General features: G+C 61.8%; 49 protein-coding genes (2 of these 49 running past the window's edge). 29 read left to right on the forward strand and 20 right to left on the reverse strand.

Features of this window, described 5'->3' with window-relative positions:
* The 4 genes from LCH64_RS08145 to LCH64_RS08160 form a co-directional block, all read left to right on the forward strand.
* A protein-coding gene (locus LCH64_RS08145; protein ID WP_003221256.1) for a precorrin-8X methylmutase crosses the window boundary here: on the forward strand, positions 1-77 show its 3' end. The gene continues 550 nt to the left of window position 1, outside the view; only the last 77 of its 627 coding nucleotides appear in the window; its start codon lies off the left edge, out of view; it ends in the stop codon at positions 75-77.
* Positions 77-808, forward strand: a complete 732-nt coding sequence (locus tag LCH64_RS08150; protein ID WP_226499984.1) for a precorrin-2 C(20)-methyltransferase — start codon at positions 77-79, stop codon at positions 806-808. The genes LCH64_RS08145 and LCH64_RS08150 overlap by 1 nt, the downstream gene beginning before the upstream one ends.
* Positions 808-2508: a precorrin-3B C(17)-methyltransferase gene (gene cobJ / locus LCH64_RS08155; protein ID WP_226499933.1), complete on the forward strand. Its 1701-nt coding sequence runs from the start codon at positions 808-810 to the stop codon at positions 2506-2508. The genes LCH64_RS08150 and cobJ overlap by 1 nt, the downstream gene beginning before the upstream one ends.
* Before the next feature lie 406 nt (positions 2509-2914).
* The gene (locus LCH64_RS08160; RefSeq protein WP_226499934.1) at positions 2915-9973 is read left to right on the forward strand and encodes a TcdA/TcdB pore-forming domain-containing protein; all 7059 of its coding nucleotides are present in this window, start codon (positions 2915-2917) and stop codon (positions 9971-9973) included.
* A 59-nt stretch (positions 9974-10032) separates the two neighbouring features.
* Here LCH64_RS08160 and LCH64_RS08165 read toward each other — a convergent pair whose 3' ends face one another.
* Complete coding sequence (locus LCH64_RS08165) at positions 10033-10629, reverse strand: MarC family protein (RefSeq protein WP_003221263.1); 597 nt, start codon at positions 10627-10629, stop codon at positions 10033-10035.
* A gap of 257 nt (positions 10630-10886) precedes the next feature.
* Between LCH64_RS08165 and LCH64_RS08170 the strand changes: the two genes are divergently transcribed.
* Complete coding sequence (locus LCH64_RS08170; RefSeq protein WP_103485987.1) at positions 10887-11678, forward strand: hypothetical protein; 792 nt, start codon at positions 10887-10889, stop codon at positions 11676-11678.
* Between the two features lie 57 nt (positions 11679-11735).
* A complete protein-coding gene (locus tag LCH64_RS08175; protein ID WP_226499935.1) occupies positions 11736-12461 on the forward strand; it encodes a hypothetical protein in 726 nt (241 codons plus the stop codon).
* A 21-nt stretch (positions 12462-12482) separates the two neighbouring features.
* On the opposite strand, the gene LCH64_RS08180 is transcribed toward LCH64_RS08175, so the two are convergent.
* The 12 genes from LCH64_RS08180 to gcbA all read right to left on the reverse strand — a co-directional run bounded on the left by LCH64_RS08180 (position 12483) and on the right by gcbA (position 28734).
* The gene (locus LCH64_RS08180; protein ID WP_045122274.1) at positions 12483-15257 is read right to left on the reverse strand and encodes a hybrid sensor histidine kinase/response regulator; all 2775 of its coding nucleotides are present in this window, start codon (positions 15255-15257) and stop codon (positions 12483-12485) included.
* 99 nt (positions 15258-15356) lie between these two features.
* Positions 15357-16652: a phosphoribosylamine--glycine ligase gene (gene purD / locus LCH64_RS08185; protein ID WP_003221269.1), complete on the reverse strand. Its 1296-nt coding sequence runs from the start codon at positions 16650-16652 to the stop codon at positions 15357-15359.
* Positions 16653-16809: 157 nt separating this feature from the next.
* Positions 16810-18417 carry a bifunctional phosphoribosylaminoimidazolecarboxamide formyltransferase/IMP cyclohydrolase gene (gene purH / locus LCH64_RS08190; RefSeq protein WP_226499936.1) on the reverse strand — a complete coding sequence of 536 codons (1608 nt, stop codon included), beginning with the start codon at positions 18415-18417 and terminating at the stop codon, positions 16810-16812.
* 82 nt (positions 18418-18499) lie between these two features.
* Positions 18500-18820 carry a DNA-binding transcriptional regulator Fis gene (gene fis, locus LCH64_RS08195; RefSeq protein WP_003221275.1) on the reverse strand — a complete coding sequence of 107 codons (321 nt, stop codon included), beginning with the start codon at positions 18818-18820 and terminating at the stop codon, positions 18500-18502.
* A complete protein-coding gene (dusB, locus tag LCH64_RS08200) occupies positions 18817-19827 on the reverse strand; it encodes a tRNA dihydrouridine synthase DusB (RefSeq protein WP_003221277.1) in 1011 nt (336 codons plus the stop codon). Before dusB ends, fis begins: the two co-directional genes overlap by 4 nt.
* 185 nt (positions 19828-20012) lie before the next feature.
* A complete protein-coding gene (locus tag LCH64_RS08205) occupies positions 20013-21305 on the reverse strand; it encodes a DUF3426 domain-containing protein (RefSeq protein ID WP_226499937.1) in 1293 nt (430 codons plus the stop codon).
* A 30-nt stretch (positions 21306-21335) separates the two neighbouring features.
* Positions 21336-22214, reverse strand: coding sequence for a 50S ribosomal protein L11 methyltransferase (prmA, locus tag LCH64_RS08210; RefSeq protein ID WP_041068147.1), 879 nt, complete (start codon positions 22212-22214; stop codon positions 21336-21338).
* Between the two features lie 257 nt (positions 22215-22471).
* On the reverse strand, positions 22472-23830 hold the full coding sequence (accC, locus tag LCH64_RS08215) for an acetyl-CoA carboxylase biotin carboxylase subunit (RefSeq protein ID WP_045122275.1): 1359 nt from the start codon (positions 23828-23830) through the stop codon (positions 22472-22474).
* A 17-nt stretch (positions 23831-23847) separates the two neighbouring features.
* Positions 23848-24312, reverse strand: coding sequence for an acetyl-CoA carboxylase biotin carboxyl carrier protein (accB, locus tag LCH64_RS08220; RefSeq protein ID WP_024164417.1), 465 nt, complete (start codon positions 24310-24312; stop codon positions 23848-23850).
* 48 nt (positions 24313-24360) lie between these two features.
* A complete protein-coding gene (aroQ, locus tag LCH64_RS08225) occupies positions 24361-24813 on the reverse strand; it encodes a type II 3-dehydroquinate dehydratase (protein WP_003221283.1) in 453 nt (150 codons plus the stop codon).
* A 252-nt stretch (positions 24814-25065) separates the two neighbouring features.
* Complete coding sequence (locus LCH64_RS08230; RefSeq protein ID WP_226499938.1) at positions 25066-27012, reverse strand: methyl-accepting chemotaxis protein; 1947 nt, start codon at positions 27010-27012, stop codon at positions 25066-25068.
* Positions 27013-27063: 51 nt separating this feature from the next.
* Positions 27064-28734 (reverse strand): diguanylate cyclase GcbA, encoded by a 1671-nt coding sequence (gene gcbA, locus LCH64_RS08235; protein WP_103520860.1) that lies wholly within the window; start codon positions 28732-28734, stop codon positions 27064-27066.
* 435 nt (positions 28735-29169) lie between these two features.
* On the opposite strand from gcbA, the gene LCH64_RS08240 reads away from it, so the two are divergent.
* The 7 genes from LCH64_RS08240 to LCH64_RS08270 all read left to right on the forward strand — a co-directional run bounded on the left by LCH64_RS08240 (position 29170) and on the right by LCH64_RS08270 (position 36736).
* Positions 29170-30237 carry a DUF2333 family protein gene (locus LCH64_RS08240; protein WP_003221286.1) on the forward strand — a complete coding sequence of 356 codons (1068 nt, stop codon included), beginning with the start codon at positions 29170-29172 and terminating at the stop codon, positions 30235-30237.
* Positions 30238-30240: 3 nt separating this feature from the next.
* Complete coding sequence (locus LCH64_RS08245; RefSeq protein ID WP_003221287.1) at positions 30241-30798, forward strand: NUDIX hydrolase; 558 nt, start codon at positions 30241-30243, stop codon at positions 30796-30798.
* Positions 30799-30986: 188 nt separating this feature from the next.
* Positions 30987-31358, forward strand: coding sequence for a translation initiation factor Sui1 (locus LCH64_RS08250; protein ID WP_003221288.1), 372 nt, complete (start codon positions 30987-30989; stop codon positions 31356-31358).
* 217 nt (positions 31359-31575) lie between these two features.
* Positions 31576-33489 carry an arginine decarboxylase gene (gene speA / locus LCH64_RS08255; protein WP_003221289.1) on the forward strand — a complete coding sequence of 638 codons (1914 nt, stop codon included), beginning with the start codon at positions 31576-31578 and terminating at the stop codon, positions 33487-33489.
* A gap of 230 nt (positions 33490-33719) precedes the next feature.
* Positions 33720-35057: a contractile injection system protein, VgrG/Pvc8 family gene (locus LCH64_RS08260; protein WP_226499939.1), complete on the forward strand. Its 1338-nt coding sequence runs from the start codon at positions 33720-33722 to the stop codon at positions 35055-35057.
* The gene (locus tag LCH64_RS08265; RefSeq protein ID WP_226499940.1) at positions 35054-35848 is read left to right on the forward strand and encodes a DUF4123 domain-containing protein; all 795 of its coding nucleotides are present in this window, start codon (positions 35054-35056) and stop codon (positions 35846-35848) included. Before LCH64_RS08260 ends, LCH64_RS08265 begins: the two co-directional genes overlap by 4 nt.
* 12 nt (positions 35849-35860) lie before the next feature.
* Positions 35861-36736, forward strand: coding sequence for an alpha/beta hydrolase (locus tag LCH64_RS08270; protein ID WP_226499941.1), 876 nt, complete (start codon positions 35861-35863; stop codon positions 36734-36736).
* On the opposite strand, the gene LCH64_RS08275 is transcribed toward LCH64_RS08270, so the two are convergent.
* Together LCH64_RS08275 and LCH64_RS08280 are read right to left on the reverse strand one after the other, a co-directional pair.
* A complete protein-coding gene (locus LCH64_RS08275; protein WP_226499942.1) occupies positions 36730-38079 on the reverse strand; it encodes an MATE family efflux transporter in 1350 nt (449 codons plus the stop codon). The genes LCH64_RS08270 and LCH64_RS08275 overlap by 7 nt on opposite strands.
* Before the next feature lie 150 nt (positions 38080-38229).
* The gene (locus LCH64_RS08280) at positions 38230-38523 is read right to left on the reverse strand and encodes a hypothetical protein (RefSeq protein WP_003221294.1); all 294 of its coding nucleotides are present in this window, start codon (positions 38521-38523) and stop codon (positions 38230-38232) included.
* 159 nt (positions 38524-38682) lie between these two features.
* Between LCH64_RS08280 and LCH64_RS08285 the strand changes: the two genes are divergently transcribed.
* From LCH64_RS08285 to LCH64_RS08305, 5 genes are all read left to right on the forward strand, one after another.
* Positions 38683-38985 carry a MazG-like family protein gene (locus tag LCH64_RS08285; RefSeq protein WP_007951009.1) on the forward strand — a complete coding sequence of 101 codons (303 nt, stop codon included), beginning with the start codon at positions 38683-38685 and terminating at the stop codon, positions 38983-38985.
* Positions 38985-39734, forward strand: a complete 750-nt coding sequence (locus tag LCH64_RS08290; protein ID WP_003221296.1) for a methyltransferase — start codon at positions 38985-38987, stop codon at positions 39732-39734. The genes LCH64_RS08285 and LCH64_RS08290 overlap by 1 nt, the downstream gene beginning before the upstream one ends.
* A 12-nt stretch (positions 39735-39746) precedes the next feature.
* Positions 39747-40355, forward strand: a complete 609-nt coding sequence (locus LCH64_RS08295) for a DUF4136 domain-containing protein (RefSeq protein WP_226499943.1) — start codon at positions 39747-39749, stop codon at positions 40353-40355.
* A 51-nt stretch (positions 40356-40406) separates the two neighbouring features.
* Positions 40407-40964 (forward strand): DUF4136 domain-containing protein, encoded by a 558-nt coding sequence (locus tag LCH64_RS08300; protein ID WP_226499944.1) that lies wholly within the window; start codon positions 40407-40409, stop codon positions 40962-40964.
* 254 nt (positions 40965-41218) lie between these two features.
* Positions 41219-43222, forward strand: coding sequence for a pilus assembly protein TadG-related protein (locus LCH64_RS08305; protein ID WP_226499945.1), 2004 nt, complete (start codon positions 41219-41221; stop codon positions 43220-43222).
* Here LCH64_RS08305 and LCH64_RS08310 read toward each other — a convergent pair.
* Together LCH64_RS08310 and LCH64_RS08315 are read right to left on the reverse strand one after the other, a co-directional pair.
* Complete coding sequence (locus LCH64_RS08310) at positions 43219-45966, reverse strand: PAS domain-containing protein (protein ID WP_226499946.1); 2748 nt, start codon at positions 45964-45966, stop codon at positions 43219-43221. The genes LCH64_RS08305 and LCH64_RS08310 overlap by 4 nt on opposite strands.
* On the reverse strand, positions 45963-46409 hold the full coding sequence (locus LCH64_RS08315; RefSeq protein ID WP_103484592.1) for a TadE/TadG family type IV pilus assembly protein: 447 nt from the start codon (positions 46407-46409) through the stop codon (positions 45963-45965). The genes LCH64_RS08310 and LCH64_RS08315 overlap by 4 nt, the downstream gene beginning before the upstream one ends.
* Before the next feature lie 75 nt (positions 46410-46484).
* Here LCH64_RS08315 and LCH64_RS08320 point away from each other — a divergent pair, with 75 nt between their 5' ends.
* Both LCH64_RS08320 and LCH64_RS08325 read left to right on the forward strand, forming a co-directional pair.
* Entirely contained in the window at positions 46485-46955 is a 471-nt protein-coding gene (locus LCH64_RS08320) for a prepilin peptidase (protein WP_226499947.1), read from the forward strand.
* A gap of 118 nt (positions 46956-47073) precedes the next feature.
* Entirely contained in the window at positions 47074-47859 is a 786-nt protein-coding gene (locus LCH64_RS08325; protein ID WP_226499948.1) for a response regulator transcription factor, read from the forward strand.
* Positions 47860-47919: 60 nt separating this feature from the next.
* On the opposite strand, the gene LCH64_RS08330 is transcribed toward LCH64_RS08325, so the two are convergent.
* The 3 genes from LCH64_RS08330 to LCH64_RS08340 all read right to left on the reverse strand — a co-directional run bounded on the left by LCH64_RS08330 (position 47920) and on the right by LCH64_RS08340 (position 48931).
* On the reverse strand, positions 47920-48327 hold the full coding sequence (locus LCH64_RS08330) for a response regulator (RefSeq protein WP_226499949.1): 408 nt from the start codon (positions 48325-48327) through the stop codon (positions 47920-47922).
* Between the two features lie 66 nt (positions 48328-48393).
* Entirely contained in the window at positions 48394-48606 is a 213-nt protein-coding gene (locus LCH64_RS08335) for a Flp family type IVb pilin (RefSeq protein ID WP_007963011.1), read from the reverse strand.
* Positions 48607-48724: 118 nt separating this feature from the next.
* Positions 48725-48931 (reverse strand): Flp family type IVb pilin, encoded by a 207-nt coding sequence (locus LCH64_RS08340; RefSeq protein ID WP_045121964.1) that lies wholly within the window; start codon positions 48929-48931, stop codon positions 48725-48727.
* 344 nt (positions 48932-49275) lie between these two features.
* Between LCH64_RS08340 and cpaB the strand changes: the two genes are divergently transcribed.
* The 9 genes from cpaB to LCH64_RS08385 all read left to right on the forward strand — a co-directional run.
* Positions 49276-50208 carry a Flp pilus assembly protein CpaB gene (cpaB, locus tag LCH64_RS08345; protein WP_226499950.1) on the forward strand — a complete coding sequence of 311 codons (933 nt, stop codon included), beginning with the start codon at positions 49276-49278 and terminating at the stop codon, positions 50206-50208.
* Between the two features lie 20 nt (positions 50209-50228).
* Entirely contained in the window at positions 50229-51452 is a 1224-nt protein-coding gene (locus LCH64_RS08350) for a pilus assembly protein N-terminal domain-containing protein (RefSeq protein ID WP_103484585.1), read from the forward strand.
* Positions 51449-52639: a pilus assembly protein gene (locus LCH64_RS08355; RefSeq protein ID WP_226499951.1), complete on the forward strand. Its 1191-nt coding sequence runs from the start codon at positions 51449-51451 to the stop codon at positions 52637-52639. The genes LCH64_RS08350 and LCH64_RS08355 overlap by 4 nt, the downstream gene beginning before the upstream one ends.
* Complete coding sequence (locus LCH64_RS08360) at positions 52636-53904, forward strand: CpaF family protein (RefSeq protein ID WP_103484583.1); 1269 nt, start codon at positions 52636-52638, stop codon at positions 53902-53904. Before LCH64_RS08355 ends, LCH64_RS08360 begins: the two co-directional genes overlap by 4 nt.
* Positions 53905-53922: 18 nt before the next feature.
* Positions 53923-54807, forward strand: coding sequence for a type II secretion system F family protein (locus tag LCH64_RS08365; protein ID WP_226499952.1), 885 nt, complete (start codon positions 53923-53925; stop codon positions 54805-54807).
* Position 54808: 1 nt separating this feature from the next.
* Positions 54809-55693, forward strand: coding sequence for a type II secretion system F family protein (locus LCH64_RS08370; protein ID WP_103484581.1), 885 nt, complete (start codon positions 54809-54811; stop codon positions 55691-55693).
* Positions 55694-55716: 23 nt separating this feature from the next.
* Positions 55717-56439 (forward strand): tetratricopeptide repeat protein, encoded by a 723-nt coding sequence (locus LCH64_RS08375; RefSeq protein ID WP_103484580.1) that lies wholly within the window; start codon positions 55717-55719, stop codon positions 56437-56439.
* A gap of 17 nt (positions 56440-56456) precedes the next feature.
* Complete coding sequence (locus LCH64_RS08380) at positions 56457-56729, forward strand: DUF3613 domain-containing protein (RefSeq protein ID WP_103484579.1); 273 nt, start codon at positions 56457-56459, stop codon at positions 56727-56729.
* Positions 56730-56957: 228 nt separating this feature from the next.
* A protein-coding gene (locus tag LCH64_RS08385; protein ID WP_226499953.1) for an autotransporter outer membrane beta-barrel domain-containing protein crosses the window boundary here: on the forward strand, positions 56958-57671 show its start. The gene runs 1689 nt beyond the window's last position; 714 of the gene's 2403 nt are visible here — the first part of the coding sequence; its start codon is at positions 56958-56960; its stop codon lies beyond the right edge, outside the window.

Here is a 57671-nt window from a genome sequence, read left to right on the forward strand (position 1 = left end):
TGATCATGCAGGGCCGGCTCGGCGGCAGCGCCATGGCCGCCGCAGCGGTGAACGCCCTCGCCACGGAGATCGAATGATGCAGGCCAAGGGACGTCTGATCGGCCTCGGCGTGGGCCCCGGTGATCCGGAACTGATCACCGTCAAAGCCCTGCGCCTGCTGCGCGAATCGCCGGTGGTGGCGTACTTCGTTGCCAAGGGCAAGAAGGGCAATGCGTTCGGCATCATCGAAGCGCACCTGCAGGACGCGCAGAATCTGCTGCCGCTGGTATACCCGGTGACCACCGAAGTGCTGCCGGCGCCGCTGTCTTATGAACAAGTGATCAGCGACTTCTACGATGACGCCGCCGAAGAAGTCGCGGCGCATCTGGACGCCGGGCGCGACGTTGCGGTGATCTGTGAAGGCGACCCGTTCTTCTACGGTTCCTACATGTATCTGCATGATCGGTTGTCCACGCGCTACGACGCCGAAGTGGTGCCGGGCGTGTGCTCGATGCTCGGCGGCGCCTCGGTGCTCGGTGCGCCGCTGGTGTATCGCAACCAGAGCCTGTCGGTGCTCTCCGGCGTGTTGCCGCATGAGGATCTGAAGCGACGTCTGGCCGACGCCGATGCGGCGGTGATCATGAAGCTGGGGCGCAACTTTCCCAAAGTTCGTACGGTACTCGAAGAACTCGGTCTGGCCGAGCGGGCGCTGTACGTCGAACGCGCGACCATGGCCAATCAGAAAATCGTGCCGCTGGATCAGGTCGAGCCGATGTCCTCGCCGTACTTCTCGCTGATCATCGTCCCGGGCGAACGGTGGCAAGGTTGATGACGCCATCCACACCGGCCATTGTCATCCTTGGACAGGGCGCACTCGCCACCGCGCGACGGATCCAGCAGCTGTATCCGACGGCGCAGATCCACGGCCTCGCCGGACGCGTCGACGGCGCCGACTGCAGCTATCAGGAATTCGGCGCGACCCTGCGTGAGCTGTACCAGCAGGACACGCCGATCATTGCCTTGTGCGCTGCCGGCATTGTCATTCGCACCCTGGCGCCGTTGCTGCTGGAGAAGGGCGCTGAACCGGCAGTACTCGCCGTTGCCGAAGATGGCAGCGCCGTGGTGCCGCTGCTCGGCGGCCTCGGCGGGGTGAATGTCATGGCCCGTGAAATCGGCGCCGCATTGCAGGTCGCAGCGGCGATCACCACCAGTGGCGAATTGCGTTTTGGCACCTGCCTGCTCAATCCACCCAGCGGATATGCGCTGGCGGATCTGGAGCTGGGCAAGCGTTTCGTTTCCGATCTGCTGGCCGGGCACAGCGTGCGTATCGAAGGTGCGGCGCCGTGGCTGGATCAGGCGCAGCTGCCGCAAGACCCGCAGGCGCAGCGCTCGATTCATGTCGGCAGTGCCGAGCGTGTCGCCAGCGCCAACGAGTTGCTGATCTATCCGCGTAGCGTGGCGGTGGCCGTGAGCGCGCAGCTAGACGATCTGCCGAATGCTGTCCGCGCCGCGTTGCAGCAGGCCAGGGTTGCGCAGCAGTCGCTGGCCTGTCTGCTGGCGGCTGACACTGAAATGGCCTCGGCCAGACTGCGTGAAGCGGCCCTCGAACTGGGTGTGCCGCTGCGCTTTGTCGCCGCGCAAAAAGACCTCGGCGAGCTCGCTCGTCAGGCACTGCCACAGGCCACGATCAGCGGTGCCAACGGCCTGGCGATTGCCCTCGCCGAGCAACCGCTGGACGTCGCGCAGATCGGTCGTCAGCGTGGGCGCCTGGCGGTGATCGGCCTCGGCCCCGGCGCTGCCGAATTGATGGTGCCTGCGGTCAAGGCGGAACTGGCGCGGGCCACCGATGTGCTCGGCTACGAAACCTACGTGCGCATGGCCGGCCCGTTTCGCGACGATCAGGTGCAGCATTGCACCGACAACCGCGAAGAAATGCAGCGCGCCCGCCACGCGTTCCGACTGGCAGCCGAGGGCCGTTCGGTGATCGTCGTCTCGTCCGGCGACCCCGGCGTGTTCGCCATGGCCGCAGCGGTGCTTGAAGCGTTGCACGAGTCGAGCGATCCGGCCTGGCACAGCGTCGAACTGGAAATCCTGCCGGGGGTGTCCGCCTCGCTCGCCACAGCTGCGCAAGCGGGTGCGCCGCTGGGGCATGACTTCTGCGTGATGTCGCTGTCGGACAACCTCAAGCCGTGGTCGATCATCGAGAAGCGTCTGGATCTGGCGTCCGCAGCCGATCTGGCCCTGGCCTTCTACAACCCGATCTCCCGGGCGCGTCCGTGGCAACTGGGCCGGGCCCTGGAAATCGTCGCGCAGCATCGCAGCGCGGCGACGCCAGTGGTGTTGGGGCGCGACATTGGCCGGCCGGGGCAAACCCTGCGCGTGACCACGCTGGGGCAACTGACCCCCGATCAGGTGGACATGCGCACCATGGTGTTGATCGGTTCCTCGACCACTTGCACCTTTGCCAAAGCGGACGGTGGCGAGTGGGTCTACACGCCGCGTTGGTACGGCGAAAAGCCGCAGTCGTGAGTGCTGGCGAGGGAGCGTGCTCCCTCGCCATAGCCGATGTCCCGCGTGGATTCTGCGAAACGCTCCGCGTCTGACTTTTCAACCTGACTTGTACGATTTGCTCCGCGTCTGCGTGAGAGCTTTCCTGTTACTTACATTCTGTCCGACTTATCCTGAATCCTCTAAGACCTGTACCAAAGTTCAAACCGAGGTAATGACGGGACTTGGTAAGTTGCGTTGATTCATAACGGGGTTACCAGCAATAACTTGTTGCTGTTACAGGTGTTGCCAGTTGTTTTTTAGTTGTCTGTTTTGACATGTATTGAATGTTTTGCAGTTTGAGCCCTTATTCGCCAGTGGTTAGTTTGGCGGGCATGGAAAGTGCCAGCAGGCACACATGTCGGCTCAGGGCAAAGGAGAAACTTTCATGCAGGATCAGAGACTTCAAGACGCCAGTGGTTATGTGAATTTCATCAACCTGTTCAAACAGGCGGATCTGGAACAGGCCCTGTTGGCGCACCGCGACAGTGACACCTGGCAGTCAGTCTGGCGTTATTACTTTGCGTGCATTGGTCTGCTCGATTCGCCCCGATTGATCGAACCCCTGGCATTGCTCAAACAATCGCTGGGGCAGTTGCTCGGGCTGTCGCGCGTGCGCCGCGATGCCGACGACGCGCCAGCACGGCCCCAAGACTTATCGCAGATCTACAGCCGCATCGAGGCCTTCGAAACCCGCCTGAAAAACAGCCAGTCCTATGCCAGGAGCGTGGCCACTGAGGTACCGAAAAATCTGCACTTTGTCTGGCTCGGCGGGGGGCTGGGCCCGATACAGCGGGATTATCTCAACGTATGGAAACAGGTCTTGAGCGGGCAGGGCTATCGCCTGCATCTGTGGTACGACAGTGACGCGTTGCTGGCCTGGCAAACCGACAGATTGATCGTTGAGGCCGCCAAGGCTGACGCCATGCAACAGGGTGGCAATCACAGCATTTCCGCAGCGGCTCTGGGCACGTTGTACGAAGAACGCGTGATCGTTCTCAAGCAACAGATGTTCATGCACATCCAGGCAGCGCTCGAGCAGGGGCTGTCAGCGGATGAAGCGCGGGTCGACCTGTTGGCCCGGGCCTACGGCCAGGACGCCGCAGATCTGGAGACGCGGATCGAACAAAACCGTCGCAGTCTGCTGGATCTCGCGGGCGGCGATCTGCAGTTGCGCGACCTGCATGACCTCGACACGCCACTGCAATTGCAGACGATCTACGAGCGCGAGACCCGGTTGCGCGGCAATCTGGCCGCCGCCTCTGATGTGGTGCGGGTCGAGGCCTTGTATAACGAGGGCGGCGCCTATGCCGATGTCGACAATCTGCCGCCGCTGGCCCGGCGCCTGGGGGGCGTCGACATCAGTGGGTTCGGCGGCGATGCGCGTCTGGGCGTCCTGCAACTGTTGCTTGATCACAACCCGCACTGGATGCCTGGACGGCAGACCCGGCGTGACACCTACACTGACTACCTGGACCGCATACCCGCCGAGCATCGCCCCGCGCTTGAGGCCTTTGCCCGGCAACAGCCCGCGCTGAACGAAGTGTTCCAGGCCCCGGCGCAGCTGCTGGCGCGGCCACAGGCCTTGCGAGCCGTTGCCGTACAGAACACATTGAGCAACTCATTCCTGACGGCCCATGCGCAAGCGCCGATGCTCAACAGTGTGATCGAGCGGTTTCGGTTCAACTATGAGTCGATCGACGAAACGGCCCGCCTTGCTGCCAAGCGTGGCGTCGCCTTGAGCGATTTTGACGGCATGACCGGGCTGGCGCGCGAAGTGCTCGAGCAGGCCTTCGGCCCTCTGGCCGAACTGTCGATGACCGAAGACGTGGCGGCCAGCTTTCTGATGCTGGCCATCGCGGGCTACTTCAGTGACGGCATCCGCCCGCAGAGCGAGGGGACGATTTATCTGACCGGACCGGCGGCGATGCGCGATGGCATGGCCGATTACGAACGGCAGCACTTTGTCCCGCGAGAAGCGGAAACCCTGCGCCTGGAGGCGGCCATCGAGCCACTCTGGATAATCAACGACAAGACCGAGGAAGAACAGGATCACTCTTGGAAAGACAACGCCAACGACGATGAACAATGGGTTGTCGACGAGCAGCAACGCTGGCGGCAAGGGCAATACAGCGCGCGCTACAACGGTGATGTGGCGGCCCTGCTGAAACAGCAGACCGTGCTGTTTGAAGAGGGATGGCCGGTCATCGAAGGCCGACCGGTGTTGTTGACGGATGTTCTGCAACGGATGATCGACAGGCTCGGCGAACCGTTCGTGGCCGCAATGCGCCGAGGCCATAATGGCGCGCTGGATTTTCCTGCGGGCCCGGGGCTCGATTTCGCCGACCGCCAGGCCATCAAGGCGCAGCCTGCAATGCTGCAAGCGCCGGTGGCGCTGAGCGACGAGCGGGTTCAGGGGCTGGCGCTGGATGAATTGCTGAGCAGTATCGCCGAAGGCTCGCTGCAGTTTTTCCAGGTCAGTGCCTTGCAGCGGGTGCTGTTGGGGCAACTGTTGGGCGCGGGCTCACTGGACAATCAAAGCTTCATGGCGGTCGCTGCCGAACTCGACAACCTGGCCAACCGTGTTGCCGAAGTGGGGGCGTCGGTGCGCTACGCGGCCATCGAGCGTCATCTTTATCAACAGCGGGCGACGGCGTTCATGGCCGGTCTGGCCAGTCATGTCGATCAGCCGATGCTGTCGTCGGACAGCGCGCTGACGCTGAAGCGCGCGGCGCTGTCGCAGGCTCACACGCTGTTGCAGTGGGGGCGGCATGTCGGGCATATCCAGGAAGTGGCCACTCGCGAGCATCGTGAGCAGGTGATCCTGCGATTGGGGCAGGTGCTGGGGCAAATCGAGGCCAGCGACATCAAGCTGGTGCCTCAGGATCTGTTGCTCAAGGGCCCGGGTGATCCCGGTGGCCGCTGTTACCCGCTTGCGCTGATCATGAGTGCTGCGCTGGAGCAGGGTGTTGCCGCATCGCGGCGCTTGCGCGAGCGTTTTTTCCTGGCGACTGTCGAGCCGCACCAGAGCGATTCGAAGGTGTTTCTGGAGGCACTCGAGGAGTTGCAAAGCGTGCAATTGCACGACATCGGCCAGCCCCTGGGGCGTGTCGATCTGCAGCAGCTCGGCAGCACCCTTGAAGCCTACGGCAGCTCGCGCACGCTGATGCTCAACTCGGACAATCACGCCATGCTGCTGGCGAAAACCTTCGACGGCGAACGCGTCACTTATCACTTCTACGATCCCAACTTCGGCGTGTTCGAGTTCAGTGATCCGGCCTTGTTCCGGCAGGCGCTGACCGACCTGTTTCTGAAGCAAGGCCTGGCGAAATACTATGCGGCCTATGGTGACGAGGCGCGCCCGACGTTTGATCTGATCGAGTTGCACGGGCAAAAGATCTCGGCTCTGCAGCTGTCCGCAGGCTTTCGCGTCGGGCAATTGCTGGCGTCCGACAGTGTGCTGCCGGAGCATTCAGGTGGACGGATTCGCCAGCGCCTGAACAGTGCGCGCGGCCAGTCGCTGGTCAGCAATCCGCCTCTGGGGCGCAGTCTGCGCGATCTGGACAGTCATTGGTGGGGACAGCAGATCGCCCACACGACCGACGCCTTGCAGGCGCTGCACAGCTTGGCAAAACCGCTGGTGCCGCTGTTCGAAACCCTTGAGATAACCGCCGATGGCAAATACCGGATCAACCTGATCGACCCGGTGCAGAGCGAGCAGGTGGTGCAGGTGGTCAGCACCGATCATCGTCTGCTGCGGATCAGGCGTTATCTGTCCGAGCAGTTCGTGACCCTCGGCACCCGGCCCGCGCCGGAGTTGATCGAGGCCGGCGCCGTGCACACCCTCAATAGTGGGTTCACGATCCAGGCATTGATGAACGCCTTGCGCGGTCGCGAGGGCGACGGCCGCACATTGACCACTGCCGTGCGGCTGCACGCGTACGTCAATTACGCGCAACTGGCGCACGGCAATGTCGCGGATGTCGCGGGTCTGATCGCTCTGCTCAGAACCGCGCTCAAGGAGGAGAAGGTCATTGCCCGCACCTGCGCACCGGTGGTTGGCGAGGCGCTGGGGCATGTCGCCAACGAAGGGGTGGGAGCGGTGCTGGGGCTGGCGAATGTCGGCTTCGACATCTATCAATTGGCGGCGGCGGACAACGAGCTCGAGCGGGCGCAGTTTGGCACGCAACTGGCATTCGACTCCGCCAGTCTGGCATTGACCGCTGGTGGTCTGGGTGCGGCCACTGCGGGTGCGGCGACGGCCGCTGCCGTGCTCGGCGGCGCCGGGGTGATCCTCGGTGGACTGGCCGTGGGCGTCGCGGCCCTGGCCCAGGGCTTTGCCAGAATTGCGCAACAGGCGCAGGACGTCGGGCTGTTTTTCGACGATCTGGAGCGGGCCTATCGCGGTGTCGGATATCGCCATGATGCTGCGCAGGGGGGCTGGGTCGTGCACCCTGCGCTGGTCGTGCAACGTCTCGATTTCAGCCGCGCCAGCCTGCTGCTCGGCAGCCCGAAGGTGTATCGGTTGCGCGACCATTTCGGGGTGCCGGATTTCAATCCGGATGAGCAACAGGCGCTCGATCTGCGCCGCGAACTGGGGCTTCCCGGTCACCTCAATGTCGAGCTGCCGAGTGGGCAACTGGTCGTCCTGCCGTGTACGCCGATCACGTTCTACGGCTACGAATACAAGGCCTTGCCGTTCTCGAGTCTGCGCCACGACACGGGCTTCGATACCGCTCGCAGGCTGGAAAAAAAGGATAAGGACGGCCAGTGGAAATTCCTCTTTTCGTTCTACTCCTTTCCCACCCACTACATCGTGAATCGCCTGGCACCGTCGTATCGGCCAACGGTGATCGAGGTGCAGCTGGACGCCCGCGAGCGTGCGCTGGCAGTGCCGATGGTCCCGACAGCCTGGCACGATCACCTGACTTACCGGATTGAAGGGGCGGGCGCTGCGTGCTCGCTGATCCTCAATCGCGGCGTCAGTATCGAGTTGCAGGCGCCCAGCCTGCAGCTGTGCCAGTGGAGCCTGGTGGCAACCTGGGCGACCGAGGCGGATGTGCAGGTCGAAGTCGGTGGGGGGCTTTCTGTCGGCGGCGTCAAGGTGACGTTCACCGGCAGGGGGCGCCACGAGGTCATGCTTCAGCTGACAGGGCGCCAACGGTTCAAGGTCAATCGCGCTGGCGGACGACTGGATATTCTCGAGCAGAGCGCACCTTCCGGTGAGAACGAGCAATCGCTGCTTCTGCATTACCAGGGGCTGGCCCGGGAGCATCGGCTGGGGTTGCCCTACACGCCGGTTCAGCATTTCCCGATTCCGTTTGAGCCCGAGGACCAGCCGCGCTACACCACGGCCTGGTACGACGCTGCAGAGAATCGTTTTCTGTACATCCGCAGCGCAGAGGTGCTGGCCGCGGATGAAGCGTTGCTGGCGGTGGTGGTGAATGATTTTGCCTATTTCTACGAAGCGCAGAACTACGACATCTGGCAGGTCGATGCGGTCAGCGGATTGCTCAAATACCGTTACCGCCTGCTGGTGCTGGCCGGTGAATGCCACGTGCGACGCATTGATGCCGATGCCCAAGGCGTGATCCATGTCGAGCAGCAATGGGTCGGCGCTGACGGGAAAGTCACGCAGTTCAATTACCTGATCCATGATGGTCGGTTGCAACTGGTGGCGGTGATCCACGAGCTGGACCGGGAGCTGGGTCGCCAGGTGTTTGCCCAGCCGATCCTCGCGCAGTGGTCGGTGGTGTTTGGCGAGTATGGGGAGCTTTCGCCGGTGCCCGAGCGTGCCGGGGTCACCACGGTCGACTGGCAACCGGCGGACTACGTATCCGTCTGCTGGCTGTTCGATACGCACAAGCGTGACCTGGTGTGGATCCGCAGTCGTGACCGCTTGTGCATTCATCCCTATGCCCCGTATCCGCACACCCGGGGCTGGGCCGATTCGATCAGGCAGCTCGGCGACCTGGTGCTCCTGCCGCTCAGCGATGAACACGATCTGTTTTGCATTTACGACCGGCTGGCGCAGAAGTTGTGCCGGGTGCAACGGACCACGTCCGCCGGCAGCGAACGCTGGCCGGCGCAGTGGACGCATCAGTGGGTGCAGCCCGCCGGGCTCAAGGACGTAGTGGCGGTTGAGGGTGGGTACCTGGCGCTGACCGACGACGGGCTGTTTTTCAACCTGAGCGCCCAGGGTGAAGCGTTGCTTGGGGGCACTACTGAGCGTTGGCTCAAGGATCGGGCGCAGTGGTGGCAGGCACTGCAAGCGCTGGCGACGCAGTATCCGATCAACAGTTTTGCCATTCTCGGTGTGCGCAATGCCGGCGGTGAGCACAACCTGTGTGCCTGGTCTGTGGATAACCGCTTGCTGTTGTGCGATCCGGGCCATGAGCGCGAGATGCGCCTGCTCGGTATCACCCCGGACAATCAGGCAGCGTGGCTGTTCGACGTTGCCAGCGGCGCGATCTGCAGGCAGGTGTTCTTTGACCATCTGCTGCTTGAGCAGGCCTTCGGCAGCGGCGCACAACTGTTGTCGGCCGCCCTGCTGCCGGCGCCGCAGGCCGAGTGGGAGGACTGGCGATTCAGCCGTGTGACCGGTGATGGCGGCGGGCTGCGCGGGACTACGGTCAACGGCGTGTCACTCCTGTTGCGGTCTGAGGAAGCGGAGCGAATCATTGGCGTCGAACAGCGCTGGGTCCGCGAGCACGGCGAACAATGGCTGGCTGCACTGCAGGGCTTGCTCGAGACCGCCGAGCATGAGCCGTTCATCGCCGTGGAATCCGGCTCCGGCAGCCTGCAATGGTACGACGTGGCGAATGCGCGGTTGATCCGCGTGGCGGACCAGAATCTGCCACAGGATTGCGAATTGCTCGGCACTCGCCACCGCCATGTGTTGTTGCACGAGCGCCAGGCGCAGCGGGTGGTTGTCTACCCTGGCCACCAGAGTATCGGCCCTTTCGAGTATGTGCAGCGTGACGCCGAGGTCTTGGTGGTCGAGGCGCAGAACAAGGTCGAGGACCTGTTGCCGCTGATTGCCGATGACGTGCGCTGCCTGGTTCTGCGCTTGGGGCAGGGTGATGTGACCTGTCACCTGTCGAAGGCCTGCTGGTTGCGTCTGGATTCGGTGATCGTCGATTGCCGCCACCGTCTGGGCGAGGTGCCGGCGATTCCCGGCAAGTTGATCTGGCAGCTGGATGCGCCGCAGCAACTGCAACTGTCGCAGGTCGGGGAGCATTTGCTCATCGTCGACCCGGACCGCCAGCACAGCCTGATCCTGCGTGATGTGTGTTCGAGTGATCCGGCGATGCGTGGCGAGGTGTTCCTCGGATTCGAGGGCGGTCGCTCCTATCCGGTGTCGAGCCTGGTGCAGTGGCTGCGTGACCGCGCAGACGCCGACGGCAGTGTCACACTTGAACGATTGCTCGACGCCGTGCCGGCGTGACGCACCGCTGTAACTGAAAAGGCCTGCGCAGCTCACTGCGCAGGCCTTTTTACCGATCTTCAGGAAACCAGGTAACCCTTTACCCCGGTGAAGATGATCTGCGCCGCCAGCGCGCAGACGAACAGTCCCATCAGGCGGCTGACGATCTGCAAGCCTTGATCGCCGAGGATGCGCTCGATGTGATTGGACAGGTACAGCACTACCCCGACGGTGAAGCTGGCCAGGGTAATACTCATGATCGCGGTCAGTTTGTCGTCCCAGTGCGGCTGGCTGACGCCCATCACCAGCAGGGCGCCGATGGTGCCCGGGCCGACCGTCAACGGAATGGTCAGCGGGACGATGGTCACATCCTGCTGCACGTTGTCACTTTGCACCACCGGTTTGCCCTGGGCCATGCCCAGCGCCGAGATGAACAGCACGCTGCCGGCACCGATGCGGAACGCGTCCGCAGTGATCCCGAACACGTCGAAAATCACCCGTCCGAACAGATACAGCAGGACGCTGGAGACCAGCGTGGCAATCGCCACTTTCCAGGCGAGGCGCCGCTGTTCCTTGCGCGAGTAGCCACGGGTCAGGCTGATGAAGCAGGACAACACGAAGAACGGGCTGTAGAGCACCAGCATCTTCAGGTAAACGCTGAATAACACGTGGAGCATGAGGGCGGCTCGCATCCGGAGAGGGGTGGCAGCGAGTCTATCAGTCGCTTAGTTGCTTGTGTGCGCAGAAGATGCTGCGCACGGCAGTTCATTTTTTTCGGACTTTATTTTGATTGTTGTGTTGTTCTTTTTTGTTAGTTGTTTTTGTTGTTTGGATATGATGTTACAGAATCGGGTTTGTGGTTGTATGTTTGTTTGGTTATTGTTTGGTCGCAAGTTCAAGAGGAACTTGTCTGATGATTAATAAGGATTTTATTGTGCATAATCAAGCTGTTCGCGAAAGTTATATTGCTTCTTGTGTTAAAGCGATTGAAGAGTGTGAGATCGACGACCAGTTGGTTATTCGTCCTCACGCCCTGATGGGTATAGGGGACGACGTAGAAGCACCGTCCAAGGGGGCTGTTGTAGGTGAAGGGACGATGGGCTTTGTGGGCAAGATGAGTCTCCAAAACCAACGTGATGCGGCAAACGCTTTCCTCTTCGCGACGCTCGCAGCAAACAAACAGTACCCGGCCGAAGAGCAGGGTAAAGAGTGGTATCTGCGCTTTCGCGAGGTGATGACCCAGGCAGGCTGGACACCTGTCAGAAAGTATTACAGCAACCTGGATGTCGAGGGCACCAGCGTGCGTATGGACAAACTGGTACTGGAAATCCTCGGTTCCGTGGTTGCCGGCGCTGCGCTGCCAGGCCCGGCCAGTGCATTGATGCTCAAGGTGGCGGGAGATGCGATCTCGGCCCTGCAGAAGCGTGATACTGCCGCACTGACGGCTTATGAGCGCAATCTGCTGCAACACGGTGTTGGCGGAATCTCCGCAGGTGCATGTGTTGAAGTCGATGGCGAATCGATCATGGCCCTCGGCACCGTGCGTTTCCAGCGCAGGAATACTTCTACCAAAGTGCTGTTCGTCGACGTCGATGTGCGTAATGTAAACCTGTATCGAGGCGAAACGGTATTTGTCAAAAACACATTAAAAGCGGACTCGGTTCGTGAAACTATTAAAAATAAACTCATCGTTCACAGTGAAAAGATTGTCGATATTGAAATTTGATTGATCAAAAAAAGGCAGCCGGTTTCGGCTGCCTTTTTTGTTATCGGGAGCAATGATATGAATGACGAATATTCAGTATTGATTGTTGGCGGCGCCGTTGTGCTGGTTCCGGTAACGGAGGAGCTGGCGCCCTATGACGATTTGATCGAGTGCCTGTTGCTGGCGCAATTGGCGGCCAATAAAAAAATCGAAAAGACGGCAGAGATCGACTGGTATGGCGCGTATGTGCAGTTGCTGGATAACTATTGGCTGCGCCACTCCAGAGCTCGACGGCAATGGTCCATCGAAAAGGATAACGTCGAGTCGCTTGGTGATTGGGTCCTCACCGCGATGTTCAGCGACGCTGTGGATAACAGTGGCGCTGCATCTGTAGCGCTGCGACGTCTGGCAGGCCTGTCCGGCACCGAGCCGGCCATGGGTTTGCTGCGCAGGCACATCCAGAAGAGCATCCTGGCGTCCGAGTCCGGAGATGGGCTTGCGTCCGCCACGGCTGTGCGCCTGCTGGTGGTCGTCGCGAACACGCCGACCTCCTTGACCAGTGTCTATCTTGAGCTTGCGACTGATCGGGTGCTTGGCGGCAACCCCCTGGCCGAGCTGTTTCAGGCCGAGGATGTGCGCGGCGACGTATGCATGCGTTACGCCGGCGCCTACTTGTCTGAGACCCTCTATGCTCCGGCACGCGCCGCCGTTGCTCTGAAAATCAGGGACAGGTTGAAGGACAACGTTGTGCGGTTGACGTTGCCCGACGAAGGGGCAGTCAGGCAGCTTTGCGCAGCCGATTGAGGCGCAACCGGGCAGGCCTGCTCAGAAGGTCGAGGCCGTGCGGTTCTGCTGATCGCGCTGGGCGACCCAATGTTCGATCAGCTCGCGCAGTTGCGACAGCTCCACCGGTTTGGCCATGTGCCCGTCCATCCCGGCCTGACGCGCACGTTCCTTGTGTTCGGCGAGGATGTGCGCGGTCAGCGCAACGATTGGCGTGCGGATGCGCTGATTGCTGACTTCCCACGCACGCAGTTGCTGGGTTGCCGAGAAGCCATCGAGGATCGGCATTTCGCAGTCCATCAACACCAGGTCGTAACGCTGGGCCTTCATCGCTTGCAGGGCTTCTTCGCCGTTGCTGGCGGTGTCCGGTTGCAGGTTGAGCTTGCCGAGCATGCCGCGAATCACTTTGGTGGAAATGGTGTTGTCTTCGGCGACCAGAATGCGGAAATCGCTCGGCACCTTGGCTGCTGTGGCGGGGGTAACCACTTGCGGCTGGAACACCACCTGACCCTTGTTGCGCTGATTCAATTCGTCGGCCAGCGTGGTCTTGAGCGTATAGCCGGCCACCGGTTTGGCGAGGATGCGCTTGATCCCCGAGTTGCGCGCGATGATCTTGCTCGGCGCATTGCTGATGCCGGTGAGCATGATCAACAGAATGTCGTGGTTGAGGCTCGGGTCTTCCTTGATCTTGGCCGCCAGTTGCATGCCGGTCATGCCGGGCATGTTCTGATCCAGCAGCACCACATCGAAGTAGTCACGCAGGTGCGCCTTGGTGCGCAGCAACGCCAGCGCTTCCTTGCCCGACGGCACGGCGCTGACGTTCAGGCCCCAGGCACTGCATTGCTGCACCAGCACCTTGCGGCAGGTGTCGTTGTCGTCCACCACCAGTACCCGCGCACCTTGCAGCGGGCCGTCGAGGTCGGAGGTCGGGTGTTCGAGGCGATCCGGGTCCAGCGGCAGAGTCAGCCACAGCGTGCTGCCCTGATTGGCGCCGCTCTTGATGCCGAACTCGCCGTGCATCAGGCGAATCAGCTGTCGCGCGATCACCAACCCGAGGTTGCCGCCCAGACGGTTGGCCGAGAGGAAATGCTTGCTGTGCAGTTCGGCGTGCAGCAGCGCCTCGCGCTCTTCCGGCTCCATCGGCTGGCCGCTGTCCTGCACGGCGATGCGCAGGCGCGGTTTGACGCTGCGCTCGTCAAGGGCAACGACGATCAGCACTTCGCCTTCGTCGGTTTTCTTCAGGGCATTTTCCAGCAGGCTCAGCAACGTCTGGCGCAAGCGGGTCGGATCGCCGCTGATCACCCGCGGCACCTGCGGCTGGATGAAACTGATCAGCTCGACGTTCTGCTGTTCGGCCTTGGCGCGGTAGATGCTCAGGCAATCGTCGATCAGCGCGTTGAGGTCGAACTGCACATCGTCCAGCTCGATCTGCCCGGACTCGAGTTTGGAGATGTCGAGAATCTCGTTGATCAACGTCAGCAGTTCGTTGCCGGCGCTGTGGATGGTTTGCACGTAGTCGCGTTGCTTGACCGACAGCGGCGTGCCCAGCAACAGCTCGGTCATGCCCAGCACGCCGTTCATCGGGGTGCGGATTTCGTGGCTGATCTTGGCGAGGAATTCGGCCTTGGCGTTGATCTCGGCGTTGCTGGCGGCGAGGTCGCGGCTGATGCTGAAACGGCTTTCGGTGATGCTGCGCTGACGTTCACCCAAGGCGATGCTCATCAGCAGGCCACTGATGCAGATAAACGCCATCAGGGTCATGATCAGGCCTTGCGGCGACACCAGGGTCAGCCCCAGCAACGCCGGCAGAATGATCAGCGTGCCGATGTTGAACACCACCATCCCGGCAACGAACAGCCGCGCCGGACGGTAGCCCTTCTGCCAGTGATAGAAGCCGACCAGCAACATGCTCAGACCGGCCAGGGCCACCAGCGCGTAAGTGATGATGTTCAGCGGCAGGGTGTTGACGAACAACAGCAGCAGGCTGCAGATCACGATGAACAGAATGTCGCCCAGCAACAGTTTGTTCAGCGGGTGCGGGCCGAGCGGGGCGAAGAAACGCAGGGCGAACATCAGCCCGGCCGGGGCGGTCAGCAGCAGGGCCAGATACGCGCCCGGGGTCTGGATCGCATGCCAGTTCGGCAGCCACGGGCCGGCGAGGTTGAGCAACAGCAACAGGCTCAGGCCCAGCAGGCCTTCGCAGACCGCCAGCCACAGGCTGCTGCGCGAACGGGAGTAGGCGTAGCGCACGAGGTTGTGCAGCAGCAACATGCCGAGGCAGCCGAACAGCAGACCGAATATCAGCGTCTGGTTCTGGTTGGCGGCACTCAGCACCGCCGATTGCAGGGCGATGTGCGGGCGTAGCTGATGGTCGGAAACCATCCGCAGATAGACGTCGAGGGACTTGTCGCTTTGCGGCAGCGGCAGCAGGAAATCGCTGCTCGGCAGTGGCCGTTCGACCTGTGGCTGATGGGTGCCGGAGGTGCGTTGCTCGATCAGCTTGTCGCCGTCCAGCACGTAAAGGCTGAGGTTGGACAGGTCGGGGGCGAAGATTCGCAGCACTTGCTCGTGCTTGCCCGGCGCCAGTTTGAAGCGCAGCCACAGTGCGCCATCGGGCTCGGCCGCCGTGAGGCGATCAAGTTCGATAGGGCTGAATTGATTGGTGTAGCGAGCCGAGCGGATGTCGCTCAGTTGCAGATTGCCCTGATCGTCAAGCAATACCGACCAGCCACTGCCTTGCGCGGCCTGGGCCGGAAGCATGCAGAGCAAGGTCAGCAGCGTGACGGTGAAGCTTATGGCAATCCTGAGCCAGCGCACGGCGAAATCCCTTCGTAGGTTGATGCCAGAATATAACGATGCGCGGCGGCGGAACAGCCCGGCGAGGGACTGCATCCCGCGCCGGACTTGAAGGACAGCTTATTCCTGGGTTTCGCCACGTTCACGGGCAATGGCGCGGTAGCCAATGTCCTTGCGGTAGAAGCAGCCTTCCCAGTCGATGGCGGCGGCCAGCTTGTAGGCTTGCTGCTGCGCTTCGCTGACGCTGGCGCCCATGGCGGTGGCGCAGAGTACGCGACCACCGGCCGTCACCACGTTGCCATCTTTGAGCGCAGTCCCGGCGTGGAAGACTTTGCCTTCCAGGCCTGCGGCTGCGTCCAGACCGTTGATCGCTGCACCCTTGGCGTAGTCGCCCGGGTAGCCGCCGGCGGCCAGCACGATGCCGACGCTCGGACGTGGATCCCACTGTGCTTCAACCTTGTCCAGCGCTTGCGCCAGAGCGGCTTCGACCAGCAGCACCAGGCTCGACTGCAGACGCAGCATCACCGGTTGGGTCTCCGGGTCACCGAAGCGGCAGTTGAATTCGATGACTTTCGGGTTACCGGCCTTGTCGATCATCAGACCGGCGTACAGGAAACCGGTGTAGACGTTGCCTTCTTCGGCCATGCCACGCACGGTCGGCCAGATCACCTGGTCCATCACGCGCTGGTGCACGTCGGCGGTGACCACCGGGGCAGGGGAGTAGGCACCCATGCCGCCAGTGTTCGGGCCGCTGTCACCGTCGCCAACACGTTTGTGGTCCTGGCTGGTCGCCATCGGCAGTACGTTCTTGCCGTCGACCATGACGATGAACGAGGCTTCTTCGCCGTCGAGGAATTCTTCGATCACCACGCGCGAACCGGCATCACCGAACGCGTTGCCGGCGAGCATGTCACGCACGGCGTCTTCGGCTTCGGCCAGGGTCATGGCAACGATCACGCCTTTACCGGCGGCCAGGCCATCGGCCTTGATCACGATCGGTGCGCCTTTTTCACGCAGATAAGCCAGGGCCGGCTCGATCTCGGTGAAGTTCTGGTAGTCGGCGGTCGGGATCTTGTGGCGCGCGAGGAAATCCTTGGTGAAGGCTTTCGAGCCTTCCAGTTGCGCAGCACCGGCGGTCGGGCCGAAGCAGTCCAGGCCACGGGAGCGGAACAGATCGACCACGCCAGCCACCAGCGGCACTTCCGGGCCGACGATGGTCAGGGAAACGTTTTTCTCGGCAAAGTCGGCCAGTTGCTCAAGGGCCAGCACGTCGATGGCGACGTTCTCGCACTTGGCTTCAATCGCGGTCCCGGCGTTGCCCGGCGCGACGAAAACCTTCTGCACGCGCGGATCCTGAGCCACTTTCCAGGCCAGGGCGTGTTCACGGCCACCGCTGCCAATGATCAAAACATTCATTTCAAAAACCTCGGATGACGCTAATTCTGGAGGCAGCACTGGGCTGCTTTTCTGTGGGAGCGGGCTTGCTCGCGAAAGCGGTGTGTCAGTCGAAACAGTTGTCGCTGACAGATTGCATTCGCGAGCAAGCCCGCTCCCACATTTGTATCGAGTTGAATCAGTGACGGAAGTGGCGCATGCCGGTGAACACCATGGCGATGCCAGCCTCGTCAGCGGCGGCAATCACTTCAGCATCACGCATCGAGCCGCCTGGCTGGATCACCGCAGTGATGCCGACCTTGGCTGCGTTGTCGATGCCGTCGCGGAACGGAAAGAACGCGTCCGATGCCATCACCGCGCCCTGCACTTGCAGACCGGCGTGTTCAGCCTTGATCGCGGCGATACGTGCCGAGTTTACGCGGCTCATCTGGCCAGCGCCGACACCGATGGTCTGACGGTTCTTGGCGTAGACGATGGCGTTGGATTTGACGAACTTGGCCACTTTCCAGGCAAAGATCAGGTCGTGGATTTCCTGTTCGGTCGGTGCACGCTGGGTCACCACTTTCAGGTCGTCGGCGCCGATCATGCCGATGTCGCGGCTCTGCACCAGCAGGCCACCGTTGACGCGCTTGTAGTCCCAGGCCGGAATGCGATCCGCCGACCACTCGCCGCAGGCCAGCAGGCGCACGTTGGCTTTGGCCGCCACAACAGCGCGAGCTTCTGCGCTGACGCTTGGCGCGATGATCACTTCCACGAACTGACGCTCGACGATCGCCTTGGCGGTCTCGGCATCCAGTTCACGGTTGAAGGCGATGATGCCGCCGAAGGCCGACTCGGTGTCGGTGGCGTAGGCCAGTTCGTAGGCCTGGCGGATGCCGCCCTCGGCGTCCGGGCTCACGGCCACGCCGCACGGGTTGGCGTGCTTGACGATCACGCAGGCCGGCTTGACGAAGCTCTTCACGCATTCCAGCGCGGCGTCGGTGTCGGCCACGTTGTTGTAAGACAGCTCTTTGCCTTGCAGTTGGGTCGCGGTGGCGATGCCGACTTCAGCAGGCTTGGCTTCCACGTAGAACGCCGCGCTCTGGTGCGGGTTCTCGCCGTAGCGCATTTCCTGAGCCTTGATGAACTGGCTGTTGAAGGTACGCGGGAATTCGCTGCGGCCTTCGGTGCTCAGCACGTCGGCAGCCTGATTCACGGTGCCCATGTAGTTGGCGATCATGCCGTCGTAGGCAGCGGTGTGTTCGAAGGCCTTGAGCATCAGGTCGAAACGCTGAGCGTAGGTCAGGCCGCCGGCCTTGAGGTTTTGCAGAACGTTGGCGTAATCGCTGGCATTCACCACGATCGCCACGTCTTTATGGTTTTTCGCTGCCGAACGGACCATGGTCGGGCCGCCGATGTCGATGTTCTCGATAGCTGTCGGCAGGTCGCAGCCTGGCTTGTTGATGGTGGCTTCGAACGGGTACAGGTTGACCGCAACCAGGTCGATCGGCTTGATGCCGTGCTCGTTCATGATCGCGTCGTCGATACCGCGACGACCGAGGATCCCGCCGTGGATTTTCGGGTGCAGGGTTTTCACCCGACCGTCCATCATTTCCGCGAAACCGGTGTAATCCGCGACTTCCACTGCGGCAACACCGTTGTCGCGCAGCAGCTTGAACGTTCCGCCGGTGGAGAGGATCTCGACGCCGAGGGCTTCAAGCTCCTTGGCGAATTCGAGGATCCCGGTCTTGTCGGAAACGCTGATCAAGGCGCGGCGGATCGGCAGGCGGGTAGTCTGGTCGGTCATCTCAATTTCCATCAAAAGCAAAGGAAGTCAGCAAAAAAGGCGACCGGTTTTACGCGGGCGCCTTTCTGGTTTGATTGAATGCTTACAGCAGATCGTACTGCTTGAGTTTCTTGCGCAGTGTGCCGCGGTTGAGTCCCAGCAGCTCACTGGCCTTGGTCTGGTTGCCCTTGACGTAGTTCATCACGCTTTCGAGCAGGGGAGCCTCGACTTCGGAGAGCACCAGGTTGTACACATCCGTGACGGACGCGCCCTCAAGGTGGGCGAAATAATTGTGCAGCGCCTTCTCGACACTCCCGCGAAGGGTCTGACCTTCTTCGCTCGGGGTATTGAGGTGCTGTTTCAAATTCACGTTGTCGCTCACGGGTGCTGTTCCACTCACTAAAGTCTCGGTCATCATCGTCATGCGGCCACCCCTTCTTCGTCCCCTGTCAGGCTCTTGTAACGCTCGGCGAAAAACTCCCGAACGTTGGCGCATTGTGTTTCCGTACCATCCAAACGATTGAAGTGGGCGCGAAACTCCCTGGCGCCCGGCAAGGTTGCGAGATACCAGCCCACATGCTTGCGGGCAATACGGACACCCATCACATCCCCATAGAAGGCGTGAAGTGCGGCCAGATGCTCCAGCAGGATGCGTTCCACTTCGCTCAGCTCCGGCGCCGGCAATTTCTCGCCGGTACGCAGGAAGTGTTCGATCTCGCGAAAAATCCATGGCCGCCCCTGGGCAGCCCGGCCTATCAGCAGGCCATCGGCACCGGTCGCGTCGAGCACGTAACGGGCCTTTTCCGGCGAATCGATATCGCCATTGGCAAACACCGGCATCGACACCGCCTGCTTGATCGCGGCAATTGTGTCGTACTCGGCTTCGCCGGTGTACAGATCGGCGCGAGTGCGGCCATGCACTGCCAGCGCGGTGATCCCGGCCTGCTCGGCGATCTTCGCCACGGTCAGGCCGTTCTTGTTGTCGCGATCCCATCCGGTGCGGATCTTCAGGGTCACCGGCACATCCACTGCAGCGACCACGGCCTGCAGGATCTCGGTAACCAGTGCTTCGTCTTTCAATAGCGCGGAGCCGGCGGCCTTGTTGCAGACCTTCTTTGCCGGGCAACCCATGTTGATATCAATAATCTGCGCGCCCAGTTCGACGTTGGCCCGTGCCGCATCCGCCAGCATCTGCGCATCGCCACCGGCAATCTGCACCGAGCGTGGCTCGGGATCGCCTTCGTGGATCATGCGCATGCGCGACTTGCGGGTGTTCCACAGGCTCATGTCACTGGTGACCATTTCCGAGACTACAAGCCCTGCGCCCAGACGCTTGCACAGCTGACGAAAGGGCTGGTCGGTGACGCCCGCCATCGGGGCGAGAATCAAACCGTTCTGCAATGTATATGGGCCGATGCGTACCGCCGACATAGGACTTCCCTGAAGTGGGGCCGGATCATGAGAGTTCGAAAAAGGGTTGGCATGATACCCGCTCTCGATGACTGGATAAAGGCTGAATTGAACAAAATCTGAACAGTTATTCTGTTATTGCCAGCGGTTTGGTTGCCGCGGACGAAGTCAGAAAACTGCCGTCAAACCTGAAGCGATGAAGCGATTCACTCGGGCGAGTGGAAACTCAGGCTGTAATTCACCGCTTTGGGGCCTGGATCGAGAATATCCAGCGCGATGTGGATTGGCGTTTGCGGCGGCATTTCCGCCATGCCTTCAAGGTCGCCGTTGAGGTATTCGCCGGGTTTGAAGCGACGACTGGCGATCAGATGACCGTTGAGGTCGGCGAAACGCAGTTCCAGCAGCGGAAACGGCTGGGAGAACGTCGCGCGGTTGTAGATGATCGCATCCACCACCAGCGCCCCGCTGAACTCCGGATGGCTGCGCACCACCAGATTGCTGCTTTTGATTTTGCCGATGTCGACCTTGGACGGCACCGAGCAGCCGATCTGCGGACAGAACTGCTGGAACCATGGGCGGTACTGATCCTGCCGCGCCAGTTCATCGAAATGATAGGCGATGTACTGGCCGGCCAGACCGGCGGCGGCCAACAGCACCAGCAAGCCCCAGAGCAGGCGTCGGCCCCAGGGCGAACGGCGTTTCTGCCAGTCCAGTTGCAGCGGGTCGTCGGTCAGGTCCTGCAGCACTTCAGCGCGTACGCCGGGTTCGGCACGCTCACGCTTTTTGCGCAGCGGTGCGACCGATGGCAAGTCGTCATCGTCCGGCTCTATGGCGGCGGACAGGCGTTCGCGGCGGGCATTCGGATCGATCGGGTCGTGCAGGCGCAGTTGCGGGATCGGCGGTTCGTCGTCCAGATCCACCGGCTCCAGCGACAACGAAGGCTCGGTGCGCGTGGTTTTCAGTGGTTCGGCTTCGACGATCTCAGGCTCGGCTGCAGCTTCGGGCTCGGGCAGACGCTCATCGTCGCGTGCGCTGAACAGGCTGTCGCGCCACTCCGTTTCATCGCTTTCGTGGCTGTCGCGGCGGGCGCTCAGAGACTCTTCGCGCTGACGACCGAATTCGGTGGTCGGCTGGATTTCCCGTTGTTCGAGCCGGGCGAGTTCTTCGTCGAGGTCGAGGCTGTCCAGGTCCAGCTCGTTGGCGCTCCATTGCTTCTGGCTGATGGCGCGCGGCGCGGGTGGTTCGTCGTTGACGGGCGCTTCGACCACCGGCGGCGGCTCGCTGACCACCGGCTGAGACGGTACTGGCTCGACCATGGCCGGTGCCACCGGGGTGACCGCGTCCTTGCCGGCGTGTTGTTCCAGCAGCTGTTTGGCGGCATTGAACACTTGCAGGCAGGCGCCACAGCGAACCACCCCGCGGGCCACGCTCAATTGAGCATGGCTGACGCGGAAGCTGGTTTGGCAATGCGGGCACTGGGTGACGAAACTGTCAGTCATGCGGCGATCCGGATTATGCAGTCGGTCATTCTAGCGCCGGCGGCCGGTGATACGCACCCAGCCATCGCGATTGGCGATCGGGTCCAGATCAAAGTCCTGCGCATAGGCGGCGGCGACTTCTTCACCTTGTTCGGCGAGGATGCCCGACAGCGCCAGACGACCGCCGCTTTTCACCAGGCCGGACAGCTGCGGCGCCAGGGAAACCAGCGGGCCGGCCAGAATATTGGCGACCAGCACGTCGGCTTTGACCTGCGGCAGATCTTCCGGCAGGTACAGCGGGAACAGCTCATCGGCGATGTTGTTGCGCCCGGCGTTGTCGCGCGAGGCCTCCAGCGCCTGCACGTCGATGTCGGTGCCGACCGCTTCTTTCGCGCCGAGCAGCAGGGCGGCAATCGCCAGAATCCCCGAGCCGCAGCCGAAGTCCAGCACGTTGCAGTCCTTCAGGTCCTGGCCGTCGAGCCATTCCAGGCACAGGGCGGTGGTCGGGTGGGTGCCGGTGCCGAACGCCAGGCCCGGATCCAGCAGCAGGTTGACCGCATCAGGCTCGGGCGCGGCGTGCCAGCTCGGCACGATCCACAGGCGCTGACCGAAACGCATTGGCTGGAAACCGTCCATCCAGCTGCGTTCCCAGTCCTGGTCTTCGATGACTTCGCTGTGATGCTCGGGCAGCGGGCTGCCGGTCAGCAGTTCCAGATGCGCGAGTACCGGCGCAGGCTCGGTGCCACCCTCGAACAGGGCCAGCAGGTGCGTGTGCGCCCACAGTGGGGTGGTGTTGAGTTCCGGCTCGAAGATCGGCTGATCTTCGGCGTCCATGAAGGTCACCGAAACGGCGCCGACTTCAAGGAAAGCGTCTTCGTAGGTTTCGGCTTGTTCCGGGCTGATGGCGAGACGTACTTGCAGCCAAGGCATGGCGGGCACCTTTGAAAAAATATGATTGCAGCCTAGCGGCCAGCGAGAAGCGCGCAAGTTTACGCGAGCGCGCAGGTTTTGTGGGAGCTGCATTTCACCCTGTGGGAGCGGGCTTGCTCGCGAAAGCGCTGTGCCAGACACAATAAAGGTATCTGATACACCGCATTCGCGAGCAAGCCCGCTCCCACAGGGTTTTATGAAACCTGCAGAAACAACAAAGCCGCCCGAAGGCGGCTTTGTCAGGTGCGGGCTGAAGCTTAGTGCTTCTCGCCAGCCAGCTTGTGCTCGAGGTAGTGAATGTTCACGCCCCCTTTGCAGAAGCCTTCGTCGCGGGTCAGATCACGGTGCAGCGGGATGTTGGTCTTGATCCCGTCCACCACGATTTCGTCCAGGGCATTGCGCATGCGCGCCATGGCTTCGTCGCGGGTGGCGCCGTAAGTGATCAGCTTGCCGATCAGCGAGTCGTAGTTCGGCGGAACCGCATAACCGCTGTACAGGTGCGAATCGACGCGAACGCCGTTGCCGCCTGGGGCGTGGAAATGCTTGACCGTGCCCGGGCTCGGCATGAAGGTTTTCGGGTCTTCAGCGTTGATCCGGCACTCCAGCGAGTGACCGCGGATAACCACGTCATCCTGCGTGAACGACAGCTTGTTGCCAGCGGCGATGCTGAGCATCTCCTTGACGATGTCGATACCGGTGACCATTTCCGAAACCGGATGCTCCACCTGAACACGGGTGTTCATTTCGATGAAGTAGAAACGACCGTTCTCGTACAGGAACTCGAACGTGCCGGCGCCACGGTAACCGATATCGATGCACGCCTTGACGCAGCGAGCCAGAACTTCCTGGCGCGCCTGCTCGTCGATGCCCGGTGCCGGCGCTTCTTCGAGAACCTTCTGGTGACGGCGTTGCAGCGAGCAATCGCGGTCGCCCAGATGGATGGCGTGACCCTGGCCGTCGGACAGCACCTGAACTTCGACGTGACGCGGGTTGGTCAGGAATTTTTCCAGATAGACCATCGGGTTGCCGAACGCCGCGCCAGCTTCGGAGCGGGTCAGTTTCGCCGAGGCGATCAGGTCTTCTTCCTTGTGCACCACGCGCATGCCGCGACCACCACCGCCGCCAGCGGCCTTGATGATCACCGGGTAGCCGACTTCACGACCGATGCGCAGCGCCGTTTCTTCGTCTTCCGGCAGTGGGCCGTCGGAACCTGGAACGGTTGGCACGCCGGCTTCGATCATCGCGTGCTTGGCCGATACCTTGTCGCCCATCAGGCGAATGGTGTCGGCTTTCGGGCCGATGAAGGCGAAGCCGGAGTTCTCGACCTGCTCGGCGAAATCGGCGTTTTCCGCGAGGAAACCGTAGCCTGGGTGAATGGCGGTGGCGCCAGTCACTTCAGCGGCAGCGATGATGGCCGGGATGTGCAGGTAGGACTGAGCGGCAGAAGCCGGGCCGATGCAGACGGATTCGTCTGCCAGACCCAGGTGCATCAGCTCTTTGTCGGCCTTGGAGTAAACGGCGACGGTCTTGATGCCCATCTCTTTGCAGGCACGCAGAATCCGCAGGGCGATCTCACCGCGGTTAGCGATCAGAACTTTTTCCAACTTCGCAGTCATCAAAGGCTCTCCGCAGTTCAAACGATGGTGAACAGCGGTTGGTCGTACTCAACCGGCTGGCCGTCTTCGACGAGGATGGATTCGATCACACCGCTGGTTTCAGCTTCGATGTGGTTCATCATCTTCATGGCTTCGACGATGCACAGGGTGTCGCCTTTCTTCACGGTCTGGCCGACTTCAACGAAGGCTGGCGAGGTTGGCGAAGATTTACGGTAGAAGGTGCCTACCATTGGCGAGCGGGCCACGGTGCCGTTCAGTGCTGGAGCAGCAGCGGCAGCCGGAGCGGCGGCAGCCACTGGAGCGGCAGCGGCGGCAGGCGCAGCGGCCGGAGCCTGCATCGGCGCCGGAGCGTAGTACTGCTGAGCCGGGGTCTTGCTGTGACGGCTGATACGTACGGACTCTTCGCCTTCCTTGATCTCGAGCTCGTCGATGCCGGACTCTTCCAGCAATTCGATCAGTTTCTTAACTTTACGGATATCCATGAATCATCAACTCCCAAGGGTCGGTCAGGGGCGTTTAACGCTTGTGGTTCAAGCTGTTGCCTGTGTTTCAAGCTGCTCTAGTGCGGCCTCCAGGGCCAGTCGGTAACCGCTGGCGCCAAGGCCGCAGATCACTCCCACCGCTACATCGGAGAAGTAAGAGTGATGGCGGAAAGGTTCGCGCTTGTGCACGTTGGACAAATGCACTTCGATGAATGGGATGCTCACTCCCAGCAGCGCGTCACGTAATGCGACGCTTGTGTGCGTAAAAGCTGCTGGATTGATCAGAATGAAATCGACACCTTCGCCGCGAGCGGCATGGATGCGGTCGATCAATTCGTACTCGGCGTTGCTTTGCAGGTGCAGCAGATGATGGCCGGCTTCACGGGCGCGGCGCTCCAGATCCTGATTGATCTGCGCCAGGGTCGTTGAACCGTAGGTGCCGGGTTCGCGGGTGCCGAGCAGGTTCAGGTTGGGGCCGTGCAGCACCAGTAGGGTTGCCATCTGCGTGTTCCTTGTTATGAATGAGCAGTCGTCAGAACCCGGCGACTATGCCGCAAAGACTTTGTGACTGTCCAGTTCTCTGCAATAGCCAGCACGATGACCGATGTTTACGCGAAATTTGTGACTGAGTAATTTGATCCGGTCATTCCGCAAGATTTGCGCTGATGCGAATGACGCTATCGCGAGCAGGCTCACTCCTACAGTTGGAATGCGTTCCCTTGTAGGAGTGAGCCTGCTCGCGATAGCGGTCTGTCAGACGCGGAAGGCCTGCACCGCAGTATGCAGTTGTCCGCCCAATACCAGCAGGTTCTCGCCCTGTTCGCGGCCTTCGCCGATGCGTAGCAGGTTATCCCCGCCCAATTGATGAATCCGCTCGCTGTGGTCACGGATCTCGCTGACCGCGCCGCTCTGCTGGGCGGTGATATCGGCGATGCGGATCGCCGTGTCGGAAATGGTCTGGATCGCACCGACGATTTTATCCAGCGCGCCGTCCGCCGCCTGCGCCTGATTGGCCGTGGCTTCGGCGTGTTCGACCTGCGCGCGCATGCCTTCGACCGATTGTCGGGCGGCGGTTTGCAGGCCGGCGATCAGCGTCTGGATTTCCGCCGTTGCGCCGGCCGTGCGTTGCGCCAGTGAGCGCACCTCTTCGGCCACCACCGCAAAACCACGACCCATTTCCCCGGCCCGCGCCGCTTCGATCGCTGCGTTCAGGGCCAGCAGGTTGGTCTGGTCGGCAATCGAACGGATCACCGTCAGCACGCCACCAATGGTCGCCGACTCTTCGGCCAGGTGCTCGATCATTTGCGCGTTGCCTTGCACCTCGCCGACCAGTGCGTGCAGCCCGGTGAGGCTCTGGCCGATCACGGTCTGTCCATGTTCGACCGCCAGCCCTGCATGGCGGCTGGCGTCCGCGGCCTGGCGCGCATCACCGGCCACTTGCTGAATGGTCGCCTCCAGTTCGCCGAGGGAGTCGCGGATCAACGCGGTATCGCCGGCCTGATGTTCGGCGCCGCTGTGCAGCTCGTTGCTCAGTTCGGCGAGGGTACGGCTGCTGCCGGCGACTTGTTCGGCATTGCCGCGAATCGTGCCGACCAGATCCACCAGATAGGCGCGCAAGCGATTGAGCGACGCTTCGATGTCGTGCAGCTCGCGGTTGGTCTTGCCCAAGTGAATGTCGTTGCTGAAGTCGCCCTCGGCCCAAGTCGACAGCGCCGGGGCGAGGTTGGTCAGGGTGCGGGCGAGGCGCCGCTGCAGGGTGTCGATCAGAAGGGCGATCAACAGAATCAGGCCGATCATCACGCCTTGCATCAGGCGCACTTCGCCCTGGATCTGCCCGTGCTGCGCGCGCACCACTGGTTCGAGGCCGGCGATGGCCTGCTGCACGGCGGCGATCTTCAGGTGGGTGGCGGTGCTCAGGTCGGTGCGTTTCTGGATCTGCTCGCGGGTGCGTTCCAGCTCCGCCGGATAGCGCCCCAGCAGGCTGTTGAGTTCACGCTTGAGGCTGACACCAGCGTCTTCGGCGGCGGCTTTTTCGTTGCTTTCGATGCCCATCATGGCGGCGAAATCATCGCTGCCGGATTCGTTCTTGGCGACCACGCCGAGCAGGGGCAGGGCATCGATCACCTGCGCCTGAGCGCGGATGTTGCTGACCTCGCGCTCGACGTCGGCGGCCAGTTCACTGCGGCCGCTGCTGACCAGTTTGTCGCGGGCCAGCGACAGCTTGCCCAGATGCTGCGAGGCGGTGAGCAGGGGGGTCAGGTACGTCGCGTTGCCATTGGCGTAGGTGCTGAGCTGATCGAGGCTGGCGCTCAGTTCGCGTTCGGCCTGCAACAGCAGTGCTTGCGGATCACCGGCCAGTTTGCCGGCTGCGAGCAGGTCGGTTTTGCTGAAATCTTCGAGGCTCGACAGGCTTGGGCGCAGGGTCTCGGCCAGTGCCGGTGGCAGTTCGCCGAGTTCCTTCTGCAAGCCGTCGATGGCCTGGCTGGCGCTGCTCAGGCGCAGGGCGTCGCCGCTGGCGAGGTAATCCTCGACATTGCGCGCCACATCATTCTGAAATTGCTGCGACAGGCCCAGGTAGCGCTCCATCAACAGGTACGGACGCTCCAGGGCTTTTTGCGACCACCACAGCGTCGCGCCGAGGGCCACGCAGACGGCGACCAGCAGCAGAGTGTTGAGATTGGTGAGCAACTTCAGGCGCATGACGGCTACCAACGGCAGAAATGGTAAGCGCCTGAATTTATTGCGGTTCTGTTACAGGGTTATGACCGAATCGGTGGATTCCGATGAAAAAGTGGCACTTTGCTTTGATCCGTACGCGGTCTGTACACGATTGCGTCCGGCACCTTTGGCGCGGTACAGCGCCTCGTCGGCCTGGCTGGCCATCATCAGGCTGTCGGAGTCCTCTTGCATTTCCACCACGCCGGCGCTGAAGGTGCACCACAAATCCTGCGGCTGCGCCGGGTAGTGGATTTCGGCGAAGCGCTGGCGGATCTCGTCGAGCACTTTGTGCGCCGCTTCTATGTCGGTGTCGGGCATGACGATGGCGAATTCTTCGCCACCGTAACGGCCGATGAAGTCGGTCTTGCGCAGCCGTTGTTTGAGGAACAGCGCCAGGCTCTTGATCACGCGGTCGCCCATCGGGTGGCCGTGACTGTCATTGACTCGCTTGAAGTGGTCGATGTCGAGCATGGCAAAGCTCAGCGGCTTGTTCTCGCGGCGCGCGCGGAACGAGCAGTCTTCGAGTAATTGCAGGATGTGCGTGTGGTTGTACAGGCCGGTGAGGCTGTCCCGGACCATCCGCGCCTTGAGGTTGCGCGCACGGGCAGCGCGGTTGCGCACGGTGGTAATCAGGTGCCGCGGCTTGATCGGTTTGGTCAGGAAGTCGTCGCCGCCCTCGCTCATCGCGTCGAGCTGTTTATCCAGATCGTCCTCGGCGGACAAGTAGATGATCGGCACGCTGACGTAGCGGTCGTTGTGGCGAATGACCTTGGCCAGTTCGGTGCCGGTGCAGGCCGGCATGTACATGTCGAGGATGATCAGATCCGGCTGGAAATCCGCCAGTTCGGCCATCGCCTGGATCGGTTCGATCAGGGTGCGAGTGACGATCCCGGCGCTGTTGAGCAGGCGCTCGGTGTGCAAGGCCTGGGCGCGGGAGTCGTCGATGATCAGCACTTTATAAGGTTCGTACTGGGCGACGCAGGTCAGGACTTCGATCTTCTCCAGCAGACTCGAGGCTTCGAGGGTGCCGGTGAGGAATTCCTGGCCGCCGGCACGCACGGCGGCGAGGCGGGTCGGGGTGTCGGTTTCGTGCAGGCTGAAAAACAGCAGCGGCAGCGGTTCTTCCAGGCCGACCTGGGCTTCGGCGGCCAGTTGCAGGCCGACGCCAGCGCCGCTGAAGTCAACGTCCATGACGATCGCAGCCGGCAAGCGCTCGACCATCGAGGAGCGAAACGCCGCGACACTGTCCAGCGCCTGCGCGGTGAGGCCGAAAAATTCCAGCTGCTTGGCCAGCCGCTCGGCGCGGTCGTGATCCTGCAACATCACGTAGATCGGTTTGCGCAGCGGTGGCAGGAAGGTCTGGTCGAGTTGATCGCCATGGCGCAGACCGGTGCGCGACAGGCGCTGCATCAAACGATTGAGATCGGTGATCAGGCCACTGCTCAGGCGCCCACGATTGGCGTCCACCGCTTCCAGCGACTGACCGATATGACGCGCGAGTTGCGTGTGCTCAGGCTGCTCGAAACGCTCGGCAAAACGCAGCAGGCGCAGATTGGCCTCGCTCAGTTCGGCGAGGTCGGCAGTGGACCACTCACTGCGTTGCAGGCGCTGCCATATCTCAAGAATCTGACGTGCCTGATGAATTACCCGCTGGGCAAAGTGGTGCTTGAGGCGCTCACGGCTGGGGTCTTCTGGCTCGGTCATATCCTGACTACTAGTTAGGGTGCATGCTGAGATCGACTGGTGGCTCTATGCTAGCACCTCTTTTCCCTTACATCAGTGTCGTGCGTCAATAATCTGCGGTGCGACACAATTCAGTTTCTGACTGGCGGGTTTCAAAACGGACCTGTTCGTCGGGCAAGTCCCCGAAGGCCGGGGGTATGCGGTGGCCGGCGGGATCATTCACCTGACTTTCCGCTGCGGCTGACATAAAGCTCTTGAATGGTTTTTGCGTGCTTGAAAAACCGCTCAGCGAAGGATTTTTGCCGGTGCGGTATCAGGTATTCCCCTAGACTCTGGCGGATGCTTCGTCCGCGCCGCGGATTTGCTGCTTATCTTTACGGGCGGGTGCCGGCCTTGGCACGTTGTTGTATGGTTGTGGTCGAACCGTTGAACCCAAGTGATTGAAAGGATATCGCCATGCTGGACTGGAAGAACCGCGCGGGCAGCGCGCCTGAACGTGCCGCCGAGCCCAAGTCGGCCACCCGCAGCTATTTCGGCGGCCTGTTGTTCAGCCGTGCGCTGGCCACACTGGTCGGCATTTACCTGTTGGTGACCATCGCCCTGGGCATTTACTGGAGCGAGGAGCCGGCGCTGTTCCCGGTGGCGCAGAACGCTCAGATTGCGGCCGAAAAAGAAGGCAAGCAGATGGTCGTCGGCTACACCACGGTCGAAACCCTGAAAACCGTTGCCGGTACTTTGCTGAACAAGCCGGGCGGTTACATCGCCAATGACCGTTTCCCGCCGGGCCTGTGGATGGACAACATGCCGAGCTGGGAATACGGCGTGCTGGTGCAGGTACGTGACTTGACCCGTGCCCTGCGCAAGGACTTCGCCCGCTCGCAATCGCAGTCGGCCGAAGACGCCGATCTGGCCAAGGCCGAGCCGCGTTTCAACTTCGACAACAAGAGCTGGATCCTGCCGTCGAGCGAGTCGGAATATCAGGAAGGCATCAATTCCCTGAGCCGCTATCAGGCGCGCCTGTCCGATCCTTCGCAGAAAAACGCGCTGTTCTATGCTCGCGCCGACAACCTGAACAACTGGCTGGGCGATGTCGGCACACGTCTCGGTTCGTTGTCGCAACGACTGTCGGCCAGTGTCGGTCGGGTCAAGCTCAACACCGCGCTGAAGACTGAAGTCGTGGCGCCGGGGCAGGTGCCACAGGTCGATGAGGAAGTCGTGGAAACTCCCTGGATGCAGATCGACAACGTGTTCTACGAAGCTCGCGGTCAGGCCTGGGCCCTGTCGCACCTGTTGCGCGCCATCGAGGTGGACTTCGCCGATGTACTGGCCAAGAAGAACGCCACGGTCAGCGTGCGTCAGATCATTCGTGAACTGGAGGCCTCGCAGCAGACAGTCTGGAGTCCGATGATCCTCAATGGCAGCGGCTTCGGGATTCTGGCCAACCACTCGCTGGTGATGGCCAACTACATTTCTCGGGCCAACGCAGCGGTGATCGATTTGCGTCAACTGCTCAATCAGGGCTGAGTCATGGTCGAGAGCGCCAAAGAGGCGGCCCACCGCGCCGCCTCCGATGCCGAACAGATCGCCTGGGTCGACGAGCAGGACAACCTGCTCGGCGCCTTGGTGCGGGCCGATTTGCGTGAACGCGGGCTGATCGGTCGCGGCACCTACATCATGCTGTTCAATAGTGCCGGTGAGCTTTGCGTGCATCGGCGCACCTTGAGCAAGGCGATCTATCCCGGTTACTGGGATGTTGCGGCAGGCGGCATGGTGCAGGCCGATGAAACCTACGCCGAATCCGCAGCCCGGGAGCTGGAAGAGGAGTTGGGGGTGAGCGGGGTGGAATTGACCGCCCACGATCATTTCTTCTTCGAAGACACCGGCAACCGTCTGTGGTGTTCGGCATTTTCCGCGGTGTGGGACGGCCCGCTGAAACTGCAGCCTGAAGAAGTGCTGGAAGCACGCTTCATTCCGGTCGAACAGGTGATGCGCGAAATCGAGCAAAAGCCTTACTGTCCGGACTCTCTGGCCGCGTTGAAGCGCTATCTGAAGGCTCAGCAAAGCGACGTCGCAAAGAACTCATAAATTGGCGCCGATTGGCTCTTAGCAATTGCGCTTTTTGCCGTTACACTGCGCGACCTTTTCAAGCTGCACCGACCTGCTTTTGTTGAAGCGCACGGTGCAGTAGCGCTGCCCCTGCCTGAGTGGGGCTTCGCGGTCGATGACCTTGCCCAAGGTTGCGATCAGTCTTTGTCCTCCCAAGAGGATTGCCGGTGGCCAAAAAAGCCGCATCCTTCGCCGCCCTTGGTGGCCTGGTATTTTCCACCGACGCAGGTCGTCATTGCCCGGAATGCAGTAAGCCGGTGGACGCCTGTATCTGCAAACAAACCGTGATCCCGGCCGGGGACGGCATTGCCCGCGTGCGTCGCGAGAGCAAGGGCCGTGGCGGCAAGACGGTGACCACCATTACCGGCGTGCCATTGGCCGAAGACGCCCTCAAGGAGCTGGCGACAACGTTGAAGAAACGTTGCGGCACCGGTGGGGCGTTGAAGGACGGGATCATCGAAATCCAGGGCGATCATGTCGAGCTACTCTTGGCAGAACTGATCAAGCTCGGTTTCAAAGCGAAGAAGTCCGGCGGCTAGCAGCCTCTGTGAAAACCACCTGCGGCTTGATCCGGCTCTGAAATGCTCAGCGCCGGCGTCGTCTCCATGGTTTTCACAGAGCCTGTTCATACCGGTTTCTAAACTACACGCGGTCAGCGCGGTCTACCGCCGCGCTGACGAATCGTCATTTTCATTCTTTAGACTGCGCCGGCCTGCGATCAGGCGACGCACTATGACTTCTTTATAGGGGACTTCGATGTCCGTACGACGCACACGTAAAGACGATGGCAGCCAATGGACAGTTGCGGACAGCCGCAGTGTTTACGGGATTCGCCATTGGGGGGCCGGGTATTTCGCGATCAATGACGCCGGTCGCGTCGAAGTTCGTCCGAACGGCCCGAGCAGTTCGCCTATCGACCTGTTCGAACAAGTCGACCAACTGCGCAAGAGCGGCTTGTCCCTGCCGTTGCTGGTACGTTTCCCCGACATCCTGCAAGACCGTGTCCGTCAGCTGACCGGTGCTTTCGACTCGAACATCGAGCGCCTGGAATACCAGAGCAAGTACACCGCGCTGTACCCGATCAAGGTCAACCAGCAAGAAGCGGTGATCGAGAACATCATCGCCACCCAGAACGTTTCCATCGGTCTGGAAGCCGGCTCCAAGCCTGAGCTGCTGGCGGTGCTGGCGCTGGCGCCGAAGGGCGGCACCATCGTCTGCAACGGTTACAAGGACCGCGAGTTCATCCGTCTGGCGCTGATGGGCCAGAAGCTCGGCCACAACGTGTTCATCGTGATCGAGAAAGAATCCGAAGTCGGCCTGGTGATCGAAGAAGCCGCCTCGCTGAAGGTCAAGCCACAGGTCGGTCTGCGCGTGCGCCTGTCGTCGCTGGCGTCCTCGAAGTGGGCGGACACCGGTGGCGAGAAATCCAAATTCGGTCTGTCGGCGGCGCAACTGCTGTCGGTGGTCGAACGCTTCCGCGCTGCCGGCCTCGATCAGGGCATTCGCCTGCTGCACTTCCACATGGGTTCGCAGATCGCCAACCTGGCTGACTACCAGCACGGTTTCAAGGAAGCGATCCGTTACTACGGCGAGCTGCGCAACCTTGGCCTGCCGGTCGATCACATCGACGTCGGCGGCGGTCTGGGTGTCGACTACGACGGTACTCACTCGCGCAACGCCAGTTCGATCAACTACGACATGGACGACTACGCCGGTGTCGTGGTCGGCATGCTCAAGGAATTCTGCGACGCGCAGAGCCTGCCGCATCCGCACATCTTCTCCGAAAGCGGCCGCTCGCTGACCGCGCACCACGCGATGCTGGTGGTGCAGGTGACCGACGTCGAGAAACACAACGACGAAATCCCGCTGATCGAAAACAAGGAAAACCTGCCGGAAACCGTGCAGTGGCTGGTGGACCTGCTCGGCCCGACCGACATCGAGATGGTCACCGAGACTTACTGGCGCGCCACGCACTACATGAGCGACGTGGCTTCGCAGTACGCTGACGGCAAACTGACCCTGGCGGAAAAGGCCCTGGCCGAGCAGTGCTACTTCGCTGTGTGCCGCCGCCTGCACAACTCGCTGAAGGCGCGTCAGCGTTCGCACCGTCAGGTGCTCGACGAACTGAACGACAAGCTGGCCGACAAGTACATCTGCAACTTCTCGGTGTTCCAGAGCCTGCCGGACACCTGGGCGATTGATCAGGTGCTGCCGATCATCCCGTTGCATCGTCTGGACGAAGAGCCGCTGCGTCGTGCCGTGCTGCAAGACCTGACCTGCGATTCCGACGGCAAGATCAACCAGTACGTCGACGAGCAGAGCATCGAGACCAGCCTGCCAGTGCACGGTCTGAACGAAGGTGAAGACTACCTGCTGGGCGTGTTCCTGGTCGGCGCCTATCAGGAAATTCTCGGCGACATGCACAACCTGTTCGGTGACACCGACTCGGTGAACATCTACCAGAACGCCGATGGCAGCGTGTACCACGCCGGCATCGAGACCCACGACACCATCGAAGACATGCTGCGTTATGTGCACTTGTCGCCGGAAGAACTGATGACCCACTACCGCGACAAGTGCGCCAGTGCCCGTATCAGTGCCAGCGAGCGCACGCAGTTCCTCGATGCCTTGCGTCTGGGGCTGACCCGCTCCTCCTACCTGTCTTCCTGAGTCAGGTCTGTTGCACCGGGTTGTCTGAAATTTTTCCGCAAGCTGCGGAAAATTCGGATGACCCGGTGGGACATCTCCCAAATTCCCCGCGAAAAGACTGCATGACATCGCCCGTGAAGTCATCCGGTCTGCTTTTCGCGTAGGTCATTTCCTAAGTTGTACTTCAGCTCTCTACTCGGCCATGGCTCTCGGCGAGAATCCCCGGCCGTCCCTCCTGTAGAGATCCGCCCATGTTCGAATCAGTCAACGAGCCGTCGTTTCGTCTCGATGTAGCGGGGCTGCCCGACCCCTTCGAGGTGCTGGCCTTTACCGGGAGTGAGGGCATCAGCGAACCCTTCGTTTTTGCAATCGATCTGTTGATCGATGATCCGCAACTGGACCTTGCCGGTCTGCTTTTCCGCTCGGCGTTCCTGCAGTTCGGCCCCCTGCACAATGGCTTGAGCGGACAATTGCAGAGTCTTGTCCAGCACGAGCACGCCGAGGGTTGCCGCTTGTGTCGGGTGACGCTGGGGCCGAAGCTGAGTTGCCTGGCGCTACGGTTCAGCCAGCGGATTTTCAGCAGCCAGTGCGTGCCGCAGATCCTCGCTCAGGTGCTCAAGGAGCACGGGATCATCGGTGCGCAACGACGCTTTGATTTGCACTGCGATTACCCGGTGCGCACTTTTTGTACCCAGTACTGCGAATCGGATCTGCAGTTTGTGCAACGCCTGTGCGCGCAGGCCGGGATTCATTACTACTTCGAGCACCGGCCCGACGGGCACTGCGTGGTTTTCGCCGATGATCCTGCGCGCTTGCCCGTGGCGGGTGTGGCGTCTGTGGACACGGGCGCGAGTGCGGCGACGGTAAGACGCTGGCAGATAGAGATGAATGCGCCGGATGCGGGCGCGCATCCCGCCCGGATCGGCAAAGCTTACGGCCACAGCGATCTGCCGACCTTGCGCAGCGCGCAGTGGCTGGCGCTGACCGAACATCCGTTTACCGAGTGCAACCGCCGCTGGTTGCTGAGCCGGATCGAGCATCGTGCTGACCCCGCCAGCGAGCCGTCTTACAGCAATCGGATCGTTGCCGCCGCCCAGGCGCCACTCCCTCCGCTGGCGAGCACTTGTACCCGACCGCGGATGCACAGCCTGCAACGTGCCTGGGTGGTGACGGTCGATGAACCACAACCTGACGACCTGCGACCGGTGGCCGTGCAGTTTGACTGGCTTTACCAGGGCGAAGGCGCTGCCGCCAGCCACTGTTGGCTGCCGCTGGCGCCGGCGTTGAGCGACACGTCGCTGGCATCGTTGCGTGAAGGGGTCGAAGTGGTGGTGAGTTTTCATGAGGGCGATCCGGATCAACCGGTGATCAGTGGCGTGCTGCAGGAACCGGCGGTGATCGAAGACGTCGACGAGTCACTGGCGCTGCCGGACGTGCTGGCGAGTGCGGGTCTGGCGCAATGGCTCCAGTCCGCCGAACCGCTGTTGCTGTTGTGCCTGTTGCCCGGCGGCGGCAGTTACAACCATTGCACGGCGTCGATCTGCAGTTGCCGACTGGTCGCGTCGCTGGATCAGGGCGGCGCCACTTGAGCGGCGTCGGGTTTGCCCAGCAGGCACAGTGGCTGTTGCTCGACGGCACCGACGCGCAGCAGGCGTTGGCGATACTGCGTCAGGGTTTCGCCGGAGTACGTTGCACGCGGCTGCTCGAGGGCACCGAGTTTCAAGCGGTGAGCGAGTACGGGCCGCTGCTGGTCGAGTTGCACGAGAGCCCGGCACTGGCTGCGCTGTGCCACCGCGATCCGCAGACCTGGCGCGGTCTGCTGCTGGCCAGCGATGCTTCGCAGCAGACACTTCTGAACCACCTGCGCCGGATGCTCAGCGTTTCGTTCGGGCTCAACCACCGTGCCTTGCTCGGTTACTACAACCGGCAGACAGCGAGTTATTTCTTCGATGCCTGTGATGCCGCCGACTTGAGCCGCTGGCTCGGGCCGATCCGGCTGATGCGCTGGTTCGGTGGCACCTGGGCCGACCTCGCCATCGGCAGTCAGGGCTGGCAGCAACTGCGCAATCCGCAGTGGGCGGTCGAGCCGTTGGGGATCGACGAAAGCCTTACCCATCGTCAGCGCGAACGTTTGCAAAGTTGCCTGTTGGAACACCACATCTGGCGCTGGTGCCAATCACTCGGAACCGATTACACGCGGATGGCCTCCCATGTGCAGGAGGGGCTGACCCTGGGTTTCAGTGACCGAACCGTGCTGGATGGCTGGTTGTGGCTACGCTTGCAGCATCCCCGAGCGGGATTGCCAGGCATGCCGGACGGGCTGACCCAGCAGGAACGGCTCGACCATGTGCGGCGACAGTGGCAGAACGATCAATCTTGAGGTGCGACATCCATGACAAATCCTCTGTGGCAGCGGTTCGGCGCAGTCCTCGGCGGGTTTCTGCTGCTGGTGCTGACGGGATGTTCCCCGGTCAAGGTGCTCAATGCGCTGACCCCCGACGACACGTTCCACAAAACCGCCGGGATTGCCTATGGCGATGATCCTCGACAGAAACTCGACGTCTACGTGCCGCGCCAGCCGCTGGAGGACGCGCCGGTGGTGGTGTTCTTCTATGGCGGCAGCTGGAACAGCGGTGAGCGTGGCGATTACGCGTTTGTCGGCGAGGCGCTGGCGTCGCGGGGGATTGTCGCGGTGCTGGCGGATTATCGGCTGTACCCGCAAGTGCGCTATCCGCTGTTTCTTGAAGACTCGGCGCGGGCAGTCGCCTGGACTCGCGCGCATATCCGCGAGTTCTCCGGCAACCCACAACGCCTGTATCTGATGGGCCACAGCTCCGGCGCCTACAACGCCGCGATGCTGGCGCTGGACCCTGGCCTGCTGGGGGCGGTGGGCATGTCGTCGAAAGACCTCAGCGGCTGGATCGGCCTGGCCGGGCCGTATGACTTTTTGCCGATCAACAATACCGACGTGCGCCCGGTGTTTTTCTGGCCGGACTCACCGCCGCAATCGCAGCCGATCAACCACGTCAGGCCGGGGGAGCCTCCGGCGCTGCTGATTGCTGCGACCAAGGACAATCTGGTCAACCCGACGCGCAACACCGCCGGCCTCGCGAAAAAACTGCGTGAGGTCGGCGTGCCGGTGCAGGACCTGTATTACTCGCGCCCCAATCATGTGACGCTGGTGGCGACCCTGTCGCGGCCGCTGCGGCGCTTGGCGCCGGTACTCGATCAGGTCGTGGCGTTCGTCAAACACACACCGACTCAGTGAGTGGCGCCGCTGAACCAGCCGTCGTTACGCCGCAGCCACAGGGCGAAGGCGCCGAGAGTCAGACTGCGCAAGACCATGAACAGCAGGAACGTTATCCACAGCCCATGATTGCCCAGCCCTTGCAGTGCCCACGCGAATGGCAGCAGCAGGGCGATGGTCAGCAGCATGCCGTTGCGCATTTCCCGGGCACGGGTGGCGCCGATGAACAGACCGTCGAGCAAGTAGCTCCAGACCGCAATCAGCGGCAACACCGCCAGATACGGCAGGTAGATGAACGCGGTGTCGCGCACGCTCTGGATGTCGGTCTGCATCTCGATGAACAAGTGCCCGCCCAACAGAAACAGCGCGGCGAAACCGAGGCTGGCCAGCAGCGACCAGCCGCCGGCCACCACCAGTGAGCGGCGCAGGGCGAGGCGGTCGCGGGCGCCGATGGCGTGGCCGCACAAGGCTTCGACCGCATGGGCCAAGCCGTCCAGTGCATGCGCGGTCAACAGCAGGCCATTGAGCAGCAAGGCATTCGCCGCCACTGTGGCATCGCCCAATCGCGCGCCTTGCACGGTGATCAGGAAAAACACCGATTGCAGCGCCAGGCTGCGGATGAAAATGTCGCGGTTGACTGCCAGCAACGGGCGCCAGCTCTGCCTGACCTTCAAGGCCGCCCAGGCGATGTGCCCGGGATAGGCGCGCAAGGCGCCGCGGGTCAGCCACAGGCCGAGCAGGGCGCCGCTCCACTCGGCAATCACCGAGGCCCGGGCCGAGCCGACCACACCCCATTCCAGGCCAATCACGAACCACAGGTTGAGAGCGATGTTGATCAGGTTGGTGCTCAGCAGAATCGCCAGCGGCGCTCGGGCGTTCTGGGTGCCGAGGAACCAGCCGACCAGGGCGTAACTGGCCAGTGCTGCCGGCAAGCCGAATAGTCGGGTGTGGAAGAACTCGCGGGTCAGTTGATCGAGTTCGGCTGACGGCTGCATGAAGTGCAGGGCCACGCCGCTCAGCGGCACGCCGAGAGTGCCGAACACGATTGCCAGTCCCAGCGCCAGCAGCAAACCCTGCAACAGAATCTGCCGCAACGCCGCGCCATCGCTGCGCCCGGCGGCCTGGGCGGCAAACCCGGTGGTGCCCATGCGCAGAAAACCCATGGCCCAGGCAAGAAAAGTGTAGAGGCTGGCACCGACCGCCACCGCACCCAACTGATGGGCATGGGGCAGGTGGCCGATGACGGTGCTGTCGACCAGCGCCACCAGCGGCACGGAAATATTCGAAAGAATCATCGGCGCAGCGAGCGCCCAGACCTTGCGGTGAGTCGGGCGGTCGCGCCAGTCGGCAATCAGGTTGGACATGGAGGCTCCTTGGGGGAGCGGGGATTGTAGCGATTCATGCGACCTATTGTGGGAGCGGGCTTGCTCGCGAAGGCAGTGTGTCAGTCAAAACAGCTTTTACTGATCTGACGCTTTCGCGAGCAAGCCCGCTCCCACATGGGAAGAGAGGTGTCAGTGGATGATCCAGCTCAACAACCACAACCCCAGCAGCAACCAGATGATCCCGGCAATGATCGACGCATTCATGAACGCGCGAATCGCCGACCACAGCAGCATCAAACCGACAATCAGCGCGAGGATGCTGATGATCGAGGTGTCCATGCCCAACGTCTTGGCCAGACCGTCGACAAAGTTGCCGCCGGCATGGCTCAGCACATTGAACAGGCCACTGAGGCCATCAACGATAAAGCGGATGACCGAACCGAGCGCCTGGCCGAGCCATTCGAAAAAGCTTTCTACCTGCATGTGTGCATCCTGATGAAAGAGCTGAGCCTTGGGCCACAACGCAGGTGGCCGAGTTCCCTGCAACTATAGAGGGTTTGCCTCAATCCTGTGTGGGAGCGACGCGTGCCCCTTGCCTTCGTTTGGCATCCCCCCGAAGCTATACGCCTTCAGGAGAACCCGATGAACCTTGTTGAACTGACCGAACGCCTGCACGCCATTCGTGACCGCAATGACTGGCGGCAATTTCACAGCCCGAAAAACCTTGCCATGGCTGCCAGCGTGGAAATGTCCGAGCTGGTGGAGATCTTCCAGTGGCTGACTGAAGACCAGTCGCGCCAGTTGCCCGCGGACAAACTGGCGCATGCCGGGCAGGAAGTCGGCGACATCGTCTTGTATCTGTTGCTGCTTTGCAGCGAGTTGGGGCTGGACATGAATGAAGTGGTGCGCAGCAAGCTCGCCGACAGCGAACGGCGGTTCAGCTGATGAGCGACCGGCATTTCGATCAGTTGGCGACCCGTTTCGCCGAAAAAATCTATGGCGGTGCCAAAGGTGCGATTCGCCTCGCAGTATTGCAGGCCGATCTTGCCGAAGCGTTGCCGGATCGACCGTTGCGCGTGCTGGACATCGGCGGCGGTCTGGGCCACATGTCGCTGTGGCTGGCCGAGCGCGGCCATCAGGTGACCTTTACCGAACCGGCTGAGCCGATGCTTGAGGGCGCCCGTCAGCGCTTCGCCGAAGCCGGGCAGAGCGCAACGTTCATTCAGGCGCCGTGGCAGGAGCTGCTCGGTCAGCTCACCGAACCCTACGATCTGGTGATCTGCCACGCCGTGCTCGAATGGTTGGCCGAACCGCATGCGATCCTGCCGGTGCTGCATCAACTGACCAAGCCCGGTGGCTGGTTGTCACTGGCGTTCTATAACCGCGATGCGCTGATCTACCGCAACCTGCTCAAAGGCCATTTCAAGAAAATGCGCAAGAACACCCTGGCCGGGGAAAAGCAGAGTCTGACCCCGCAACAGCCGCTCGATCCGCGAGAATTGGCAACGCAACTCGAAGGGTTGTGGCAGGTCGAAAGCCAGAGCGGGATCCGGGTTTTCCACGACTACATGCCGGTGGAATTCCAGGCTCGCGCCGAACTGGTGGATTTGCTGGAGATGGAGCTCGCTCACCGTCGCCACCCAAGCTTCGCCGGGCTTGGGCGTTACTTGCACTGGATCTGCCGGCCGATCTGATCGGAGCACCACATGAAAGCTCAATCCGGGTTATTGCTGATCTGTCTGGGGTTGGCTGCCTGCCAGGGCAGCAACCCGTACGTAGCGCAATCGCGGCCCTTGCCACCGGCGCCGCCTCAAGCCGCCAACACCTTTGATCGCAGCGCCTATCCGGCGCCGCCGCGCGACTATGCGCGCTATCGCAACTGGACCTGGCTCAACGGTCAGTTGCCGCCGGGCACGGCCTGGGCCGATTCGGCGCAAGTGGCCGAAGCGGTGAGCAATGCACTGGATCAGCGCGGGTTGCGGCCGTTGCACGACAACCGTCCGGCCGACCTGCTGGTCAGCGCCAATCTGCGTCTGGAAACCCGCTTGCGTCAGGTCCAGGACGATTACGGTTACGGCGGATACAGTGGCTATGATCGCTACGGGCGCGGTTACGGCATCTACAACAGCGTGCCGATTGTTCGCACTTATCAGGAGCAGGTCGTGGTGGTGCAGGTCAATCTGTTCGACGCCGGCACCGGTCAACCGGTGTGGAGCGCCAGCGCCGAAACCGCCAATCAGGGTAGCCAACTGGTGCGCACCGACGCCATTCGCGAGGCTTTGGAAAAAGCCCTGTCGGCCTATCCGCCGAGCTAGACTTCAGGTGAGAACGCATCGCAGGTTTATGCCTTCAACCGGAGAAAACCCATGTTCCGCCGTCTCGCTTTACTGGCCATGGCCGCACTGCTCAGCGCCTGCGCTGCCAACCAGGTCAATCACGACTTCGATGCCAGCCGCGACTTTGCCGCCTATCGCAGCTGGAACTGGAAAGAACCCGCGCTGCAATACCGCCCTGATGATCCACGGATCAAGAGCGACCTGACCGAACAACGCATTCGCCAGGCCGTCAGTGATCAGCTCGACCAGCGTGGCTTGCGTCCTGCGGCAGCGGGCACCAAGGGCGACCTGAGCGTGCAAGCCTATCTGATCGTCGAGGATCGCCAGCAGCAAGTCACCACCAACTACGGCGGCGGTTGGGGCGGCCCGTGGAACGGATACTGGGGCGCACCGATGTACAACGAAACCCGCAACATCACCTACAAAGTGGCGACGATCCAGATCGACCTGCTCGACGGCAAGGACGGCAAACTGGTGTGGCGCGGCAGCGACGAGCAGATGCTCAGCAGCACGCCGAACCCCGAGGATCGCAGCAAAGCGGTGCGCGAAACGGTGGGCCGGATATTGGCCAACTATCCACCGCGCTAAGCCGCTTTACACAACGGGAGCCCCAGCGGCTCCCATTTTTTTGCCCCACCACAAATCCCCATTGTGGGAGCGGGCTTGCTCGCGAAGGCGGCGTGCCAGCCACATCCATGTTGAATGACACAGCGCATTCGCGAGCAGGCGAAGACCTGCGGGGTTTTGTGCAGCACCAAATGGCGCGTTGCCACTAGCGCCGTCTACACTCAACTCCACCATCGGAGGTAGCGCTCGGCAACGCGCCGGCAAAGGAGTGCGCCATGTCGCCTCGTATGCAGTTCAACGGCAAGGCCCGGCAACGCGGGGCGATCGGGTTGATGGCGGCTGCCACCCTCAGCCTGGCGCTGGTGTTGATGCTGTTGGTGGTCGATACCGGTCGGCTGTACATGGAGCAGCGCAAGTTGCAGCGGGTGGTCGACAGCGCGGCGCTGGAAGCGGTCAGTCGCGGCGGCAATTGTCAGTCCGGTCTCAGCGCGGCCACTTATGCCGGACAAAGCGCCGTGCGCAATGGCTACATCGTCGATAGCAACAATACTCTGGTGACCACTTGTGGCAGCGTACAGACCGCGGCCAGCGGGCTGCGCGCGTTCACTGCCGACGCGACCCAGTCGACGGCGATCAAGGTCGCGGCCAGCCGCACGGTAACCACCAGTTTTGCCGGCGGCGTGCAGGCCTTGTTCAGCGGCTCGACGGTCAGTCTGAACACCACGCTCAACGCCTCGGCCGTCGCCGCGCAACCGACCCCGACGGTTGCGCAACTGAACATCCGCAGCACCCTGGCGAGCATCAACACTGCGCAGTCAAACATTCTCAATCCGCTGTTTTCCGGGCTGCTCGGCGGCAACGTCAACCTCACGGCACTGGGTTGGGATGGTCTGCTCAACACCGACATCAACCTGCTCAGCTACCTCAACCAACTGGCAATCAACCTCAACGTCGCCGCTGGCAACTACACGCAACTGCTCAACACCCAGGCCACGGTCACCCAACTGATTCAGGCGGCCGCGACGGTGGTGCAGCTCAATGGCGCGACCGCCACGGTGATCACTGCGCTGGGTCAGTTGCAGGTTGCGGCGATCAATGCTGCGCCGGTCAAGCTCGGCGACATCCTGCAGTTGCAGACCGGCACCACGGCGGCCGGGCTGGATGCCAACCTGCAACTGCTGCAACTGATTCAGGGTGTGGTGCAACTGGCCAACAGCAAAAGCGCGGTGGCCGCGACCTTGCCGATCAGCGTGCTGGGGCTGGCCAACGTCACGGTGCGGGTCAAGGTGATCGAGCCGCCGCAGTTCTCGGCAATTGGTGATCCGGCGCGGGCCAAGGCCAATCCGTTGGGGGCGGACCGGATTTATGTGCGCACGGCGCAGATTCGTACGATGCTTTCACTGAATCTGCCGGTGCTGTCCGGGGTGACCGGGTTGGTCAATGCGGTGCTGGGGTTGGTCGGCACACTGACCCCGACCCTCAACGCGCTGCTGAGTTTGAATCTGGTGGCGACGCTTAATTCAGTCGGATGTCTGCTCGGCGCCGGTTGCCAACAGCTTGATCCGCAGTTGTTGCCGTCGCCGGAAATCGACATTGCCCTGGATGCCGGTGGCGCTATCAGTTACGTCACCGATTACAGCTGCCCGATCGGCCCGGGAACTTCGGGCACCAAAAGCCTGACCGCCCACACCGTCACCTCGATCGCGGACCTCAAGGTCGGCAAGATCGACCCGACCAATGCTTTTTCCTCGCTTGCCGAACCGACGGTTACACCGTTGCCACTGGTTGATTTGGGCACGGTGACCTGTCACAAGATTCTCGGTCTTGGAACCTGTGATGAGAGCACCCACGTTCAGTACGGGGCGGGCGGGATCGCGATCATGGTCAATACCAGCGTTGCGCAAAACTCTCAGGATCTGTTGTATTCCAGCAGCACGCCATTCGCCACACCGGCCAACCTCAAACTGCCGCCGAGCGTGATTTCAGCAGCGCCGTCGAGCAACATCGTCAGCAGCCTGGCGAACACTTTGGCAGGGATCAATCTGATCGTGTACAAGCCACAGGGCAGCAACCCGCTGGGGGCTATCGTCACCGGCGTGGCCAGTCTGATCAGCGATGTCACGGCCATTCTGCAACCGCTGATCACCAACCTGCTCAGCCCGTTGCTCGACCCGCTGCTGAACAACCTGCTCAAAGCCTTGGGCATCAACCTGATGGACGTTGACGTCGGCGCCAACATGACCTGCGGCCAGACCGGCAAGGCCTATCTGGTGATCTAGGCGTCCGGGGCAATCGGCAACTCGATGCAGAAACGTGCGCCTTCCAGCGAATTGCGCACGCTCAATTGGCCGCCCATGTTTTCGATGATGCCGTAGCTCACCGACAGGCCGAGCCCGGTGCCGACGCCCACCGGTTTGGTGGTGAAGAACGGTTCGAAAATCCGTTCCAGCAAGCGCGGGTCGATGCCGCCGCCGTTGTCCTCGACCCACAGCCGTACCTTGTGCTCGTCGCGCTCGGCATAAATCGAGATCCATGGCCTGAACGTTGAGTCTTTCTCGCGTTTGCCGAGCAGCGCATCGCGGGCGTTGACCATCAGGTTGATCAGCACCTGTTCCAGCTGATCGACATAGCCGCGCACCTGCACGCTGAAAGCAGTTTCGCTGATGCGCAGATCGACACCTTTGCCGCGCATGCCTTCGGCCAGCAACGACAGCGTGCCTTCGATAGCCGAGGCCGGGTTGAACAGTTGCTGTTCGATCTCCGAGCGGCGGCCGAACACGCGCATGTGATCGACCACTTTCGCGGCGCGCTGCACCTGGGCGTCGATGCGGTTGAGTTTGTCGGTCAGATAATCGATCTGCACATCGCCGTTGCCCAGGCGCTTGAGCACGTTGACTACGGCCATGCGCATCACATTCAGCGGCTGGTTGATTTCGTGGGCGAGGCCGGTGGCCATTTCGCCGAGGGTAGCCATTTTCGCGCTTTGCGTGAGTTGCTGCTGCGAGCGTCGCACCTCGGTGTTGTCGCGGCCCACGGCTTGCACTTCAAGCAAACGCCCGTGTTCATCGAACACCCCGCGATCGGACCACACCCACCACGCATGCTCGCGCCCAGGTAATTGCAGACTGATTTCGGCGGTGCTCACCGGCAACTCCGGGGTCAGCAGCGCCAGACGCTGGACGAAGGCGGCGCGTTGTTCCTCGGACATCCAGCTGCCCAGATCGACCCCCGGCAATTGCTCCGGCGTGCATTCCAGATAAGTCGCCAGCGGCCGGTTGCCGAAGGTCAGGGTCAGGTCCGGGCGATAACGGCAGATCATCGCCGGTGAGTCTTCCACCAGAATCCGATAGCGTTCCTCGCTGTGTTTGACCTGCTCGGCGGCGAGGGTCGCTTCGGTGACGTCCAGCCACAGGCCGACGGCTTCGACCGGCAGGCCAAGGTCATTGCGCAGCAGCCTGGCTTCGTCGAGCAGCCAATGGTACTCACCGCGTGCGTCGCGCAAGCGATAACGCGCGCGCACCGAGCCTTCGCGCAACAGTTGGCGGCTGCGGGCGAAATACAGTTCGCGGTCTTCAGGGTGCACCAGTTGCACCCAGTCGGTGCCGCAGCCCTCGTCCGGCGTCCAGCCTAGCAGCGGCTGCAGGCTGGCGCTGAAGAAGTCGGGAAGCAGCGCGCCCTCGACGTAGCGCTGCACATAAATCACTGCCGGCGAACTGGCGATCAGGTTATCCAGCCGCGCATGGGCGGCTTCGGCGCGTTGCTGCTGGTTGCGCGTGTCGCTGATGTCGAGCATGAACCCCACCAGCCGCCGCTGTTCTCCGCTGCCGGCGACCTGGCCCTGAACCCGATACCACACGGGTGTTTGTCCGGGACCGCTGCGGTGCAGACGGACGCTCAGGGTCAGGGCTTCACCTTGCAGTTGCAGGGCGCGCAGGCGGCTGCGCAGTTCCTCGCGATCGGCCGGATGAATCAGTGTCAGCCAGTCTTGCACCGGCATACGCGCGCTGTGTGCAGGCAGCACCTCGAGCAACGCCGGAGCCAGCAGCACGTCATCGCCGAGCATTTCCCACCAACCGGTGCCGAGCAGGCTTTGCAGCGATTCGAGGCGTTCGCTGTATTGATGATGCTGCTGCTCACGCAAGCGGCCGAGCAGGGGCGCTGCCAGTGCGCTGGTCAATGCCAGCCAGTCGCGGTCGTTCAGATGCGGCGCGGCAACGTCCACGGTATAGAAGCCGCAGAGCAACCACGCGACCACACCACGATCATCGCTGTAGGGCACGGCGAACCCGTCGGCGTTGCCGAACGTGGCCTCCACCCGCGCGTGTTCGTACAAGCCATGATGGGCGCCAAGGCGTTGCGGCGCGCTGCCGTTGAGGCTGTCGAGCGGCGTACCCAGACGCTGGCCGTCCTGCCACAGCAGCGGCGCATCGTGGGCGCGATACTGTTCGTAGATTTGCCAGCCCTGTGCCTGTTCGTCGAGCAGCGCGATGGCCAGACACGGGATATGCCAGCGCTGGGCGATGGCCTGCAATTGCTCGCTGACCACCATCGGCAAACGCGTCAGGCTACACACGCGCAAGTGTTCGCTGATCTGTCCGGCCAACGCCTGACACGCTTCGCGGTGGCGCGACTGCTGACGCTTCAGCAGCAGGTCAGCGATGTCCATCAGTTGCAATACCCAGCCCGCCGCCGAAGGCTGCACCCAGCCGCGCAGGTGCAGGGTCTGATCGCTGAGGCCGGGGAAATCCAGGTCGAGCATTTGCCCTTGCCAGTCCTGCGGGCGGCCCTCGATGGCCAGCGTGCTGTGCGCGAGCAAATAAGCCGATAACGGCAGCGGCGAATCGTGGGGCGGCTGTTGCGCCAACAGATGACGCAACGGCCCGGCCATCTGCAGCACGCGGCCGTCGTGGTCCAGTTGCAGGTGCAGGCCCAGCGGCGGTGAACCGAGTGGGTCGGGCAACTCGTTGGCAGGCACTGGTGCGCGTTTGAGCAGGCGCCCGAACAGATTGTCGCCGCCGGTCAAAATTTCAGGCTCGACGCGGCGGAGAGGGTGGCGGGCAGGCTCGGTACTGCACCCACGCCCGGCAGCACCAGAAACGGAATGACCTGATTGAGCTTGCTGGTGGGGTAATCGACCCTGACCGTCAGCGTACCTTGAGTGGCGTCATACACCGCCGAGGTGTCGACGCCGACGACCAGGTTCAGCGCGGGTGGCACCCACTGCAATTGCTGGGTCAGCGCGGCGTTGGCGGTGCTGACCACCACGGCGGCGTAACCGGGGGTATTCGGGTCGACCGCGACGCTGCGGCGCACTGCTTCGGACGTCGCCTCATTGAAAGTCTGCATCAATACAAACGGCAGGCTGTAGCTGACCAGCGCATAGAACACAGCGAAAAAAATCACGAATACCAGGGCGAATTCGATCGCCACTGCGCCTGCCTGTGATTTTGCGAAGCCGGTTTTCATGAGTGCGTCTACCCTGACTTTCACTGCGTAGTATCAGCATAGAATCATTCAGAAAAATCGGACGGATTTAACCGGATGCAGAGTTTAGTTCTCCTGATCTGGCTGGCCCTGTGCGCCGCCCAGGATGCCCGGCAACGGCGTATCGCCAATGGGCTGACATTCGGTGCGGGGGCGCTGGCGCTGATCTATCTGTTGGCGACCGGCACCACCTGGCTCGGTGCCGAGGCGCAACAGGGATTGTGGGCCGCCGTGATCGCCCTGGCGTTGACCATTCCGGGGTATTTCATGGGCCGTATGGGCGCGGGCGATGTGAAACTAATGACAGCCATGGCCCTTGCGACGAACGGTTTATTCATTCTTTGCGCGTTTATCGGCGCCGGCGTCGCCAGTTTGCTCTGGCTGCTGATCGCGCCAAGAGTCTGGCTTCATATGAGTCAACGACTTAGAGAACATCATCGATATATGGAGCCTGTAGCGTCAAAGAAGCTGCCATTTGCGCCGTTCGTGCTGCTGGGTGTATTGGCTTCGATACATTGGATCCATTAGTCGCCAGATGCCACTAGTCCTATGTACATAGTCGGAAAGTGCGTCTACTTTCAAATGAAGTGGTTACATTGCCAAAGTGCAGAAAAAGTCAGCTTTGGCCCGAGCAATGGAGTGGTTCGTGAACAAGCTTACGTCGGCGGTAAAAGTGCTCGTGGTCGATGATCAACCGTTGATCGTCGAAGAGTTGTGCGAGTTTCTCGAAAGCAGCGGTTACCGCTGTGTGCCGTGTGAATCCAGTGCGCAGGCGATCGAGCGTTTCCGCGAGGACGCAGAGATCGGCCTGGTGCTGAGCGATCTGCACATGCCGGACATGGACGGCATTCAGTTGGTGCAGGAGCTGCAACGGATCTGCGGCAAGCACCGGGTGTTCGAGGCGATCATGCTCACCGGCCGCGCTGACAAACAGGACGTGATAAAGGCCCTGCGCGCCGGGATTGCCGACTACTACCAGAAGCCGATCGAGCTGGATGAACTGCTCGAGGGTGTGAAGCGTCAGGAAGCGGCGCTGCAAGAGCGGCACAAGAATGTGCAGTTGGGGCATCTGAACCAGAAACTGCAATATCTTTCCGAATCTATCGACGATCTTTACCAGGACCTGGACAAGGTCCGGCGCAGTCCGGCGACAGTGGTCAGCGACATGCTCGGCGGTGACAGCGGCGAGTCGGAGCAGGAGATTCCGGCGATCTTCAATCAGTTGTCGCCACGGCAACTGGATGTGGCGCGGCTGGTGGGCAAGGGGCAGACCAACTATCAGATCGCCTGCGAGCTGGGCATCACCGAAAATACCGTGAAACTGTATGTCTCGCAGGTGTTGCGTCTGACCCACATGCACAATCGCACGCAGTTGGCACTGGCGCTGTCTCCCAGTGCTTCGGCCGCCCGTCAGCGTGTGACCGCACACTGATCCCGCTTGCCTGTCCCTCGCGGACAGGCAGTCAATTCTGCCAAAAATACCTTGAGCGAATTACCTGGCCTGTGTCTTGGGTTTGGGGAACAGATTGTCCAGGGTTTCCAGCAGGCGCACGTGGTAGATCGGCTTGCGAAACAGGTCCAGCACCTGCAGGCGCAGCATGTCGCTGACGTCTTCCATATCGGCATGTCCGGAGGTCACGATCACCGGCAGAAGCTCACGTGAAGTGTGCTCGCGCAGGCGTTTGATCAGCGACATGCCGGACTCCTCCGGCATGCGCAGATCGGTGATCACCAGGGCGATATCCGGATGACGGGTGAGGTGGTGCAGGGCGAGTTTCACCGAGGTGGCGGTGTGGCAGACAAAACCCTCGCCCTCCAGTAACTCGGCCAGCTCAAGTAACGCGTCCTCTTCGTCGTCAACCAGAAGCAACTGTTGGCGGGGGAGTGAGGAAGCAGTCATGGGCAGTCCCTGAAAAGCTGAAAGTGAGATCGAGTGTAGCGCGACATTCGCCGGACGCGACTCACATCAGGGGGTCTGCACCGGAGCGGTTTGCGCAGTGCCGCCGAGGGACACCAGGACGTTGTTGAAAATCGCAAAGATTTTCGCGCCCAGCGGTGTGATGAACACCACCACCACGACCGCCACCATAGCCACGACAATCGCGTACTCGATGGCTGAAGCGGCTTCCGTGCTGGCCAGAAAGGACCTCAGGCGCAATATCAGGTATTCAAGGATCATTGAAATTCTCCTCATGACAGCGGGAGATCGGACCTGTGAAATCCGATGATTGCCAGTGCCGGAGCGTTGCTGTTTTCAGCAGGGGGCCAAGGCACTGGAAGAAGGGACAGGATTTTGATTAAGGCGCGACTCTGCTCTGTGCCGTGCCACCGAGCTTGGTCAGCACCAGGTTGAAAATGGCCAGCACCTTGTCGCCGATGGGCGTCACAAACACCACAACCACGACAGCCACCATTGCCACCACAATCGCGTATTCGATGGCAGACGCGCCTTCTTCACTTCTGCACAGCAGCCTGGCCCTGGCCAGTAGATAGTCGATGATCATCCGAAACATACGTCCACTCCTTTGCGCCTCTGGCGCCGATCCAACGCTACAGCGGCATGCTTTCACCGTGCTATCAAAGCATTGTCAACAAACCCCCGCTCAACAACTGTAAGAACGGATTAATCACAAAGGATTAATCGGAATGTTAGTTGAGCCAATCCCTACAGTTAATTGGCCATGACTCATACTTTAGTGGGTTATTTTCCTGTCAGTAATGGCGTTTTTGCTCGGATCAGCTAGCGTGGAAATAGCGAAATCGTTGCATGTTCATAGCTGCCTGATCGCGAAAAATTCTCTCGACAGGAAGTACAGGCTGTCGGTGCAGCAGGAAAGGGAGAGCCGTCATGAACAGTCGCGTCACCATGGGTCTTGCAGCAGTGCTGCTGTTGGGAGCAATCGTCGTTGGCTATTGGGGCCTGGTCCTCAGTCGGCAATCGGCTCCCGTGGCCCAGACGCCTGCCGCCCCGGTGGTCGCCGTGGAAAAAACCGTCGCCGCCGCTGAAGACCAGACCCGCCAGCCAGTGGTTGTGCTGCTGCACGATGTCCCGCCGTTCACGCCTCTCACGGCTGCCGATGTGGCGGTGGAGAAACTGCGCAGTGCGCCAGCCGGCAGCCTATCCAGTGTCGATCAGGCAGTCGGTCGCACACCCTGGCGGCACCTGAGTGCCGGCACCTGGCTCAATGACGAAAGCTTTCAGGCCGGCGGCTCGCTGGCGCGGATGATCCACAGCGATGAGCGCGCGTTGACCGTGGCGGTGGACGAAGTGATTGGCGCCGCCGGGCAACTGATCCCCGGCGACTACGTCGATGTGCTGCTTTACCTGCGTCAGGACGCGAGCAATCTGCAGCAGTCGGCGCAGATCGTGGTGCCGGCCATGCGCGTGCTCGGTGTCGGTGAGCAATACGGCCTGACCAACGATGGGCAGCCCGCCAATCCGGCCCTCAGCGCCGACGACAAACTCAAACAGGATCAACGCCGGATTGCCGCGCGCACCGTGGTGCTGGCGGTGCCCGAACAATTGCTCAGCCGGATGATGCTCGCCACTCAGGTCGGTACGTTGCGCCTGGCTGTGCGCAGCAGCGAGGAGCAGCGCCTGGCCAAATACTGGGCCGGTGAAAAACAGTCGCCGGCGCACCTGGACAACGCCAACAGCCAGCTCTTCCAGTTCACCCAACTGGCCCTTGGTGGCGCGCCGAAAGCGCCGGCCACTGGCGGCCATGCACGGACGCCGATGGAAGTGATCCGCGGCAATCAGCTTTCCCAACAAGCCCCATGACTGAGCAAGGATCCACGTGCATGCAGAGTCGATTCAGGCCGCTATTAAAACCTGTAGTCCGGGCCTTGATACTGATGGGACTGTCGATGAACGCCGCCCTCGCGGCCACCGGCAATTGCTCGGCCCTTGGCCGTATGCCGCCAGTGATCGAGATCGGCGAAGGCTTCCAGCAGGACATCCAGTCGCCGGTGGCAATCACCCGCGTGGCCATCGGCGACCCGAAAATCGCCGATGTGCATGACACCGGCAGCGCCTCGTTTTTACTCACCGGCGTAGCGCCCGGCGCCACCAGCCTGATGGTCTGGACCTCGTGCTCCAGTGAGCCGCGCCAGAGCATGGTGTTCGTTCAAGGCAGTGCCACCGCCGCATTGACCAGCGCCAGCCGGATGCCTTCCGATGATCCGACGCTGCCCTCGCAAGTGCAGACCGACATCCGCTTCGTCGAAGTCAGCCGCACCAAACTCAAGGAAGCCACCGCTTCGCTGATCGGCACTCGCGGCAATTTCCTGTTTGGTTCGCCCGGTACGTTGCCACCGATCGACGGCGTGCCGACGCCGAGACTGCCGGTGGATAACGGCCTGTTCAATTTCTCGTGGATCGGTGGCAAGACCATGGCGATCATCAACGCCCTGGAAACCAGCGGCTTCGCCTACACGCTCGCGCGGCCGAGCCTGGTGGCATTGAGCGGGCAGAGCGCAAGTTTTCTGGCTGGCGGTGAAATTCCGATTCCGGTACCCAGCGCCGGCAGCGATAACGTGTCGATCGAATACAAGGAGTTCGGTATCCGCCTGACCCTGACCCCGACCGTCATCAGCCACGACCGCATCGCGCTGAAAGTCGCACCGGAAGTCAGTGAGCTGGATTTGAGCAACGCCGTGCAGATCGCCGGTACCACGGTGCCGGCCCTGACTATTCGCCGGACCGACACCAGCGTCTCGCTGGCCGATGGCGAAAGCTTCGTGATCAGCGGCTTGATCAGCACAACCAACAGCTCGCAGGTGAACAAGTTTCCGGGGCTGGGCGATATCCCGGTGCTCGGCGCGTTTTTCAAAGGCTCGCAGATCAAGCGCGAAGAACGTGAACTGCTGATGATCGTCACGCCGCATCTGGTGCAGCCACTGGCGGCGAACGCGCAACTGCCATCGCTGCCGGGGGAAAAACTGCGCAACTACGACCCGAATTTCTACCGCATGTTTTTCCTCGAAAACGGCAATTTCGACAAACGCAGCGGGTTGTCCCAATGAGCCAGAGTCTGAGCCAGACCTTTCTTGCGATCACCCGCAACAACACCGATCTGGAGTGGCTGCAAGGCGCGCTCGCGCCGCTGGGGCAAGTGGTGAGTGCCGGGGCCGGAAGCCTGGATGAATTGCTCGCACTGGTCGACGTCACCTTCGCCAGCCTGGTGTTTGTCGGCCTCGATCGCGACCATGTGGTGGCGCAGAGTGCGTTGATCGAAGGCGCGCTGGAAGCCAAACCGATGCTCGCCATCGTCGCGCTCGGTGATGGCATGGACAACCAACTGGTGCTCAATGCGATGCGCGCCGGCGCCCGGGATTTCGTCGCCTACGGTTCGCGGGCCAGTGAAGTCGCCGGGCTGGTGCGGCGCCTGAACAAACGCCTGCCCCCCGTGGCGGCCAACACCCAGTTGGGGGGGCTCACCGTGCTGTACGGCACGCAGAGCAATTCCGACGGCGCGCTGCTGGCCAACCATATGGCGCTGGTGGTGCAAAAGAGTGGGCAGCAGACGCTGCTGCTGGATCTTGGGCTGCCGCGTGGTGACAGCCTGGCGCTGCTCGGGCTCGAGAGTTCGTTTCACTTCGGCGATGCCTTGCGTCACCTGCGCAGGCTCGACGCGACGCTGATCGACAGTGCCTTTACCAGCGCTGAAGCGGGCCTGCGGATTCTGGCTTACGCCAGCAGCGACGAGCCGCTGGAAAACACCAGTGCCGCCGAGCTGTACATGTTGCTCAGCGCTTTGCGCCAACACTTTCAGCACATCGTCGTGAACCTTACCGGACAATCCGACAGCGAAGCCTTGCGCACGTTTGTCAGCCACTGCGACAAGCTGATCTGGTACACCGATCAGAACGTGCTCAATTGCCGGCGCAACCTCGCTGTACTCAACTTGTGGCGCGAGAAGGGCATGAAGCTCGACCACGCACGTTTGCTGGTGGACGGCTATCTGGGCAGCGTGGCCCCGGATGCTGAAACCCTGGGCAAAACCTTCAACCTCGAAGTGATCGCGGTATTGGCTGCCAACGCCGAAGTGCGCCTGAACGCCAAGAATCAGGGCGTCAGCCTGTTCGAACTGGCCCCCAGGGAAAAACTCACGCAGAGCCTGCGCACCCTCGGCGAGCGCCTGGCCAAACGCTCCGAAGGCCTGGCCAAACCCAAGGTCACCTGGTTCGACCGCTTGCGAGGCACCTCATGAGCGCGGAAAAACTGTTCGGCGCGGTGCAGCATGGCGCGGTCGGCAATACCGATCACGAAGGGCTGAAGCTGGTCCTGCATCGCTACATCATTGACGCCATCGAAGAGTCGGGGAAAAACCTGCTGGAGGGTTCGCGCCAGTTGCTGGCGCAGTTTGTCACCGACAAGGTCGCTGAATACATCGCCCGCCTGCACCTGGCGATTTCCCGTTACGAGATGGAGCGGCTGGCCGAAGAAATCGTCGACGAACTCACCGGTTTCGGCCCGCTGGAAGTGCTGCTTCGCGATCCGTCGGTGACCGAAATTCTGGTCAACGGCCCGCATCGGGTATTCATCGAACGCGATGGCGTGCTGCATCAGAGTGACCTGCGCTTCATCGACGCGCATCACGTCGAGCGGGTCATGCAGCGGATTCTCGCGCCACTCGGGCGCCGCCTTGACGAGTCCTCGCCGATGGTCGATGCGCGGCTGCCGGACGGCAGCCGGGTCAACGCGATCATTCCGCCGATCGCTCTCGACGGTCCGTGCCTGTCGATCCGGAAGTTTCGCAAGGACATGCTCAAGAGCAGCGACCTGATGGCGATGCAGACCATCGACCTGGCGATTTTCGAATTCCTGCAGGAGGCGGTAGGTAAGCGCTGCAACGTGCTCATCAGCGGCGGTACCGGCACCGGCAAGACCACGCTGCTGAACATTCTCAGTCAGTTGATCAACCCCCACGAACGTCTGGTGACCATCGAAGACGTCGCTGAATTGCAACTCGGCCACCCGCACGTCGTGCGCCTGGAAACCCGTCCGCCGAATGCTGAGGGCCACGGCGAAGTGAAGGCCAGCGACCTGATCCGCAACGCCCTGCGCATGCGTCCCGACCGGATCATCCTCGGCGAGATTCGTGGGGTTGAAGTGGTCGATGTGCTGACCGCGATGAACACCGGTCACGACGGCTCGATGAGCACCGTGCACGCCAACAATGCGCAGGATGCCTTGCTGCGTCTGGAGACGCTGGTGGGGCTGACCGGGCGCTCGATCGCCGAGCGCACCCTGCGCCAGATGATCTGTGCCGCCCTCGATGTGATCATCCAGCTGACCCGCATGCCCGACGGCCGCCGCTGTGTCAGCGAGGTGGTGGAAGTGGTCGGCATCCGCGAAGACGTCTACGTCACCAACACTTTGTTTCGCCTTGATCGGCGTACCGGTTTCGGCTTCCTGCGCGAAGCGGTCAATCCGGCGGGCGACAAGTTGCGCCACGAGACCCACCTGGGCTGACCGCATGGGACTTGCATCATGATCGGACCGCTCATTCTTATCCTGCTTTGCCTGATCCTGCTCGGGCTGTCGATCTGGCTGTTCGTGCACGGTATCCACAAGACTGGCAACGAACGGGTGCTCAATCGCCTCGCGGCCGGGCAGCCGCAACTGGCCGTGCAGAAGCCGACCTGGGTCGGGCTTGAACGGATGTTTCTGCGTGCCGGGCTTGGCCGTCCGACTGAGCGTTTCGGTCTGTGGCTGACCCTGTGGGGCGTGGCCACTGCCCTCGGTTATCTGCTGGCGGACTGGATCGGTTTGCTGGCGATGCTGCTGGCGCCACCGTTGATCTTGCGCCTGTACATTTCCTGGCTGTACCACCGGCGGATCAAACGCATGATCGAGCAGTTGCCGCAGCTGCTCGACTACACCGTGCGCAGTCTCAAGTCCGGTCGGACCTTGAGTGACGCCGTCATGGGCGGCATCGAATCGAGCGACGATCCGCTGAAAAAAGCCATGGGCCGGGTGCAGCGTAACGTGCAGTTGGGGGTCAATCTGCCGGACGCGGTCAGCGACTTTGCCGAACTCTATGAGCAGGACGAACTGCGCATGTTCGCCCTCGGCCTCAAGGTCAACCATCGTTACGGCGGCAACGCCAGCGAGCTGCTGGAGAACCTGATCAAGCTGATTCGCGAGCGTGACCAAGGCGCCCGGCAACTGCGCGCGCTTACTGGCGAAACACGCATGACCGCCTGGGTGCTGGGTTCGCTGCCGGTGATTCTGGTGAGCTACTTCATGTTGACCAACCCCGGCTACATGCTCGGCATGTGGCACGACTCCGGTGGCCAGACCATGTTGATCATCGCCGTGGTGTTGCAAGTGACCGGCTGCCTGGCGCTGTGGCGCATGTTGCGGAGTATTTGAAATGGTCTATCTCGCCGCTCTGATGCTGCTGCTCGGCGCGCTGTTGCTGGTGGTCAACCACCTGCTGACCGAGCGCCGCCGGGTGCGTCAGGTCAACCAGCGATTACAGGGCCAACTGGTGCGCGAGAACCGTTTCGGTAACTGGCTGCGCGCCTTGGGCAACAGCCGGTTCGGCCAGCGTTCAGTCAGCATCGACAGCGAAACCCAGACTCTGCTCAGTCGCCTGGGCTGGCGCCGCGCCAGTGAGCGCTCGCTGTTCGCCGCCTGCCAGATCGGCACGCCGCTGCTGGCGTTGGGGCTGGCGATCTTTCTGCAGGAAGTGTTTTTCCCCCACGCCGCCAACGGCTGGATCGTCCCGATGCTCGCCACTGGGGCCGGTTACCTGTTGCCCAAGCGGCTGTTGGCCTACGCCGCCGGGCGCCGGCAGAAAATCATCGCCGTGGAAATCTCCACGTTCATCCCGCTGCTGCGCATCCTCTTCGAGTCGGGCATGGCGGTCGAACAAGCTCTGCGGGTGCTCAGCACCGAAGGGCAGAAATTGCTGCCGGAACTGACCAGCGAGCTACGCCTGATTCTGGCCCGGGTCGACTCGGGGCTGGAGCTGGGACAGGAATTGAACAAGGCCTCGGTGATGCTCGCGGTCGATGAGTTCACCGACACCTGCGTGATCCTGCAGCAATTGATTCAGCAGGGCGGCGGGGCGATGAAATCGCTGCTCGCGCTCAAACAATTACTCGACGACCGCCGCCTGACCCGGCTGCAGGAATACATCTCGAAGATGTCGGCGAAGATGTCGGTGGTGATGATGCTGTTTCTGTTTCCTGCCTTGCTGATCGTACTGGCCGGCCCGGGTTTCACTGCGATTACCCGGGCATTTGCAAACTGACGTGGGCTCATGGAGAGCGTTTGATGAAAGCACTGATTGTCGTGGCAAGTCTGTTGTTGCTCGGTGGTTGCGCCACCGACGGCCAGGCGCCGTGGTCGGCGATGCTCGCACCGACCACTTGCAGCAAGCTCGATTCCGAACAGGAGCTGGCGCTGAACCTGGCGGACGATCTGGCCAACGACGGCAAGCTGCACGCCAGTCTGGCCAACCTGCAGAGCCTGCCGGACAAACTGGCCGAAGTGCGGCTGCGCAAGGCCCGGGTTTACCGCTTGCTCGGACGCAGCGAAGCCGAACCGCTGTATCGCGGGCTGCTCGGCACCTGCCTGACGGCGGACGCCGAACATGGCCTGGGTCAGATCTATGCCGCCCGTGGCGACAACGGTCAGGCCCAGGCGCACTTGCAGCGCGCGGTGCGTCTGGCGCCGACCAATGAAAAAATCCGCAACGACCTCGGCGTGGTGTACCTCAATCAACTGCGTCTTGAAGACGCGCGGTTCGAATTCCTTACCGCCATCGAGCTCAAGCAGAACGATCAACTGGCCACGCTGAATCTGGTGAGCCTGCTGCTGTACCAGAACAACTGGCAGCAAGCCGCCGAAATTGTCAGTCGTGCGCACCTGACGCCGGAGCAATTTTCCGATGCCCAGGCCCGCGCGGAAAAACTCAAGGTCCCGGCCAAGGCTGCGCCACCCGCCGGCAATCAGGTGGCGGTGGTGGCTGACCCGCAACCGTCGACGCTCAAGTGACATTCCGGGAGATCACCATGAACTGCTTGCATCGCGTGTGCTGCCTGACTCTGCTGAGCCTGCCACTGGCGGCCCAGGCCATCGACGCCGGTCCGGCCTCGGCGCAGCAACAGGAAACCGAAGGCTGGCTGGTACTGCAAAGCCGTAACCAGGCCGCCTCGACCAAGCCGCAAACCGCCACGGCGGCAGAGCGCGAACAGGCTATGCAGCGCTGGTTGAAGAAGTACAAATACGAGATTCCGGATTTCTACGACCCGGATGCGGGCGGCAAGATCGAGACCAAGAACTAGGTTGATCGCAAAGCTCAAGCGCGCAGGAGACTACGGCCTGAGCGGATACTCTAAGTATTGCCCTGAAAATTGACGCCATCCCTTTGACTTTTGTGTGGTATCAAAATGATGGCTCATGTAAATTCCCCACGCCCGAACCAGGATGACCTGGGGGGGACGGTAGGGATGCCTGAATCATGTAATGAACCCTGCTGAAACTGTTTCTCATGTTTTGGAAGGGAATCCCACGTGACAATCGTTTGCCTGCGCCGCTCTGTCCTGGCGCTGTCCATCTCCGCCGCCGTTGCTTTGCACACCTCCATGGCTGTCGCCGCCGGCGCGAGCCTGAACCACGATCTGAGTGGCGGCCCGCTGACCAGTAATCTGCAGAACTGGGGGCTGATCACTCTGAGCGGTAACGGCGACATCGCTCCTGTTTCCCAAGTGAGTACGACCTACGGCGCACAGCTATCGGGAGTGACGGCGGATCAACTGCGCAACACCGGCAATATCCGGATTGACGGCGCCAAGTTCGGCACCGGGATCAGTCTGGGGAGCGCTGGAGTGGTGCCGACCAAAATCGCCGGCGCGCTGCTCAACGAAGGCTCTATTTCAGTTCACGGTCTGGCCGACGCTGGCACCTCCAGCGGTATTTCCGATCTCGGCAGCACGCTGGGCAACTCATTGGTCAATAGCGGCAGCATCGACGTCAGCGGCCAGACTGCCAGCGGCCTGTCGCTGGTACATACCAGCATGACCGGGCTCAGCAACCGAGGCACCATCAGCGCAAGCGGTACCGACGCATTGGGCGTTTTGCTCGACGGCGCGACGCTGAGCCTGTCGGTCAACAACACGGGGACTATCCGTGCAACCGGTGCCAATGCCGAGGCATTGGTATTCGAGGGGGTCAAGTTCAGCGGCCCAGTAGGTGCCAACGCCACCGCACTATGGAACGGCGGAACC

The sequence above is a fragment of the Pseudomonas sp. MWU16-30322 genome, assembly GCF_020515535.1.
Classification (GTDB): domain Bacteria; phylum Pseudomonadota; class Gammaproteobacteria; order Pseudomonadales; family Pseudomonadaceae; genus Aquipseudomonas; species Aquipseudomonas fluorescens_H.

What these genes read in the sequence shown, in the direction of transcription:
- fis (WP_003221275.1), bottom strand. Translation starts at nt 18,820, where the DNA reads ATGACGATGATGACCGAGACTTTAGTGAGTGGAACAGCACCCGTGAGC.
- purH (WP_226499936.1), bottom strand. Translation starts at nt 18,417, where the DNA reads ATGACCGACCAGACTACCCGCCTGCCGATCCGCCGCGCCTTGATCAGC.
- LCH64_RS08355 (WP_226499951.1), top strand. Translation starts at nt 51,449, where the DNA reads ATGAGCCAGAGTCTGAGCCAGACCTTTCTTGCGATCACCCGCAACAAC.
- LCH64_RS08270 (WP_226499941.1), top strand. Translation starts at nt 35,861, where the DNA reads ATGACAAATCCTCTGTGGCAGCGGTTCGGCGCAGTCCTCGGCGGGTTT.
- LCH64_RS08240 (WP_003221286.1), top strand. Translation starts at nt 29,170, where the DNA reads ATGCTGGACTGGAAGAACCGCGCGGGCAGCGCGCCTGAACGTGCCGCC.
- LCH64_RS08175 (WP_226499935.1), top strand. Translation starts at nt 11,736, where the DNA reads ATGAATGACGAATATTCAGTATTGATTGTTGGCGGCGCCGTTGTGCTG.
- speA (WP_003221289.1), top strand. Translation starts at nt 31,576, where the DNA reads ATGTCCGTACGACGCACACGTAAAGACGATGGCAGCCAATGGACAGTT.
- LCH64_RS08230 (WP_226499938.1), bottom strand. Translation starts at nt 27,012, where the DNA reads ATGCGCCTGAAGTTGCTCACCAATCTCAACACTCTGCTGCTGGTCGCC.
- LCH64_RS08365 (WP_226499952.1), top strand. Translation starts at nt 53,923, where the DNA reads ATGATCGGACCGCTCATTCTTATCCTGCTTTGCCTGATCCTGCTCGGG.
- accB (WP_024164417.1), bottom strand. Translation starts at nt 24,312, where the DNA reads ATGGATATCCGTAAAGTTAAGAAACTGATCGAATTGCTGGAAGAGTCC.
- LCH64_RS08350 (WP_103484585.1), top strand. Translation starts at nt 50,229, where the DNA reads ATGCAGAGTCGATTCAGGCCGCTATTAAAACCTGTAGTCCGGGCCTTG.
- LCH64_RS08260 (WP_226499939.1), top strand. Translation starts at nt 33,720, where the DNA reads ATGTTCGAATCAGTCAACGAGCCGTCGTTTCGTCTCGATGTAGCGGGG.
- aroQ (WP_003221283.1), bottom strand. Translation starts at nt 24,813, where the DNA reads ATGGCAACCCTACTGGTGCTGCACGGCCCCAACCTGAACCTGCTCGGC.
- LCH64_RS08205 (WP_226499937.1), bottom strand. Translation starts at nt 21,305, where the DNA reads ATGACTGACAGTTTCGTCACCCAGTGCCCGCATTGCCAAACCAGCTTC.
- prmA (WP_041068147.1), bottom strand. Translation starts at nt 22,214, where the DNA reads ATGCCTTGGCTGCAAGTACGTCTCGCCATCAGCCCGGAACAAGCCGAA.
- LCH64_RS08275 (WP_226499942.1), bottom strand. Translation starts at nt 38,079, where the DNA reads ATGTCCAACCTGATTGCCGACTGGCGCGACCGCCCGACTCACCGCAAG.
- LCH64_RS08315 (WP_103484592.1), bottom strand. Translation starts at nt 46,409, where the DNA reads ATGAAAACCGGCTTCGCAAAATCACAGGCAGGCGCAGTGGCGATCGAA.
- LCH64_RS08150 (WP_226499984.1), top strand. Translation starts at nt 77, where the DNA reads ATGCAGGCCAAGGGACGTCTGATCGGCCTCGGCGTGGGCCCCGGTGAT.
- LCH64_RS08380 (WP_103484579.1), top strand. Translation starts at nt 56,457, where the DNA reads ATGAACTGCTTGCATCGCGTGTGCTGCCTGACTCTGCTGAGCCTGCCA.
- LCH64_RS08280 (WP_003221294.1), bottom strand. Translation starts at nt 38,523, where the DNA reads ATGCAGGTAGAAAGCTTTTTCGAATGGCTCGGCCAGGCGCTCGGTTCG.
- LCH64_RS08320 (WP_226499947.1), top strand. Translation starts at nt 46,485, where the DNA reads ATGCAGAGTTTAGTTCTCCTGATCTGGCTGGCCCTGTGCGCCGCCCAG.
- LCH64_RS08295 (WP_226499943.1), top strand. Translation starts at nt 39,747, where the DNA reads ATGAAAGCTCAATCCGGGTTATTGCTGATCTGTCTGGGGTTGGCTGCC.
- LCH64_RS08300 (WP_226499944.1), top strand. Translation starts at nt 40,407, where the DNA reads ATGTTCCGCCGTCTCGCTTTACTGGCCATGGCCGCACTGCTCAGCGCC.
- cobJ (WP_226499933.1), top strand. Translation starts at nt 808, where the DNA reads ATGACGCCATCCACACCGGCCATTGTCATCCTTGGACAGGGCGCACTC.
- cpaB (WP_226499950.1), top strand. Translation starts at nt 49,276, where the DNA reads ATGAACAGTCGCGTCACCATGGGTCTTGCAGCAGTGCTGCTGTTGGGA.
- LCH64_RS08290 (WP_003221296.1), top strand. Translation starts at nt 38,985, where the DNA reads ATGAGCGACCGGCATTTCGATCAGTTGGCGACCCGTTTCGCCGAAAAA.
- LCH64_RS08340 (WP_045121964.1), bottom strand. Translation starts at nt 48,931, where the DNA reads ATGATCATCGACTATCTACTGGCCAGGGCCAGGCTGCTGTGCAGAAGT.
- LCH64_RS08360 (WP_103484583.1), top strand. Translation starts at nt 52,636, where the DNA reads ATGAGCGCGGAAAAACTGTTCGGCGCGGTGCAGCATGGCGCGGTCGGC.
- LCH64_RS08245 (WP_003221287.1), top strand. Translation starts at nt 30,241, where the DNA reads ATGGTCGAGAGCGCCAAAGAGGCGGCCCACCGCGCCGCCTCCGATGCC.
- LCH64_RS08375 (WP_103484580.1), top strand. Translation starts at nt 55,717, where the DNA reads ATGAAAGCACTGATTGTCGTGGCAAGTCTGTTGTTGCTCGGTGGTTGC.
- LCH64_RS08335 (WP_007963011.1), bottom strand. Translation starts at nt 48,606, where the DNA reads ATGATCCTTGAATACCTGATATTGCGCCTGAGGTCCTTTCTGGCCAGC.
- LCH64_RS08285 (WP_007951009.1), top strand. Translation starts at nt 38,683, where the DNA reads ATGAACCTTGTTGAACTGACCGAACGCCTGCACGCCATTCGTGACCGC.
- LCH64_RS08160 (WP_226499934.1), top strand. Translation starts at nt 2,915, where the DNA reads ATGCAGGATCAGAGACTTCAAGACGCCAGTGGTTATGTGAATTTCATC.
- LCH64_RS08370 (WP_103484581.1), top strand. Translation starts at nt 54,809, where the DNA reads ATGGTCTATCTCGCCGCTCTGATGCTGCTGCTCGGCGCGCTGTTGCTG.
- gcbA (WP_103520860.1), bottom strand. Translation starts at nt 28,734, where the DNA reads ATGACCGAGCCAGAAGACCCCAGCCGTGAGCGCCTCAAGCACCACTTT.
- LCH64_RS08165 (WP_003221263.1), bottom strand. Translation starts at nt 10,629, where the DNA reads ATGCTCCACGTGTTATTCAGCGTTTACCTGAAGATGCTGGTGCTCTAC.
- LCH64_RS08330 (WP_226499949.1), bottom strand. Translation starts at nt 48,327, where the DNA reads ATGACTGCTTCCTCACTCCCCCGCCAACAGTTGCTTCTGGTTGACGAC.
- LCH64_RS08305 (WP_226499945.1), top strand. Translation starts at nt 41,219, where the DNA reads ATGTCGCCTCGTATGCAGTTCAACGGCAAGGCCCGGCAACGCGGGGCG.
- dusB (WP_003221277.1), bottom strand. Translation starts at nt 19,827, where the DNA reads ATGTCGGCGGTACGCATCGGCCCATATACATTGCAGAACGGTTTGATT.
- purD (WP_003221269.1), bottom strand. Translation starts at nt 16,652, where the DNA reads ATGAATGTTTTGATCATTGGCAGCGGTGGCCGTGAACACGCCCTGGCC.
- accC (WP_045122275.1), bottom strand. Translation starts at nt 23,830, where the DNA reads ATGACTGCGAAGTTGGAAAAAGTTCTGATCGCTAACCGCGGTGAGATC.